Below are 52,006 nucleotides of genomic sequence, written 5' to 3'. Positions count from 1 at the left end.
CGGAGAGCCCATTCAATGACGAGCCAAAATCGGGTGTTCCTTCCGACTCCGGCTCAGGTTCGATGAAAAAGCCTGGCACGGTCAGCCCGGCCAATCCTGCCCCCATGCCAGACCGTAAAACGGGCGATGCGGGCCCCGCTACCAGCAGCAACGATGGAGGTCTGCGCTACGGTCGCCCGGTTCCCGGCAAGCAGGGCTTCGTGTATCCTCCTGGCGTGAAGGAAGAGACCAAGAACATGATTGATGTTCGCGACTTTCGTCCTGGCCAGAAGGTCAAGGACCCTCGCACGGGTGAGATCTTCTTGGTGCCGTAGCCCGCTGCGCGGGAGACAGAAGACCTGAGTCGATCGGACGTCGAGATTTGGAAGACGCAGGCTGGAGTGTTGCTCCGCTTGCGTCTTCTCATTTTGAGTTGGTATGTCCGTCTTGGTCAAAGCGTGGAACTGCTTTGCGCGATCGCCGCACCTGAGCCGATTACCAATCGGCGGCACAGCAGATTGCCAATCTGCGCTACGCTGTCGCCTCTCCAGAGCTCAGGTCTTTCGTCTTCTGTCTTCTAGTCTTTGGTCTTCCTAGAACCCGATTGTGTAAAACGAGTTCTGAGAGACCTTGTTGGCTTCGTCCACAGTGATCCAGCGTTCCATGTAGCGCTCACCCCAGCTGTCGCTGAAGGCGATCTCGTTCGTGTCCTTGTTGTAGCCGATGATTAGCACCACGTGACCGGTCTTTTCATTTTTGCTGAGCGCATTGGCTGCGGCCTCCGTGGTGACTTTCTGCTTCCATGCGGCCCAGTCGGTAATGTCTTTGCGGGCGGCGGTGCGTTCGTTTGCGGTCTTGTTGAAGCCATCCGTGCTGTAGAGCGCCCAGATCACGGGCACCCCTTTGTCGATATGTCGGGCCAGATCCTTGATTTTCATGTCGCCTTGGAAGGAGTCGAAGGATCGACCTTTGGCTTTGATGTGGCGGCCCACGCCTTGCAGAAGGGCGTTCACGCTGGTGCCACCGCCGAAGCCGGTCTCACCCGCATTCGCCAGGATGTACATGTCTGCAGGCACACCCAGATAGCGCATGGCACGTTCCGCGGTGGCGGGCACGCAGTAGCCCTTGGGCCCCTGGTCCACCATGGGGATATCTTTGATGACCACATCGCCATTCGGTCGGTTTTCGAGGTGCTTCTTCGCCTGCTCACGAATCACCGCATCAGACGTTCTCGCCACCTTGCCGCCGCTGTCCGCGAACTGCGCCGTCACCACCTGCAGGCCCACATACTCGCCCTCGGCTTCAGCCAGCAGCACGGCCTGCCCGCGCCAGTCCCAGCGTTGCATGTTCATCCGGCCCACCTTGCCCTCGCCAAAGCGCTCTTTCTTCGGAGCCCCCAGTTTGCCAGACATGGTCTCCGTGATGGCGGTCAGATCCTTGTCCATGGCCGTCTTCACAATCTTCGCTGCTTCTTCCGGCGGCGTGTCCTTGTCGAAGTGCATCTCCGCGCTGCCCTTGGAGCCGAAGAGGTCTCCCTTGTTGGCGTATACGATCGACAATGCGGTTACCCTGTCCCCGGCGGCGTACAGCGCGACAGAGTAGGGGCGGGCTCCGAAGAGGCGGTAGTCGTCCTTTGGGTACGAGCGATAGCTGCTCTGAGTGGGAGTTTTGGATTCCTGGCGCAGTCCCAAGGCCGCCGCTACTTCCGCCGCAGGGCGTTCCCAGAGCGGTTTGTCAGAGAACAAGGGCTGTCCCGCCACACTGTTCACCTCTTCCACAGCGAGCTTGTCGTTGGGATTGGGTGCGGGCTTGAATCCTGAGGGGCTTGCTTCGACCGGTCCCGCCGCCGTTCCTGCAGGTGCTGGAGCCCCTGATTGCTGGCGCACATACTCCTGGTCCGCCGCGCTCAGCGCGCTGAGGGGCAGGGTCATGGTGCGGCCGTCTTCCCGCACTATCGTCACTTGATCTCCCACCGCTGCCGAAAACCGCGCCTTGAGCGTGCTGCCCTGCTGGCTGGTGAAGACTCTCAACTCAGGGGAGGGGGCTGCGCCCGTCCCACTGGATGAGGCCATCAGAAGTGCAAGAGCCAGGGCACCAGAAGCGGTTTTTTTCATGGGACCACTTGATACTAGAAATCGGCCAAATGCGCAAGACCACTGCCGGGCAGTGGCCCGGTACAGTCTTCTCATTCTACGCATCCAGATTCGCAAAAAGCGTCTGTTTCACCCGTCGCGTCCGAAGCAAAAGCCGGGGGACTACTTGAAGTTAGGTCCCGTGATTCTCCCGTTCGAATCCCGGTAAGTCACATTGCCCGCGGGGCTCACATATTTGGTTCCCAGGATCCGGCCGTTGCCATCACGATAGGTCGTCGTTTCTGAGTCGCCCGCCTTGGTGGAGCTGGAAGTCACCGCAATGCGACCTTTGGAATCCCGAGTCACTTCCGTGCCGGAGGCCATCTTCTGCGTGTTGCCGGTGATTCGCCCTTTGCTGTCACGATGAGTCACGGTGCCGGTGTAGGGATCCTCGCTGGAGGTTGAGACAATTCTCCCTGATCCGTCCCGAGTGGTGACCGTGCCGGTCGGGGACACGTCCGACGTCCGTGCGATGCGCCCGGACCCATCGCGAATCGTTTCCCTGATCCGCGAGAGCGTGGCCGTGCTGATCTGGATATCCAGATTGCCTTCTTCAAGAGAGGGCTTGGAGGGTGCCTTGGTCGTCTCCGAGCTGGCCTTCGGTTTGGGTGGCGCGGCGCTGACTGGGGGAGTGGGCACCAGGGTGACGGCACTGGCGAGAGCCACAACGAAGGGGGCAAATGAGGTTTTCATACCACAAATGGATCTGGCGAAATTGTCGCTCGCATGGGATGTAAACTCCAGCCAATTTATTCATTTCCCCGTGCCTGTTTCATCATCGATCCCCGTCCTTGCGCAAACTTCCGAGACGCCATCCCCTGCGCCGTCCTTTCGCGAAGCGCTTCGGTTCTGGGTCAAGCTGGGTTTCGTCAGCTTTGGCGGTCCGGCCGGGCAGATCGCCATCATGCACACCGAGCTGGTGGATCGCAAAAAGTGGATCAGCGAGCCGCTCTTTCTGCATGCGTTGAATTTCTGCATGTTACTGCCGGGCCCCGAGGCGCAGCAGCTGGCCACCTACCTCGGCTGGCGTCTCCATGGAGTGAGGGGTGGCATCGCGGCGGGTGCTTTGTTCGTTCTGCCTGCGGTCGTCATCCTCTGGGCTCTGAGCTGGCTGTACATGAGCCTGGGCCATGTGGAGTGGGTGGCGGCCATCTTCTATGGCCTGCAGCCTGCCGTCATGGCCATCGTCGCAGCAGCCGTGCTGCGGGTGGGGAGGAAGGCCCTCCGCAACAGCGTCATGTGGGCGCTTGCCGCAATGGCATTCGTTGCCCTGTTTGTGTTCAAGGCTCCTTTCGCGGCGGTCATGTTGGGAGCCGGTCTGCTGGGGTGGTTTGGCAGTCAGTTCGCCCCGCGTTACTTCGGCGTGGGACAGGATCAGGCAAAGGGGCGCAGAGAATCGTCCCCAGTGGGTGGTAGCTCCTCGAGCCCTGCGGCAACCGGGGTGGAGCTGGGGGAGGGGGCTGCCGGATCGCGTTCCGGCTGGGCGCATGCGCTTCGCGTGGTGGGTGGCGGCACCCTGCTCTGGTGGGTCCCCATTCTCCTCGCCGGGTGGTTGGCGGGGTGGCAGAGCGTCTGGTTCAAGCTGGGCTTCTTCTTCAGCAAGGCGGCCCTGATCACCTTCGGCGGAGCCTATGCGGTGCTGCCTTATGTCGCCCAGCAGGCGGTGGACCAGTACCACTGGCTCACGACGCCTCAGATGATGAGTGGTCTGGCCCTGGCCGAGACCACCCCGGGGCCGCTCATCATGGTGCTGCAATTTGTCGGTTTCGCCGGGGCCTGGCAGAATCCCGGTCCACTCCCGCCCCTGCTCGCTGCCACCCTGGGGGCGGCCATCACCACGTGGGCCACCTTTCTACCTTCCTTTATCTTTGTGCTTACGGGCGCTCCATACATCGAGCGACTCCGCCGTGTGCGCGGCCTCACGGCGATGCTCTCAGCCATCACGGCGGCGGTGGTGGGTGTCATCCTCAATCTCGCCGTCTGGTTTGGCATTCACACCCTCTGGCCGGGAGGTGGCGCCATCGATCTCTTCGCCCTTGTGCTCGCGGCAGTCCTCTTTGCTGGCATGCATTGGCGAAAGTGGGAGGTCATTCCCGTGGTTGTTGTGGGAGGAGTGCTCGGGTTGGTATGGCGTCTGCTGCTGGTCGGGGCTGCGTAGTCACAGAGTTTCGCTCGCCCCCGTGGAGAAAAGGGTGTAGCTACCGGGCGTCTTTTTCCATGTCGGCCCCCTCTTCTCAAATCCCTGCCGGCGACCAAAGCCGACGCCCCCCGGTCCGGATCATCAAGGCTCGGGAGCGGGTGCTTTCGGACGCGAGCTGGCCGTCTCGATCGTCATCGCCTTTGAGGACGTCCGGGCACAGCCGGACCATGTGCTGAGCTGGACGCGTGGCCAGACCCTGCCGGAGCAGCATTATGAGGTGATCGTGGTTTCCGATGGGCGGCATCTGGAGACTGAGAAGGAGATCGCCCGGCATCTGAGACCGCAGGACGTGCTTGTTCGCTCGCAGGGGACGGAGCGGTTTCAGCTCTGCAACGTAGGCGCGGACGTGGCACGTGGGGAGATTTTGCTCTTCACTGAGGACCACTGCGTGGCGGAGCCTGGTGGAGTCGAGCTAGCCGCCAAGGTGATTCACCAGTTGGACAAGGAGTGTGTGACGCTCGGATGGGGGCACATCAATGCCAACTACGTCGGCATGCTGGAAGAGCGGGTGACGGACGGGAACCGGGACCTTTGGCATGCTCCTGGACACTGGAACAAGCTGCGAGCCCGGGGCTTTGTCATTACCCGGCGTGCTTTTAAGGCGGTGGGCGGATTCCCTCCCGGCCGTGGTATGTTCGCGGAGGCCCTCTTTGCCGCCCGGTTGCATCAGCAGGGCGTGGAGGCCGCCGTTGTGCCGGAGGTCGGGCTGCGTCACGTCAACAGTCATTCCCTGGCGGAGCTTGGAGGGCATGCGCGGGACTACTCCTACCATGAGTGCCAGGCATCGGGCGAGCTGGAGCCGGAGTTTTTTCACCGCTACTTCAGCATTCCGGAAGTTACTTCCAGTGCGTTGATTCCACCACGGGAGGCGCGTCGCATCGTGCCGTTGGTTGGCCGGGAACTGATGCGGGAGGCGCATCCGCACGGCCGCACCCGTCGCTGGCACCGTATTGCAGCCTGGTTGGGGCTTCTTCTTCGCATCCTCACAGCGGGCTATGGCAGCGTTGGCACCTGCTGGCGGGCGCGTATGGCCTTGTGGAGGAGCTGGTGGGGCTGCCAGATCTGGAGGTTCGATGAGAAACGCCGCTACGCCGCCTTTGCCAGCTTCTGGCTGCGGGTGGTGGATCATACGCGGGTGTCGTGGTTGTTGAACCGCCGCCGTCCAGCCATTCTCTCCCGAGGCAATCCGCCGGGAGACTACCGGGGCGAAGGCCTGGCCGGCCTGCGTGCCTGGGGTATGCACGCTCTCGAGCGACAGGGGGACACGCCCCTCCGCTGGACGGGAGGGGTGGGGGTGATTCCTCTAGAACTGCCTCCAGGAGACTATGAAGTGACATTCGAATCCGCAGGCCTGCGCGGGGGCGACTGCCGTTTCCCCTTCGTCGTATACTGGGGACGGCATCGAATCGGACGGCAGAGCCTCCGACATCATCGAACGAGGGTGTCTTTCGACATTACCTCCAAAACTCCCGAGGGAAGAACCTGTCTACTCTGTATCCTGGTGCCAGTGTCGCTTCGGAGTGAGGCGGATCTCCGGGCCTTGGGCTTCCCTTTTGCCGGGCTGGAAGTGCGCCCGGTGAAGGAGCGGTGGAGCACCGCGCAGATGAAAAAGGGTGAAGGGTCGGTGACCGCCAGATCATGAAGCCGGCTCGTCCTGTAGATCCTGGGGCGGGCGCATTTCGCAAGATTCTTACGGTCAATACCGCCGACCAGGGGGGCGGCGCTGAGCGTCTCGCCTGGCAGATTTTTGAGGCCTGTGCCGCACGGGGGCTCGACTCCTGGTTTCTCGTGGGGGACAAGAAATCCTCCCACGATCGGGTTATGCCGTTCTATCTCAGTCCCTTCTTTGACTACCGCCTCTTTGCCGGTGCCTGGACGCAGCGGCGGCAGCGGACCTTGAAGTGGCTTTGCCGGCGCACTGGGCTGGACGACTTTGAGTTTCCCTATTCCCGCCCCCTGTTGGAACTCACCGGTTCCGTGCCAGATGTGGTTCATTGTCATAACCTCCACGGCGGCTACTTCGACCTCAGGGCGCTGCCCTGGCTGTCCCGCCGGGTGCCTGTGTTCCTCACCCTGCAGGACGCGTGGACAGCCACCGGACATTGCGCCTTTCCCATTGAGTGCGAACGCTGGCAGCGGCACGTGGGCTGTGGTCGATGCCCAGACCTCAGCCTGCCCCCGGCAGTCGAGCGGGACGCCACCGCGCTGAACTGGTGGCGCAAGGCCCGCATCTTCGAGAAGAGCCGCCTCTACATCATTGGGGCCAGCCGTTGGAGCCTGGATCTCGCTCAACGCTCCATCCTGGCTCCGGCAATGGCGGACTCCCGTTTGATTCCCAACGGTGTGGACCTTTCTGTCTTCCATCCTGGGGATAGGGCGGCGGCCCGTGCTGACTTGCCCCTGGCGCAGTCCGGAGCTCTGCCCCTCCACGCTCTGCTGATGGTTTCTGTCGCGCATGCCGGGGCAGGGAATCCATTCAAAGACTGGCCCACCTTGAGGGCAGCCTTGGAGCGACTGACACAACCGCCAGCAGAAGCTGGGAGCCGCCCGCTGCATCTGGCGGTCATCGGTGGGGCTGTCAGCACGGAGAGGATCGGCCCCGTCACCGTGCATCATGTCGGCTACCATCCGCATGCGGAACTGGCCGGGTACTACCGGGCGGCCGATCTCTTTGTTCACGCCACCCGGGCAGAGACCTTTGGACTGGTCATTGCGGAGGCCATGGCGTCCGGTCTGCCTGCGGTGGTCAGCAATGTGGGGCCCACACCCGAGGTGGCCGTCCCGGGGCAGGGGGGCATTCTGGTCCCGCCCCGGGATCCAGACGCTCTGGCCCAGCAGCTTCAGGCACTGATCGCCACACCTGAGGCTCTTCCCGCCTTGGGGGAGTTGGCGGCTCAGTACGCCCGAAGTCATTTCGACGCTCGCCAGATGGTGGATGCCACGATAGACTATTATTCAGAGGTCGTCGCTCAGTGGTGGGAGCAGCGGGGTGACTATGTCTCCCGCGCGCTGCATATTTGAGGTGGGCAGGACGCTGGAAGTGGAGCCCGACAAGGTGAGGCGAGCCCCTCGCCCCGGAAATCCCTTGCGTCCCGGAATCCCCCTGCTAAAGCAAATTGCTCCTTTATCTAGCGAGCATGTCCACTACTACTGACCTTCCGGTGGTTCGTCCGTCTGATCTCGGCCAACCCATTTACGTGGGTTCCGTGCAGCGGCTTTACGCGGTTCCGGGCCGCGAAGACCTCATGGTGTGCGAGACCACCAATGCGGGCTCTGTATTCGATGTCGGCAGCATCTTCGACATCCCTGGCAGTGATGTGGCTCGCGCTACATTCCGCCACGCCCTTTACACCCGCATGGCCAAGCCCGAGACCTGGGTGAAAGTCAAGGAAGCCATCCAGAAGGAGATCGCCAAGCCGGAGGCCTCTGCCGAGGCCAAGGCTTTTCTTGAGGATCTCCTCGTGGGACCCCTGGAAAAGATGGTGGTGAGTGGAGCCAATACCCACCACACCGGCATGCTCGACTCCCAGACCGGCGAGATTGCCGCAGGCATGCCGGAGAATCCGAGCACCTTCAACGTGGTGCGTCGTTTCCCGGTCATGAAGCCGGTGCAGAAGCCCATCTTGGGTTCCTTCGTTTACGACTACTCCATGTTCTACCAGGCGGCCACATATGTGATCCCGTTGGAGTACATCGTCCGTTTCGGCATCACGGGTGGATCCTCCGTGCTGCGCAAGTACGCCAGCCTGAGCGACGCCGACAAGAAGACGTATGAAAACGAACTGGGTCTTTCCCAGGCCATGCAGGCCTGGCAGTTCCTGCCCCGCCCGATTTTTGACCTCACCAGCAAGCACGAGCCGGAAGACCGGAACGTGACCAAGCAGGAAGCCGCCCTGATGAGCGGGATGGAGGCAGACGCCTTCGTCAGCACGATCAAGCTCAGCCTCCTGGGTGCCTGGGCCGTGCGTCAGCTTCTCGATGAGATCGGCCTCCTCCTCTGGGACATCAAGTGGGAGTTCGCTGTGGACGAGGGTGAGTTCTTCTTCGTCGATACCATCGACACCGACAGCTTCCGCGCCACCGCCTTCCTTGAGACTGAAGGCAAGAAGATCGTGCTGCACTACAACAAGCAGTCCATGCGCGACTACTACAAGATCGCTGAGGCGACCTGGTTCGCTGGCGTGAATGATGCCAAGAAGCTCGCCAACAAGACCGGTACCCCCTTCACGAAGGTCCTCAAAGAAGGTCAGGCTGAGGGCAAGTGGCCGCACACCCCGGTGGTGCACCCTGACTTCCTCGCCCTGCAGGCGAAGAAGATGGACATCATCCGCCAGCACGTGCTGGGCAACACGGAACCTGAAGTCTCCAAGGCTGCCCTTCGCGAAGTCGGCGAGGCCGAAGTGGACTTCTACCGCCAGCGCGGCCTCTTCGAAGAGTACTGCAAGGCCAACGCCATCTAATTCCAAGGCGAAGCACTTCTGAAAAATCAGACAGAATTAACGGAAATAACAGAATTGAACTCAGCCCCCAGGACCTCGCGAATGTCTCTCGTGGCTCGCTGTACTGGTAGTCAAACCTCAATTCCATAAATGCTGTTAATTCTGTCTAAAAGAACTCTGTCATTCGCTCCCTTTCCTTCATGACCAAGACCTACGAAATCACCGGCAAGTTTGAGAGCGAGGGCAATGCCCAGTCGCTGCTCTACGCTCCGCCAGCCCATCCGCTCACCTTCCGCCGCACCACGCGGTACCTGTTTGAGTATGATGGCAGTGAGGCGGCGCTGGACGCCTTTGTGCAGAAGGTGCTGGTGGACCCCATCAGCCAGGAGTACCACAACGACGGCCTGCCGCTCTGGGACAACACCACCTTCATTCTCGACTACGGGATGAAGGGCGGCGCTCTGGACCTGGAGAAGGAGACGATCCTCAACTACTACCGTAAGCTCGCGGAACCCGGGTTCGAGCTCAAGAAACTCACGCTCAAGACCCGCATCTACGTGTTCGGTGAAGGCGCGGACTCCTCCGTGTTTGTTCGCGACATCGTGAACCCGGCCATCCACACCTGGGAAGTCGTCCTGAAGACGGCGGCTTGATTTTTATTTCCTCCTCCCTTTCACATGCCCGACCCCACTCCCAAAGCTGTTTACCGACACGTTCCCATCTCCGGGTTGTCGGGTGATGAATTGCTCGCTCTCAGCCAGCGCTCCAAGCTCTCGCTCTCCCGCGAGGACATGCTGGCCGTGCAGGCGATCTTCAAAGCGGAAAACCGCGAGCCCACCGATGTCGAGCTGGAAGTCATCGCCCAGACCTGGAGCGAGCACTGCAAACACCGCATCTTCGGCTCCCGCATTGAGCACACCGTTGACGGCCAGTCAGAGGTGGTGGACGGCCTCTTCAAGACCTACATCAAGCAGGTCACAGAGCGCATCATCGCCAAGAAGCCAGACTTCGTGCTCAGCGCCTTCACGGACAACGCGGGCTTTGTGAAGCTGGATGATGAGCTGGCAGTCTGCCTGAAGGTGGAGACCCACAATCACCCCAGTGCCATCGAACCGTACGCTGGTGCCAACACAGGCCTCGGTGGCGTGATCCGTGACATCTTGGGAGCCGGGAAGGGAGCCAAGCCTATCGCCTCACTCGACGTGTTCTGCTTTGGACCCCCTGACACCCAGCAGGAGGACATCCTAGCCAAGGACGTGATCCACCCCCTCGGCGTCATGCGTGGGGTGGTGCGCGGTGTGCGCGACTACGGCAACAGGATGGGCATCCCCACCACGAGCGGGGCCATCCAGTTCGACGATACCTATATTTACAATCCCCTGGTGTTCTGCGGCACCATGGGCGTGATCCCGATCAAGGACATCCAGAAGGAAGTGAAGCCCGGCCATGTGCTCATCGCCGCGGGCGGTCGCACCGGCCGCGACGGCCTGAAGGGCGCCACCTTCTCCAGCGTGTCCCTCACCACCGCCAGCCATGAGGAAGACCAGACGGCGGTGCAGATTGGCAACCCTATTGAAGAGAAGAAAGTCGCCGACTTCATTCTCGCTGCTCGTGCCAAGGGGCTGATCCAGTTCGTCACCGACTGCGGTGCGGGCGGCTTCAGCAGCGCGGCAGGTGAGATGCTCAGCGAGACCGGCGGTGAAGTGTGGCTGGAAAACGCCCCGCTCAAAGCTCCCGATCTCGAGAGCTGGCAGGTGTTCATCAGTGAGTCCCAGGAGCGCATGGTCATCGCCATCGAGGAGAAAGATCTCCCGGAGATGCAAAAGCTCGCTGACATCTACGAAACAGAACTCTGTGTGCTGGCCAAGGCCGATGGCACCGGAATTCTTAAGGTGAAGCACCATGGTGAAATGGTGTGCGAGCTCGACTGCCGCAAGCTGCACGAAGCTCCCCGCCGCCACTTCAAGACTGAGTGGCAGAACGTGGATGCCGATGAAGAAGGCTGCTACATCTCCTTTGAAGAGCCCGAGGCGGGCAATGAGATGCTCAAGGCCGTGCTTTCGGACTTCGCCATTGTCTCCCGTGAACCCATCATCCGTGAGTACGACCACGAGGTGCAGGGGAATACTTTCCTGAAACCTCTGGCCGGTGCCACGGGGGATGCTCCGCAGGATGGCTCTGTGATCCGCGTGGATGGCAGCAACCAGCTCGTGGCTTTGGGGCTCTCGCTCCTGCCGGAACTGGGCAAGACCCACCCGCACCTCATGGGCCGCGCCTGTGTGGACGAGTGCATCCGCCAGCTCGTGGCCATGGGAGCCAATCCGGACCGCATCGCGATCTTGGACAACTTCTGCCTGGGCAACCCGGACGACGCCTATGAACTGGGCGCGCTCGTGGAGACCACCAAGGGCATGGCCCAGTCCGCCGAGATCTACGGTGCGCCGTTTGTCTCCGGGAAGGACTCCTTCTACAACTACTTCAAGACCGACGAAGGTCCGATCTCCATCCCGTGCACCCTGCTTGTCAGTGGCTTCGGCGTGGTGGAGGAGGCCTCGCACGTCGTGGGCTCCAGCCTGCGCAAGGTGGGCAGCAAGCTTTTCCTGCTCGGCCAGTTGGCCAGCGGCCTCGCCGGCAGTGTCTTCGCCCGCATGGTCATGCAGGGCTCCGAGGATCCTGAGGAAGACGGCCTTGTTTTCCCGAATGCGCCGGAGTTCGATGAACAAACGGCGTTCGAGACTTACAAGAATTACTTCCAGCTCGTCCAGAAGGGGGCAGTGCTCTCTGCCCATGACATCAGCGAAGGCGGCCTGGCTGTCACGCTGGCAGAAATGGCCTTCTCCGGCAAAGCCGGCATCAAGGTCAATCTGGGCGATATTCCCACCACCGTGGAACTTCAGCCTGCTGAGTACCTCTTTGGCGAAACGCCGGCCTGCGTCGTCTTCGAGGTGGCCCCCGAGCATGCCGCTCTCGCCGAGTCCCTCGGTTTCACCGCCATCGGTGAAACCACTGCTGACGGCCAGCTCGTCATCATCGACGACGAAAACACCTTCATCAACGCCTCCATTTCCGAACTCAAACCGCTATGGCAAAACGGCCTCACGCCCTACTACTGAAATACCCCGGCACGAACTGTGACGCCGAGACCTCCCGCGCCCTTGAGGCGGTGGGTTTTGAGACCCAGGTGCTGCCCATCGCCCTCCTCGAACCCCATGCTCTGGACAATACCCAGCTCGTGGTCTTCTCCGGTGGCTTCAGCTACGGGGACTACGTGATGTCCGGCCGCTTTGCCAAGCTCAACACGCTGGCCAAAGTGGGTGACGGACTGCAGCAGTTCGTGTCCCGTGGCGGTCACGTGCTGGGCATCTGCAACGGCTTTCAGATCCTCACGCAGCTTCACCTCCTTCCGGAAGGCAGCCTTATTCACAACACCAGCGGCCGTTTCATCTGCCGCTGGGCGGGTCTGAAGAAGAATGCCTCCAGCCCCTACCTTCAAGGCCTGCCGGATGAGTTCGAGCTACCCGTGGCACATGCAGAAGGTCGCTTCGTCGGCATCGATGACGCCGCCGGCGAGTACGTGCAGAACGGCCGCGCCGCGCTGCTCTACACCAGCGATGTGAACGGCAGCAGCCAGCAGATTGCTGGTCTTCAGGATGAAACCGGCCGCGTCTTCGGCCTCATGCCTCACCCTGAGCGCTTCCTGTTCAAGAAGCACCACTACGACCCAGACTGGAACGGCGATGCCGACCACGGCTGGGGGTACTACATGTTCAAGAGCGTGCGCGAGGCGGTGTAGAAGCGGCGATTTTTGATTTTGGATTGGGATGACTGATCCGGGGCGCGGGCTGCAGAGATGCGGTCCGCGTTTTTTTTAGGCACGGTCCCAGTCGGGGAATGTGCATTGGAGCGGGAAGCGCTGCCTCGTTGTGAGGTTGTGACACCTGGGACGTTGACTTGAAGATGCTTCGGCATTGGTGCATGCGAGCAACGCGGTTTCTTTCCGGTTGTAAGAATGGGGGTGTGAAGCTTTGGTGGGCGAACGGTGCTGACCTGAAGGGGGCGCTGCAACCTTGTGCAGACTGCGACGGATACACCACACTGAATCACGCCATGAAAATCACGTACCCCGCCGACAGGACGGTATCCGTTTGGATAGGCACCTTCTCGACGGAAGACGATTTTGAAGAGTCTGTGGCCGATAGTGTCGAATCCGAGCTTCCTGAGGACACGGACATCGTTGACATTTGCGAGGCGGCATATGAGGAGGAGGAAGTGCCAATGATTGAGTTGCTGACCGGCTTTTCCGGGTGGGAGACCTTCATTGCTGCCGCGGTGGCAGCGGCAGCCGTGCGTGGGCTGACGAAAGCCAATGGTGCTCTGGTCTGCTATGATCTGGAGTGCAGCGGGGCTCCGGATCAATGGGGCGGGCTGGCCTTTCTGGGAAGCTTCCCAGGGTGGGGTGAAGAGTGATGTGCCGACGAGTCCGTGCCTTTCAAATGCCATGAAGCATGAGGCTCTGCCGGTGCGGTGGAAGGCGAAGGCTGCCAGTGGTCGCATCACCCTTGCGCATGGAGAAACGTGCATCATATTCTGGCATGCTTGAATGGTTCACCGACACTCTGGGTCGCCAACGACTGGTGTACGGACTCATCGGCCTTGGCATCAATGTGGTCCTCCTGTACTTTGTCGGGATCATCTGGTTCTGGCTTTGGGCTGTAGCTATTGTGCTTCTGCTGTCGTCGATGTTCGGGGAGTGGTAGTCAGCAGGGGATCGAAACCCTCATTGAGGCAACATCATGTCTGAAACACCGACTCAATGCCCCGTCTGTGGTGATCTCCTTGTTGAGGTGGAGGCTGCGCTCAACCGCACCTGGGGAAACGTTCTGGCGACTTCCTTCGGGAGTTCGCAACTGCAGATCCGGTTGGAGGGTAAAAATTGGATGCCCTTCATGGAGCCAGACCGGAGCGCCAAAGGTCTCTATTGCACCAAGTGCGGTAGCCTGACGATTGCGCCATCCATTGAAGAACATCGGGCGGCTTTGGGATTGGAACGGTGAGGTGTATGCTCTGACAGTCCGATTGGATCGACATGGCAAACGTGACGAGTCATCCACTTTGAGGTGCGAACTGGGCAACTCACGATGAAGTGTATCAGTGTTGGTGAAATTTCCGGTTGGTTGCTCAAACAGGAGTTGCCTGAAGATCCGTATCGTGGGGAAGTTGTGCCGGACCACTATCTCCAGTTTTCCGTGCCAAAGAGCTTCCTCGCGTTGGAGAACTTTGTTCGTCAGTTTTACAATCGGATTATCCCGGAGGCGGAGACCTTGATCCATTTCACCGATTGGGGGCTCTATCAGGAGAGCCAGATGGTGGCCATTGCCGGCATTCGGGCCGGAGCTGGGGAATATCGGGCGCTGCGCGAAGCTCCCGGACATGTGCTGCCAGCCAGCAGTGGGGAGGCTGGTGTGGCGCTTTTCAGCCTCGCAACCTCATTCGCCTGGTCGTGCTATCTGTATTGTCCGTTGGAACGGACCATTCTCTGCAACTGGGAGGGGGAGTTGTTTGACTTCTGGACTGATAGTCTCCTCAAGAAGGAGGAGATGAGGACGCTTCTGAAAGAGCTTAAGATAGAGGAAACAACTGACGTGTGAGGTGTTGAGCTGGATGCGGCGACTCCGGTGAAGAGCAGGGGAAAGTTTTGGGAGTGGAGCGACGAGCCCATGACCCAAGCTATTTGTCTTGCCTACAGGCGATTGATTGGGGCATTTGCTTGCCATTTATCCTGCCGACAAAGCCATCTCTATCTTCAGCGCCTTCACCGGTCGAATCAATCCCCCGGGAACCACGCATGCGCCAGCCCAAGCCAACACAGTCCCGCATGCGGGACTGTTCAGTCAAGCCCACGCAAGGCCATCGCTGACAAGCCAAAGTATGGCACGACAAGCTGTATATGCCACCGTCTCACGGGTCCACCTGCAGCGGCACCATCACGGTCCCTTTGCTGACCAGCGGCATCGCTATCGCCAGCAGCACCAGCACCAGATACATCAGCGACAACGCGGGACCGATGAAACAAAGGAAGGCGTGCACGAGGCGATCCGACCCATGTCCAGATTCCGGATCTCGCAGAGACTGGATGCCCACCACGGCCATGGCCAGGGCAAAGGCTGTCGCACAGATCGCTGGCGTATTCGAGCCAGACTGATTGGTCACCAGGATCTGGGTGAGCGCGGGCATGGGGCGACCACCGTGATAGGCAACGAACCCTTGCGATGCGACACGGGCAATACCGCCCGCCAATAGGGCGGTTAACGGCAGGCTCACAGCACTCAGCAAGATCATGGCGCTGAAGATCCAATGGCGGACGCGAGCGTTTTTCATGTCGGCGACATCCTCTCCAATGTGCTCCAGTCGGGCAAGTCCTATCGAGCGGCGTACAGCAGGCGGAGCAGGGGCCTGGAGGCGGCATCCGCCACGGTTTCTCTGAAGAAGGGATTCTCACCCAGACGGCAGTGGGTCGCGAGAGGCACAGCCGTTCCATGGTCTTGACAATGAAAAATGCAACGGTTATAATTTCTAACGAGACTGACTCCACGTCCTCCGGGCGTTCTCCATCAAAGAATTGCTGAACGACAGGCGACATCCAACGCCACCTGAGAACCACCCGTTTTTTCATCACACTGGTCGCCGCGTAGGATCTCACCACGGTAGCTGGGCGCGGTCGAGATGGGAGTCTGCATGCGCCTGGATTCTTTCCCACGGTGGTGCGGGAGCTCCCTTTCGCCGTTCTTCCGGCCGTGGTTACCTGCTACGGGGTGGCTCTGCACCAGCCTGGACGTCCTCGTTCCGGCTCCTCCCGCCTGAGTCATGCCTCAAGAATCCAACCGCCTCTGGCTGCTCGGTACCCAGATTTTTGCCATCATTGCCGTACTTCTGGGCGTAGTGGGCCAGGAGACCCGGCTCCGCAGTTCCCGCCCGCCTTCCTCCAATGTTGTAGCAGAGTCGGCGGGCAAGGCAGGGGACGGATCGATTTCCAAACGGCTTTGGGAGGATCCTTTGGAAGGGCTGTCCGAAGAAAAACCTGGGCAATCGGATTCCACCAAAGCCGATGAGCCCGCTGCTCCTGCCAAGACCAATGCGCCGAATGCGCCGAATGCGCCGAATGCGCCGAATGCGCCTGGCATCTCCGCCACAGAAGCGCCCGCTCTCTTGCACGAGCCCTCACAAGCCGAGACTATTTCCCGCGACGAGGCCGGGCAGCGGATCAGCACGCTCATCCTCACGGTGGCGATCGACGGCGAACCCACTCCGGAAGCCAAGGAAGTGCGCCTGCGCAGCCGCTACGCCATCTCCTCCGCACTCTCGGCTGCCGGTTATTGGTCCAAAACCCAAAGAATGCAGAATTTCAGGCTGTTGTCGGCGGAGCATGGAAAAGAAACGGATGACGCCCAGAGTCCCGCTCCCGGAGAAGTGATCGGCCGGTCGGAACGCTTTGAGTTTCTCGGCACGGGGAGTCCGCGTGGAGACGTGGTCACCCGTCGCGGAGACCAGACCATCAAGTCCGCCTGTGTTGTCTGGCTCGACAAATCTAGGATCGCCGCCGATAAGGTGCCGCCCTCCCGCATCAAGGATTCCTTGGAAGCCGCCTTCTGCAGCAAAGGGCATATTCACTCCGATCAGCCTGGAGCCCTGAGGCGCGTCTTTTTCCATTTGGGGGACAGCGATGACTACGTCGACTTTGCTTACAGCCCTACTTCGGAGTGGCGGTCAAGACCCGCCGAGGCAGCCGCGTTCGAGACTCACTTTCTGCGAGCCACCATTCCCGATGAGGCCGCCCGGCAGTTTGCCCGTCGGCTCTACGGCAGTACTGAAGATCCAGGCTACTGGCTGCGGCTATGGCGGCCCACCCTGAGCGATGCGGATACCGCCAAGGCCACCGTGAATGAGCTCTGCCTGCGGGTGCCGCGACTCAAAGCAGAGCGTCGGGAGGGCGAGCCTCGCCCGCGTGTGGTGATACTCATTGAGTCCGACACGCTCTACAGCCGTGCGATCACTGAGGAATTGCAGAAGCTCTTTGCCCTCAAGAAAGTGGATCTGGAGTGTCGCACCTACCTCCGCGGGCTGGATGGCAGCCAGGCGGACCAGAGGCGCAATGCGGATCAAGGAGGGACGTCCCGTGGCGGGGAACACCGGTATGAGACCCCCACTTTTGCCATCAGTGAACCTGCCCAAGGCACCTCCCAATTGGATTACCTGCGGCTCATGGCCCAGCATCTGGCCCGGGAAGAATCGGAGCCCGGCAAGCCCAAGATCGCTGCGGTGGGTGTGCTGGGAAGTGATCGCTGGGACAAGATGCTCGTTCTTCAGGCGGTGCGGCCAGAGCTGCCCTCGGCCGTATTCTTTACCACCGATCTGGACAGCCTCTACTTCCAGAGAGACTTCCAGAACTTCACCCGAAATCTCGTCGTGGCCAGTGCCGCCGGACTTGTGCCCAGGGTGCCGACGGGGATGCCGGACATTACGTGGCGACTCCCGCCCTTGCGAGACTGCTACCAGACGATCCTGGTGGAGCAGACCTGGCATGCTCTGCGCGGGCCTCGCACGGAGCACCCGCTGGACACAGGTGATCGATCTGCCAGGGTTTATGAAATCGCCGCAGGGCAGGAGGTGGAGCAGCAGCCCTCACCTGGAGATCTGCCGTTCCTGCACTGGCTCAACGACACCATGGCGGCATGGTCTCGAGAACTCTATTTCCTCGCTACCTTTGTCGGGCTCGGCCTGCTGGGTTGCATCATGGTCGTGGAGCGGCAGCGACGGCGGCTGTTGGAGAAAGAGGAAGGAGAAGTCGGGTCAGATCTCCCGAGCTCCAACGACACGGCATCCGCGCCGGCTCCGCGAAGGAAGAGAAGCGAGCGTCTTCCTTCCACGTCGGCGAGCCGGAAAGAATGGTGCCTGAAGCTGGTGGACGAATTGCTCAACAACACCCGTCTGCCCTCCCTGGCGAACGCCGTGCTGATCACTGTCAAGGTATTGGGAACTACGAGCCTGGTGCTGCTCCTCGCTGCGTTCCTTTTTGACTGGAACCTCGGCCTGGAAGATGTCGCCTGGGCTTCGGGTACCAGCATCTGGCCCAGCATCCTCATTCGATTGGTGGCTTTCATGTTGGCCATCAGTTTGCTTAAGACGGCCCTGAGAGACCAGGAGACTCGCCGACGGGAGCTCGATGTTGCTCTGGAGAGACATTTGGAAAAGGCCTACGACAAGGTGGACGTGCCCATCGCCATCAGTTGCTGGGAGTTGCTCCGCCAGTCCGTGGGGCTGTCTCCCTATCGGGTGCCCTCCAATTTGCCTGAAGGGGAACCTCCACGGTCCATGAAGAAGATCTTCCTGCTTGTGCGGTCCCAGCGCACCCGGCTCTGCCGCGTGGCAGTCTTCGCAGTGGTGTATCTGCTTCTCTGTGGCTGGCTCTTTGTGCGTTGGCCCACGTTTGTTCCGGCACGCGGAGACTTTGCCTTCGTGGTGGAGCGATTCATCCTTCTGCTCGGAGTGGCCATGTACATCGTGCATTTGGTGTTTTGCATCGATCTCCATCTTTCCGCGCTGCACTTGATCCGGGCGCTCAAAAAACTCGCACGCCTTGATCGCAGTCCGGAATTTCCTCCCACCCTGAACTGGGCTTGCATTCTCGCCATCGTGGCAGATTTCACGTCCTCCGTGGGCCGCACGCTCCTCTATCCCCTGATGGTGCTGCTGCTCATGATTGTCTCCCGCTTCCGAATCTTCGACAACTGGTCCATGCACCCCAGTCTTATGATCACCTTTGGACTGGGCGCGGTGTCCCTGCTCGGCATCTCACTGGTACTTGTCTTTGCCGCCCGCGAACTGCGGCAGCTCTGTCTTTCTGTGGTGAAGGAGAAACGCCAGCATTTCGCCCCACGCGATGCAGCCGCGGCCAAGGCGCACGAAGATGAATTGGTGGAGATTGAAAAGCTCAGTGCCGGTGCCTTTGCCCGTTGGTATGAGCAGCCCGTCGTCGTCGCCCTTGTTTCCTTCATCGGGGTCTTCGGCAGCACCGCTGTCGCCGAGCCTCTGGTTCGGTTGCTTGTGGGAGGTTGAGCCGGTGCGTCAGTGCGTCAGTGCGTCAGTGCGTCAGTGCGTCAGTGCGTCAGTGCGTCAGTGCGTCAGTGCGTCAGTTTGGGTTCGAGGTAATGGGCGTGCTGGTGAGGTTTCTTGCTTGCGCTGGAATGGGGGGCTCAAGAACCAAGAACCCATTTTCCCCATTGCGTTGTCAGAACGCGCTTCTAAGATCGCCCGCAACAACCTCCATTGCTCTTCATGCTCGCGGAAATTCTTGGCAACGCCTGGCATCTTTATCGCAAACACTTCGTTCTTATCACCGCGATCACCCTCATTGTTTGGGGACCGCTGGAGTTCTTGAGCGGCTACATGGACACGTATGTCTTTGATCCCGAAGACATGCACCGGTCGTTCAAGTTTTACCAGTTTCTGGACAATTTCTTCGGTATCATTGCCATCGGAGCTACTGTGGCTCTGGTTGAGGCTTCCACGCTCGGGCAGCAGGTGACTCTGGGGGGCTCGTTCTCTGCGGGACTTCAGGCATGGGGGAGGTTGTGGTGGTCGCGGTTCCTTTCCATGCTCTTGATTGTGCTCGGGTTGGTCGCCCTGATCCTCCCGGGTATTTATCTGTTGGTCCGGCTGTCCCAAGTGGAGACCCTGGCGGTGTGTGAGAGCATCTCAGGTCCTACAGCCATGCGTCGAAGCTTTGAGCTGACCAAAGGGCAATTCTGGCCGCTATTTGGGTTGGGGATGCTTTTCCTGCTGATGGTGGTCCTCTACTTCGGAGTCCTGCTGGTGCCGGCGTTGCTTTTCCCCGAGTACGAGAATTGGCTGTTGGATGCCGGCATCGCGCTCGTCTCGGATGTGGTATTCGCCTACGCCACCGTGGCAGGCTACACGACGTACAACTGGCTGGTTGGCAAGCAAAGTTCTCAGTTGAATCAGACGTCGCCACCCCAGTGGCCAGCGACGGGGGTTCAGTAGCTCACAGCGGTGGATGTTTGACCTCCTTGGTCGCCGCAGGCCGATGCTCTTGGCAAGCCGCTCCAAGCATCCAACACCTGGATGCGGAGCATCTTTAGGACTGCGGTGAGAATCACCGCTTTGGGGAGCCCTGTGTGAAACAATTTACCCAGCGCGCCCGCCGAAGCCTCCGATCGCGCGGTAAAGGACATCCAAAGGTTCAAGCCTGTCGCAAGGCCCTGCCAAAGCGGCGATGCTCTCACCCAAAATCCCGCAAGCGGGATCAGGTGGAGGTGGTGCTGGGTAGGGAAGGCATTTCCTGCCTCCGGCGTCGCAAGCCAATGACATCCCCAGCTTGCGCGAATACGCCCACTGAAACCCCAGCCTTCAAGTCTGAGGTCTTCTGTCTTCCAGTCTTTTGTCTCCCGCGCAGCGGGCTGCTACTTCTTCGCCGCGGTCGGAGCAGGCCCACCTGAGGTGGAATTGTACTGGTCCCACCAGGCTTTCACGGAGGCGGGTTCAAACAGACGGGCACGGAAGCCGGTCATTTGTTCGAAGCTGAAGGAAGCCTCCTTCACAACATCCAGATTCTGATCTTCCAGAATCGCTTTCACCAGAGCGTCGCCGGCGTTCTTGGAGCGGCGAAGGCCGATGAGGTTGGCGGCCTTCATGCGGACCTGCCACGGATGCTTGGGGTTGGCCAACAGGGTGACCAGTTCGTCCTCCTTGAGCTGGCTGTCCTTGAGTGCGGCGGAATCCGGGAAATAACTGGCGACCGGGATGTCATACGCATCCAGGCGGGAGCCACTGAGGTAGTAGTTTTGCACGCGCAGAATTTCGGCACGGGCGGCATGGACGAGGCTGGCCAGACGGGGATCGTCCAGGGCCTCCCAGAGGCGGTCATAGGGAGCACGCGCGCCCGTGGCAATCGCCTCATCTGCGTAACCTGCCAGACGGTTGCGCTCCTTCAGCAGCACCAGTTCACCCTGGGTGCTGGGGCTCAGCGCTGGTGCGGTGCCTGCGTTGGAGCCTGCTCCTTGGGCTCCGGATGCGTTGGGGGCTGTCGCGATCGCGCCACGGTTCGCCGTGTTCTCCATCAGATCCTTCAGAGTCTGTGTCTGCTGTTTGTTGAGCTGCTCCGCTTCTGACAGGCGCTTCTGCGTGGCCAGGAGCTGCGCTTGCACATCCGCCAGCCTGTTCTCCAGCCGGCTTTCGACGACGCTCAGGTCATCCGATGTTGGAGGCGGGGTGCTCGGTGCAGCCGTGCCGGAGTTTCCACCGCTGTGGGACTGCCCCGCGTTCACAGAAACGAGGTCCGCCAGCCGGGTCTCGATGTCCGTGACCAGCCGGTTGTAGATCCAGGCACCCGCTGCCGCAGTGATGAGCGTGTTCATCACCAGCAGGAGGAAAATGAAGCGCCCAATTCGCGGATTGCGTTTGGTGTTCGCCGGCCGCGTGGGATTCATGGAAATATAGGTGGTGGGCTGCGGAGGGGCAGCCCGGTCGGGCAGGCCGAGTTGGGAGGCCTTGTCCATGCTCTCGTTGAGGATGGCCTTGCGCTTGGGGGAGATGTACACTTTGGGGCTGTTGGGCTGGTCCGGGTTGACCTGATCGTGCACTGCCTGGGCAAAATGATCGTGTGCACCGTACTGAGCAGGGTCGGCGTGCTCACCATGATCTTCCGGCCACCCTCCGGGCGGGACCTCTGGCCACGCTGCATCCAATCCTTGCGGTTCGGGAGCCGGGGTCGAAGCAAAGGTCCCGAAGTCCGGGACCGGCACCTGCTGAGCGTCATAGGACGGCGTCGGGGCGGAGGGAGGGCGGTTCTCCATGCGTGGGGAAGGGGGGATAACGGGACGAAAAGGGAAATCAGACAGGCAACGCCGTAAGGGCGGGTTCCTGAGAGACCGGACCGGACGTAACCGGGAGGAAAGATAGGGAGTTCCCGCATTTTGGCGAGTTGAAAGTTGCCAATGTACCCCGGGTACCCGCATGTTATGCTTCCGCCATGAACCCCGCCTCCACTGCCCTTGACACCAAGCTATCGCCTGCTGTGCAGCAGGGCCGTCGTGTGCCGTGGCTGGCGTTGGGCACTGGGCTGGGGGTCATGATTGTGCTCTTTGCCATCTGGCCGTACCAGCATTGGCAGTTCGCCCGGCGCGGCAGCGTGCTGGAAGGCTGGTACAAGGTGCTCAATCTGGCGGACAATGCCGAGTGGCAGTTCTGCCTGTTCGTCCCCTTTATCGTCGGGTTCCTCGTGTACCGGGTGCGGGATACGCTGGCCCGCCTGCCCGTCGCCGGCTCTTGGTCCGGAGCGGTCGTGCTCGGGCTGGCGGTGATCTGCTACTGGCTCGGCTACAAGGTGGACACCGGGTACCTCGGGTTTGCCGCTCTCCAGCTTGCCGTGGCAGGCTTGGTGTTGCTCCTGGCGGGCACCGCGTGGATGCGGGCGCTGTTCTTCCCCTGGTTGTTTCTCGCCTTTGCCTGGCCATTTTTCCCTCTGGACAGCCTGCTGGCTGCCAAGTTGAAGATCCCCACCGCCCAGATCGCCTGCCAGATCCTCTCGTGGACTGGTGTGGAAGTGGTGCGGGAGGGGTCCACGGTCCAGTCGGCGGCGAACTTTGCCACCGGGCTCAAGCAGGGCGCTTCCTTCACCTTTGACGTGTCCGACTCTTGCAGCGGCATGCGCTCCCTGTACGCATTGATGATGGTAGGGGTGCTCTATGGGTATCTCAGCCTGCGTCGCACCGGCCCCCGGCTTCTGCTGGCGGCCAGTACGATCCCGCTGGCCGTGGCGGGAAATGTGTTCCGCCTGCTCATGCTCGCTGTGGGCTCCCTGTGGTTTGGCCAGGAGTTCGCCGTGGGGCGTCAGGTGGACGGCAAGCAGGTGGACTCCGCCTTTCACCTTTTGGCCGGGTTCATGGTCTTCGGCGTCGCTTTGGCAGGCATGTTCGGACTCGCGACGCTGCTGGAGGGGCGCCACTGGAACCGCTTGCGGCTCTGGGCGGGTGCGGAAGGGGATGCTGTTACCAGCGGTCGCACGGAGGAGCGCTTCAACGCCGCGCTCGTGAAGTCTGGTGCTGCGGTCGCGTTGGCGCTGGTGGGGATCGTCCTATGCTGGACCACTCCCACTGCTCCCACCCTCGCGGAGCCCGGCCTGAAAATGGAGCTGCCTGCCATGGTGGACAGCTACCAGAGCATGCAGCTCACCATGACGGCCAAGGAGGCCTCCATTTTCGAGCCTGGGGTCAAGTTGGACCGTCGCGTCTATGGCAATGGCCAGCGACAGATCCTCGGCACGTTGGTCATGAGCGGCCCGGCCAAAAAGAGCCTGCACCAGCCCGATATCTGCCTTCCCAACCAGGGCTGGATCATCGCCAGCACCCAGGAGGTGCCCATCGCCATGAAGGACGGCCGATTCAAGAAAGTCACGCTCATGCGCGTTTTCCGTGATCAGGAGACCGCTCCCGGTGTCCGCGTCCGGTCCTGGGGGCTCAACATCTTCTGGTATGAGGGCTCCAGTGGCGTCAGCACGCCCAGTTATCTGATGAGCAACTTCATCAGTTACCGGGACGCTATCCTCTTCAACCTCAACCACCGTTGGGGCATGGCCTCCTACTTCATGCGCCTGCCAGACAAGGAACTGGGTGTGGTGGACACAGATCCCTTGGGCGAGCTTCAGTCCATGGATGCCCTCATGCAATTCGTCTCCGCCTCCCTGCCCGCCATCGTGGTGGACTAGGAGCGGGAACTGTCTTCTGTCTTGGGTCTTCGCTGCCGGCAGCTACAGTGCTGTCAGCCAATAGGCCAGGACCATCAGTAGGAGAACCGCTAGCACCAGCCAGATAAACACCTTAGAGCGAGGCGGTTGCTCCAGCGCGGTCGGGTGGGGCACTGGGCCTGCGGCTCGTGGTTTTGCCGAGGGAATCCAGTGTTCCAGCGTGCTCCATTCCTCAGATCCTTCATCCTTCATGGGCGTTTCGGCGGGAAACGGATCCACCTGATGCATCTTCAGGATCTGCTGGAGCGAATACGGTCCCTGCACTTCCGCCCCGTCGCGGCTCAGCCAGTACGAATTGGTCATCGGTGGCTTTTTCATGGGAATAGTGCCCGTTTGATAACGAAAGGCGCTCTCTCCATTATTACGGCCCGGATCCCGCGCTGGATCGAGCTGCCGCATCGAACGGGGCACAGAGGGCACCCTTGGCTTCGCATCGGCAGGCTTCCTTTCATCCCGGCGGGTTCAGCTTGCAACCGCCCCACAGTGATATTATGCCTAGGTGACCATGTCCGACGCCGCCTCGTTCTACACCTCTTCCTCCACCCACCAGTCCTCCGAGCCCCCGAAAGGGCATACGTACAAGCAGGCCGGGGTGGACATTCGTGAAGCGGCAGCCCTTGTGGGCGACATTGGCCAGCTTGTAAAGCGTACCCAGAAGCGCAGGCAGCTGGCAGGGGCCTTCGGCCTTTTCGCCGCGGCGTATGATCTGAGCGCGTACAAGCACCCGGTAATCGTCACGGGTTGCGACGGCGTCGGCACCAAGCTGGAACTGCTCCTCAAGCACGACCTGCTGGAGAACGCTGGCAAGGATCTCGTGGCCATGAACGTCAACGATGTGCTCACCACCGGGGCAGATCCGATCCTTTTCCTGGACTATGTGGGCATCGGTCGGCTTGAAAAAGACAAGATCACCCGCTGCATCGCTGGTATGGTGGAGTACCTGGAAGCCTGCGGATGCATCCTCGCTGGCGGCGAGACGGCCGAGATGCCTGGCATGGTGGCAGATGGTGTGGTGGAACTCAGCGGCTTTGCCATAGGCGCTGCCGAAAAAGACAGTCTCATCGACCCGACCACTATCCAGCGTGGGGATGTGCTCATCGGTTTCCCCAGTGCAGGCTTCCATGCCAACGGGTTCAGCTTGGTGCGTCGCGTGCTTGAAGCCGAGAAACTTGAGCTCACCGATGAGGAGTATCAGACCCTGCTGCTTCCCACGAAGCTGTACCATGTTGAAGCTGAGGCCCTTCGTAAGAACGTCCCGTCCCTTCGTGCCATGTCCCACGTCACGGGTGGCGGTCTCCCCGAGAACCTTGGCCGTCTTCTTGTCTTTGGTGGTCACGGTACCCATTTGAAAGTTCCCACCTGGAACAATCCCGTCGTGCAGAAGATCTTGGCCCACGTGGATCCCAAGGACGCCTTCGACACCTACAATATGGGCTTCGGCTGGGTGGCTATCGTCGCCAAGGAAGACGTCGACAAGGCGCTGGCCTGTGGCGAAGGCGCGGTGGTGCTCGGTGAAATCGACGGCAGTGGCGAAGTCACGGTCGAGCTGGTTTGAAATGCTGAGCCGCAACAGATTCTGGACGGCTCGCTCAAATATTTCGTGACAAGAAAACGTCTTTCTGATCGTTATTAAACCGATGGTCCTCCGCCCATACCGGGGGGGAGGTCCGGCAGTTTCATTCTACGACCAACCGTCATATTCATAAAACACATGAAAACTCTGCTCTCCGTTTTCGCCCTCTCCTTGGCCATGGCCGGTCTTTCCACCGCTTCGGCAGCTGACACTTGCCCTGTGAGCGGCAAGCCTGCTAAAGACGGCATCACCGCCAAGCATGAAGGCAAAGAGTACGGCTTCTGCTGCAACAACTGCAAAGGCAAGTTCGAGAAAGAACCCGCCAAGTACCTCGGCAAGGCCAAGTAATCTCCCGGTCCCGTGAGGGACGCGAGATCGACCTCTCTTTCGAAGCGGAGCTGGGAAACCGGCTCCGCTTCTTCATTTTTTGGTGAATAGCCGGAGGGCTCTATCAGTCAGAAAGAGGGCCCCTCCAATGCGCAAATTTCTCCGCGATTTCTGATCTTGATCACCAATTTCTTGCGATCTGGTGCGTTGTATCATTAATTAATTCCCGTTCATAACCCTTTGGTCCTAGGCCACACACCGGGACCCCCACCTGCAAAACTGACCTTGATGAAAACTCTGCTTACCCTCGCCTTCGTTGCCGTCGCTGGCTTCGCCTCCGCAGCCCCTGTCAACAAGACCTGCCCTGTCGGTGCCCGTCCGGCGCGTACAGACGTGACCTCCACCTACAACGGCAAGGAAATCGCCTTCTGCTGCAACAACTGCAAAAAGAAGTTCGATGCGGATCCTGCCAAGTACGCTGACAAGGTGAAGTAAGGTCAGCGGGGCATCGCCACGCGGTCCCAGCAATCCAATTTCAGACCACAAAAAAGACCGGGGTATTCCCCGGTCTTTTTTTGATCGCTGCATGCCAGGGATCGTAGTCCGGCTGTCCCCAGCCGGGGGGTGAGCGTAGCGCGTAGCGAACTCTTGCCTGACTGCTCCTTTGCCGTTCCTGAGCCCGCCGCTTTTCAGTGGATGTGGCACCCTCTCCATTTGCTCGTTGCGATTTGCTCTATCGCATTGCATCGAGTGTTCCATGTCGCGGTTTCGCTTTTACAACTTCGACCTAAATCCGATGGTGACGCGTCGCAGGCTCCCGCATTGGGAGCAGTCTGAGGTCTGCTATTTCCTCACGTTCCGTACTGCAGACTCGCTTCCTGCAGAGGTGGCAGCCTTGTTCCGATGGAAGCGTGAGCATTGGCTGGAATGCAAGGGGGTGAAGTTTTCGGACGGCCGTCCATGGGGAGAGGCGATACAGTCTCTCTCCGCAGAGGATCGCAAAGCCTTCAACAGGGAGTTCTCAACAGAGTTCCATGGCCTGCTGGATGCGGGTCACGGCAGATGCTGGTTAAAGGAGTCATCTACGCGCAAAATCGTGGAGGAGGCGTTGCAGCACGGTGACGGAAGCCGGTGTCTTCTGGGAGACTACGTCATCATGCCCAATCACGTGCATGTGTTGATGCAGCCCTGTAGCGGAAACGTCCTCAAAGAAATCCTCACTTCATTGAAAAAGTACTCTGCCAGAAGGATAAACCATCATCGTCAAGCACCTGGATCCTTCTGGCAGGCAGAAAGCTATGATCGCATCGTCAGGGATCAGCGAGAGTATGCGCACTATCGGAGCTACATTGCAGAGAATCCTGCAAAGGCCGGACTCGATGACGGATCCTATACTTGCTACAGATCTGCACGGGGTGCGGAAGGAGAGTAGTCCGGCTGTCCTCAGCCGGTGCGTGAACGGAGTGGCTCCGCGATCTTTTCACATTGTAGTTTTCTTGACGTCACCGATGTGATGTTTATGTGCCACTCCGGCGTACTGAACGGCTGGGACAGCCGAACTACTTTCTGAGGCGGCAGACATCGCGATCACTTCATCTCAAGCAATCGGCTGTCATTCCAGCGCAGTTTCCTTGAGGCTTGATCATCCCCAACGACCTCGACATACGAAGGGCCCCGCCCAAACTTCACTGCGTTGGGGCTTCTTGCCCATTTCGGCACGGTGGCAGTCGTCACATCGGTCCACCCTGCGTCGCTGGTGCGCTCAAGTATTTCTAGAGAGGGAGGATAGCCTCCATCCAGTGATTTGGCCTCGCTGTACACGAGCAGGTGGCGTTGATCCAGCAGCAGGAAATGCCGAGCAGGAGCCAGCGCATCCGAGGGGAGGGCGAGATATCGCTCCTGGTCCGTCACAGGTTTCGGTGTGCCTTCTGCCAGGATGTGCTCAGCGAATTTCAATCTCGTTATGGTATACTCGTAGTAGCCAATCGGAAGGGAAAGAACGAAGTCCCCGACGGTGTGCTCATAGCGTTCAGGGAAGAATGCGTGTTGGGCACCTTCCAGCGAGGCAGTGTCTTTGATCTGTGGAGGAGTAGCGCAACCTCCTGAAATGAGTGCGGAGGTGATTGAGGTGATGGTGAAAATTTGCCGCACCAGGAATTTTAGGTCTCGTGAGCAAGAGTGGGGTAGGAGACGCTGCATATGGCACGAAGGCAAGGGTTGGCCCGTTGGTGGTAACTTTTGAGGTGGATTTCCCATGTCAGGTGCGTGGAACTCAAGGTCTAACACCGCCTTTGGACCCGTTGCTACCACCCTGCGAGCAGGTTGCGGAGTAACCACAGCAGTCGGTCCCATTTCCCGACCGGGTAACGCTTCGATGCCGCCGCCATCGCGAGCAGGCTCAAGAAAAACAGACCAGCTGCTAGCGGAGCAAAATAAGCCAGGGCGGCAATGACTGCCGCCACCAGCAGAGTGAGGACCAGGGTCATCCATTCCAGACGATTGGGCCAATTCATGATCGATATGAGTCGGGGCGAGTTTAGAGCGGTGACTGGGCCGATTACCAATCTGCGCTACAGTAGCTGGTCGTCCGGGGACATGTGGGCAAAGGCAAACCGGCGGGACGCCGGTGGAACGCACAGGCAGGATGCCTGTGTCACTTGCTACACGAGTTCGCTCATGATGCCGGTGCTGCTGCCGAACTTGTCGGTCTCCACGCCCATTTGTTGGAGCAGGGTGACGAAGAGATTGCAGAGGGGGGTGTTGTTGTCGTGTTTGAAGGCGTGGTGCTGGCCGTGTTTCAAACCGCCGCCACTCAGGAGGATGGGGAGGTTGGTGTTGTCGTGCTTGTTGGCGTCGCCCATGTTGCTGCCAAAGAGGACCATGGTGCGGTCGAGCAAGCGGTCCGCGTCTTCCCGCTTGGAGGCGAGGTTTTGGATGAGCTTGTTGAGGATCACCATCTGCTGGCGGTCGGCATCGGCGAGCTGGCGGACCTTGTCAGGGGCCTGACCGTGGTGACTCAGGCCGTGATAGCCCTCGGTGGTGTCGGCGTCTTCGTGGATCTTGAAGGCCGGCGTGGCGAAGGCGTCCACCATGAGCGTGACAATGCGGGTGGAGTCCGACTCAAAGGCGAGCTGGGCCATGCTGAGCATGAGTTCCAGTTTGTCGAAGATGAGCTTCTTGTCCTGAATGTCCGTGGGCTCGGGTAGGGCGGTGAGGGGCTTGGGCTTCAGTTCCCACTCGCGGGCGGTGACGAGGCGTTCCTCCACTTCCCGCACGGAGGTCAGGTATTGATCCAGACGGGCACGGTCTTCACTGCCGAGAGTGCGGTTGAGACTGCCCATGTGGTCCCGGAGGGTGTCCAGGATGCTGCCGCGTTCATCAAGGCGGTTAAGCTGCTTTTTGACAGCCTCCGGATCGCCCTGGACGAACATGCGACGGAAGAGGGCGGTGGCGCTGTCTTCTGCAGGGAGCAACACCCCGTCGCGCGTCCAGGAGAGGCTGCGGTTGGCCTTGTCGATGTTGACCCCGAGATTCAGAGTGGGAAAGCGGGTGAGCTGACCGAGCTTTTCCACCGCGAACTGGTCAAGCGAGATCTGGTTGCGGAAGCCGCTCTTCGTGGGTCCACGGGCGGCAGTGAGGAAACAATTCTCCGCGCTATGGCCGCCATTCACGTCAGGGTGGGAGATGCCGCTGAAGATGCTGAACTCACCACGGACATCGGCAAGCGGGGAAAGGGTGGGCGTCAGTTCGTAGTCCCGACCTGTGGTGGTGGGGAAAAAGGGCTTCGGCAGGAAGCCGAGGTTGTTCGATATGAGGAGCAGGCGGCGGGGCGCCTTCGCTTCTGCAGCCCGACCGAAGACGGGCGTCATGCACTCGAGCAGTGGCAGAGCCAGGGTGACCCCGGCGCTGCGAAGAAATCGGCGTCGGGAAAAGGGCTTCGCGATGTAGGGGGAGTTCATGAAATAGATCGGCGAGATGGGGATGAGGAAATCAAAGGTTGCCGCGGAAGATGCGGCTCTGCACCAGGGCGAGCATGAGGTCCTGTACGCGGTAGCCATCGGCGGCGCAGGCATCGAGCAGGGACTCGATCTCGGGGCGGTCGGAGTAGCGGACGGGCGTGCCGGTGGCGTAGAGGGTGAACTGATGGAGCATGTTCCGACCCAGTTGGCGGGGATCAGAGGCAAGGATCGCCTTCAGTTCGTTCACGTCCTTGAAGGAAGGGCCGTTCAGGAGTTTGGCGCTGGCATCGACAGGGCCTGCCAGGGTGTAGCTGAAGTCATGACCAGCGCGATCAATGCCGCTGATGCGCTCGCCCTCTTCCAGGCCGCGATAACGGGCGCGCCAGCCGCCCAGGATGTCAAAATTCTCCAGGGCGAAACCCACCGGATCAAACCGGGCGTGGCAGGCGGCGCAGGACTTGGATTTCGTATGAAGAGCGAGGAGATCGCGGATGGTCTTGGCCCCGCGGATGTCCGGTTCGACCGCTGCGACGCTCGGCGGTGGCGGTGGGATGGGTTTGCCGATGAGACGCTCTGTGACCCACGCGCCGCGAACGACGGGGGAGGTGGTGGTGCCATTGGAGCTGACTTTCAGCACTGCAGCCTGGGTCAGCAGGCCGCCAAAGGGGCTGCCGGCGGGCACGGCCACCTTCCGCATGGCGGAACCGGTCAATGGAGGGAGTTGGTAGTGGCGGGCAAGGCGATCATTGGCGAAGATGAAGTCAGACTTCACCAGTGCGCTGGCAGGAAGGTTCTCTCGCACCATGGCGGTGAAGAAGGTACGGGTCTCCCGCTCCATGCTCTCCACGAGGTATTCGTCAAAGCGATACTCAGGAAACAACCGAATGTCGGGGTCATCACGGCGGATGTGCCGGAGGCTGAGCCAGTAGTCGGTGAAGCTCTTCACGAAGCGGTCAAAGCCGGGTTCGTTGATGAGGCGTTGGGATTCTTCACGAAGCACTTTCGAATCTTGCAGCTGGCCTTTCGCAGCGAGTTCAAGCAGGCGGGCGTCAGGCCGCGAGTTCGTGAAAAAATGAGACAGGCGCGAGGCGATCGCGAAAGTATCGGCTGTCGACTTCGGCTCGCGCAGGAAGATGAAATCGCCGGAGGCGAGGAAAGCCTTGTAGCCTGCGAGCACGGCCTCGACAAAGGGGGCACCTTTGTCCAGACGCTGCTGGATGAGGGCATCAAACCGGGCGAGATCCTCCTCCGACACGGGTTCCCGTGCGGCAAGGGAGGCAAAGCGGCGCAGCAGTCGCTTTGCCTCCTCGGGAGCGTTGGCAGGCTTCACCTCAATGCCGTAGTCATCAAACAGGACGTGGTGCGAGGCGGGAGGCCAGGTGGGCGGGGCGAGGGGGCCTTCAACCTCAAGCCACTGCACGGCGATGCCGGGTTGTCCTCCCTCTGGGAACGGGGGATATCGATAGGAGGGGGCCGATCCATTGGGATTCCTCGCCAGAGGCATGGGCAGTCCCAGCAGGCTGTACTCAAAGGACTCCCCCTCCCGCAAGCGGACAGTGGTTTCATAGACCTGTTGTTCGGGTTGGACGTCGATGATGCCACCCTCCGCGCGCACTTCATTGATGATATCGGCACCTGCAGGCTTACGGGTGCGGAAGGTCAGCGGGACGGAGGCCTTGGCAGGGATGATCACGTAGCCGGGCTGCTGGAGCACAGCTCGCGCAGAGATTCGCACCCGGTAGTGGCCGGAGTGTTTGGCAAGAATGCCTTTGGGATAGCCGATGTAGGGCCAGCTTGCGGAGCGAAAGAGCGCCATCTCGATGCTCTCATCCGTGGCACCTTTCTTGATGGCGTCCCTTTCTTTGTCTTTGCCCTTGATCGCGCCCCAGTCGATGAACTTGCCATCGCGGGCGAAGAACATGGACTCGCGATTGCCAAAGGTGCTGGTTTCCGGAAATAAACCTGTGCCCATCACCCTCCATTTGGCCACGGGAGGTGGTGCCGGTTCCGTCGTCAAGGCGGAACGCAAGGCGACCTCGGCAGCATCCAGATAAGCGGCGAGCTGCACCCGCGACATGTCGAGCATGGCGGTGGTCTTGTTGAAGTGATGGCCTTCGCGGTCCTCAGGCAGGATGTCGCGAACATCCAGGTCTGGCAGATGCAGGACATCGCGCAGGTTCTGCTCGTACTCGTCCCGGTTTAACCGTCGCACGGGCCCCCGGCCGTGAGACTTTACATCGGCGAGGTCAACCTTGTTGAGTTCGTCACCCAGTGTGCCCACGAGGGCCGCGCGATCCGCCGCCGGGAGATCTTCTGCATCGGGAGGCATCTCTCCCTTTTCCACGCGGTCATGAATGCGCACCCAGCGGTCGCGCAGGGAACGGTCGCCGAGATCAAACGGCAGGCCGGTCAGGTCAAGCCCGCCTTTTTGCACGTCCTTATCATGGCATTCGAGACAGGACTGGTTGATCCGGGATGTGACTTGGTCAGCCGCCGAGGCGTGGCAGGGCAGGGCGGGCAGCAAGGCAACGAAGGCAATCAGGCTGCCAGGGAGCGGATTCTGAAAAGGGACTTTGCTGGCGGGTGGGAAAAGCATGAGCAGACGAGTGGCGGCTCACAGGAATACGGGGGGTGGTGCTCGTTTTTGTCTTACGGAGGCAGCAGATAACACACAATGACCTACCTGAAATCCACATGGAGGCTAGTAGGCAGTGGCTGGGCGCAGGGCGGGTTGGCGCTGAAATTGTACGGAGTACAGGCTTCAGCCTGCGGGAGTTAGGTGATGGAGTGATGGAGTGATGGAGTGATGGAGGGCGGGATCGGAGAGGGTTGGAGTACCGTCCCGCATGCGGGACGGCTCAGGGATGCTGAAGGCGCAGCGCAGGCAAGAAAGCTTCGGGCGGCCGCGGTTATTTCATCGAGTCAACTCAGGTGAAGATCACCTAGGTAAACCGCCTCGCTAGATGCAAGTGGCGGGTCCGTCGACGTTACTTCGACCGTTTGGATACCGTGGCTGGCGTGAAACGGATGAATTTGCCATCCTGAAAGCGGAGGTGGGTCTCATTCCGGAACCCGCCGGTGCCGGAGATGTAGCCTGTAATCTTGATGGCGCCGCGGTCCCCTTCGCCTTCACGTGGCGATGCCTGGGCAGTCAGATTGTAAACGTCCGGTCCTCCACTGGAGAGGAAGATGGGTACACAGGAAACTGGTGAAGAGTCCGATTGCTCCCCGCGAGCGAGGATCAGGATGGTTTCTGCATGGTCGAGCCCTTGATCAAGGCGCAGATCGGAAATGTACCGGATGCAGAGGATTTCGTGACCGCCAACTTGGCCAAGCGAATTCACCGAGGCATGACATCCGGAGATGAGAACCCAGGTGAAGGTGTCTGGCTCATTGAGGCGCGGGTTCCACTCCAGTTTCGGCATGTGGGTGAGGTAGTGGCGAAGCGGTCTTTCAGAGTGGGGGATCTGGAAAACCGGGCCCCGCTCGGTCGCAGTGGCATCCGGGACAGCTACGTAGGGACCGCCGGAATCTGCGTTCAAAGGCAGGGAGAGAATGCCAACGAGGGCGGTGGTGAGGATGAGTCGATGGAGCATCGCCGGGAAGGGGAAACAGGAGGAATGAGCCATCTTCTGAGTTTGGTGAAGAAAGGCGTTGAGTTGCTAGTTCAGGGAATGGGCGCCACTTTGAAAACGAAGTTCGCGTTGGGAAGCAGCGTTCGATCAATAGGTGGGTTCTTGTTGAGTTCTGCTTCCACACGAGCCGCGTCGGCGCTCGAAAGGGCGGTGCGATGATTGAGCAGCATCAACTCGAAAAGGGGGCGCGCGCACTCTGGAGCGAGGTAGATGCCACGTGATGGGTGATCTTCCTCCACAATCTTGAAAGGTGATTTCTGGTTCTTGGTGGTGCGGGGCAGTCTCTCTGCCACCAGGAGGTAATCCGCGAATTGGCGAAACGCGATGCGGGCGATTAGCTCCTTGTCGCCCTCTGGTTTTGAGATGTAAGCACTGGATCCATCGCTGCCATTGAGGGTGAGGGTCCAGCCGTTCAGCTCTGCAACGATGCTTGCACCGCCACCGCCTGCAAAGGAGGGGAGCGTTCCGGCGAGAAGGGTGAGGGAAAGCAGGATCAACCGGAACATGGTCTGTTGGGAGGTGAAGGTTACAGAGGAAGACGAAGCTGAAGCGATCCTCCTTGGGCGTTTTTTCTTCTACCTTGCCCACAATCAGGGGGGCGATTCGGCTTTCAGGATGGAGAGGACAGCCGAACTACCGGGGAAGACTCCTTCTCTGGCCTCCGTTCCTGTTATTCTCATGCGCTTCAGTTTTCTCTTTATCGCCCTGCTCCTCACGGGGCTCAACTCATGCAGCACCCCTGACCTCGTCTGGAATCCTGACGCCAAGTCCATGACTAACCTCCAGTCCCTGCGACTGAAGGGCAATCGCCCCAGTGTCATGCTGGACACGGACGTCACGCTCCATGCCGACCGTATCGACTACCACGACAAACGTCGCCGGGCGGGGGAGGCGGTCGGTCGGGTCTATCTGGAAGTGGGACCGGCGGGGCGCTACGGCTGGCTGGTGGAGCACGGCTATGCCGAGCGGGCAGCCTTTGACCGGCGCGACCAGTGGGTGATGCTCCACGGCCATGCCATGCTGGAGCGGGAAAAGATGACCCAGATCGCGACCGCCCCCTACACGGAGCTGGAGATCCGCTGGGGCCACCTGACCAGCGACATCATCGTGCGTGGCCCGACCCGCACCGATTTCGCAAAGTCCAATCCCGTCCCTCCAGGCGTTACTGTTCACGACGCCGCCGTGGGATCCAGCGCCACGGTGGTCGCAGCACCGGGGCGGCAGTCGGAGCCCTCCCGGCGTGTCCCACGTTTCACCGCCAAAAACTGAAGAAAATGTTTCCCGCCTTGCCAACTGCTGGAATGCAGGCATAGGTTCTTTCCCCGAAATTCCAGGCATGAGCGACCCCATTAGGCATGAGTGCGGCATCGCCGCGGTAAGGCTGCTGAAGCCTCTGGGCTACTACGAACATAAATATGGCAACGCGCTCTGGGGGCTGGACCGCCTCCACGCGTTGATGATCAAGCAGCGCAACCGCGGCCAGGACGGCATGGGCGTGGGTTGTTGCAAGCTGAACATGCCTCCCGGGCTCCCATACATGTTCCGCGTACGCTCCAGCAAGAATGACTCGCTCGAGGAGGTTTTTGGGGAGGTCATGGATGACTTCAAAGACGTCGCCCGCAAGGCCAACAAGGATCGCAAGCAGATCGCTCTGGAGCGGAACAAGGAGTACGTGAAGTTCGAGCACGACCCTGACGCGATCAAAGAGCAGTTCGAGTTCGGCGGGGAGGTCCTCATGGGCCACCTGCGTTACGGCACCAGCGGCGGCTTCGGCAAGGCCTCGTGCCACCCCTACCTGCGCCGGAGCAACTGGCCCACGCGCAGCCTCATGGTCATGGGGAACTTCAACATGACCAACACCCGCGAGCTGAACGACGTGATGCGTCGCCGTGGGCAGCACCCGGTGGTGGACACTGATACCCAGACCGTGCTGGAGGAGATTGGCTTCCATCTGGATGAGGCCCACAACCGCCTCTACCATGAGCTGCGCGACGACGGCATGGATGGCCTGGCCATTCCATCCGAGATCAGCAAGCGCATGGATGTCACCCAGATTATCCGCGATTCCGCCGCCATCTGGGACGGTGGCTACGCCATCGCCGGGGTCATCGGCAACGGCGACATGTTCGTGATGCGTGATCCGAATGCCATCCGCCCTTGCTTCTACCTGCAGACGGATGAGTTCATCGCCTTCGCCAGTGAGCGCGCCGCGCTGCGCACTGTGTTTGAGGTGCGGGAAGAGGACACCCAGATCATGCCAGCGGCTCACGTGGCCGTGGTAAAGAGCGACGGTCGATTCAGCGTGGAACCTTTCACCCAGGTCCGCCCGCCGACGCCATGTGCCTTTGAGCGCATCTATTTCTCCCGTGGCAACGGTGCCACCATCTACACCCAGCGGAAGGCGCTGGGGGAAGCCCTCGTCCCGCAGTTGCTGGACGCAGTCGGCAATGACCTGGAAAACACCGTGGTCAGCTTTGTGCCGAACACGGCTGAGACCGCTTTTTACGGCTTCATGGACGGTCTGCGCAAGTCCCGCCGGTTCGAGGTGAAGAAGGCCCTGATGGACATGCTCGCCTCCGGGAAACTGGACGAGTCCAAGGTGGACGACCTCATCCTGCGCAACTGGCCGCGGAGTGAGAAGATCGCGCACAAGGACATCAAGAGCCGCACCTTCATCTCCCAGGAAGAGGGGCGTGATGCACTCGTCTCCAGCGTGTACGACATCACTTACGAGGTTGTAAAGCCCACGGACAACCTTGTCGTGTTGGATGATTCCATCGTGCGCGGAACCACGCTCAAGCAGAGCATCCTGCGTATCCTGGCCCGGACAAATCCCAAACGCATCATCGTCGTTTCCACTGCTCCGCAGATCCGCTACCCGGACTGCTACGGCATTGACATGAGCGAACTGGGCAAGTTCATCGCGTTCCAGGCCGCTATTGCCCTGCTCAAGGATCGCAACCGCCGGGACCTCATCGACCAGACCTACGAGAACTGCCTGGCCGAACTCAAGAAACCCGCTGTGCAGCAGCGCAACGTGGTGCAAGACATTTACGCGCCCTTCGCGGCGGAGGAAATCTCCGCCAAGGTCGCCGAGTTGGTGCGTCCCCAGACCACCACTTGGAAGGGCGAGGTGGACGTGATCTACCAGACCATCCCTGACATGCGTCGCGCCCTGGAGCCGCATTGCGGCGACTGGTACTTCAGCGGCGACTATCCCACCCCTGGCGGTCATGTGGTCGCCAATGAGGCCTTCATCCGCTACTACCGCGGGAAGACGGGCCGTGCCTACGACATGTTGTTTGAGCCATGAAGATACTCGTCACTGGAAAAGGAGGACGCGAGCACGCCATCATCACCGCGCTCCGCGAAAGCGCCCCGGACGCAACCCTGTACGCCTACCCAGGCAGTGACGCCATTGCGGACCTCGCCACTCGTGTGGATGCCAAAGATCTGCTGGATCTCATCGCCTTCATGCAGCGGGAGCAGGTGGATCTCTGCGTCGCCGGTGAGGAAGCCTACCTGGTAAAAGACCGCGGTTTGGCCAATCTTTGCGCAGAAGTCGGCATTCCCTGCTGGGGGCCCATCAAGGAGGCCGCCCAGCTGGAGGCCAGCAAGGCTTTCGCAAAGAACTTTCTTCAGCGCCACAACATCCCCACCGCCGCCTTCAGCGTGGTGCACACCAAGCACGAGGCCCAGCGCGCCATCACGAAGTACCCTGTGGTGCTTAAGTTCGACGGTCTTGCTGCGGGCAAAGGCGTCGCCGTGTGCCCTGATGAAGCCGCCGCCACGGAGTTCCTCGACGAGGTTTTCACGAAGCGTTCCTTCGGCGAGGGTGACCTCATTGTGGAGGAGTGCCTGACCGGTCCGGAGATCTCCATCTTCGTCTCCGTTTGCGGCGATCAATACCACATCCTCATGCCGGCGCGCGACTACAAGCGCATCGGCGATGGCGATGCCGGTCCCAATACCGGAGGCATGGGGGCCGTGGCCTCCCGCCAGATTATTTCCGCAGAACTCCTCGCCGAGATCGAGGAAAAGATGGTGAAGCCCACCGTGGCCGGCCTGCTGAAGGACGGTCTGAACTACCGTGGTTTCCTCTACTTTGGCATCATGCTCACCCCCAACGGGCCGCAGATGCTGGAGTACAACTGCCGCTTCGGCGATCCCGAGGCTGAGGCCGTGCTGCCCATGGTGCGGGGCGACTTTGCCGGATACCTCTTCAGCGCCGCGAAAGGCGAACTCAAGCCGGAACTGGTGAGCTTCAATGAAGGCTGGAGCATCTGCGTCATCCTGGCCAGCGCCGGGTACCCTGCCTCCTCCCGCAACGGTGATGTCATCAGCGGCCTGGAGAGCGTCAATGGTTCCCGGGTATTTCATTGCGGCACCCGCCGCGGCGATGCTGGCTTCGAGACCCATGGTGGTCGCGTGCTGGCCGTGGTAGCCCAAGGCGACACCCGTCAGGAGGCCCGGGAGAGGGCCTACCAGAGTGCCAGCGGCATCACCTTTGACGGCCAGCAGCGCCGATCCGACATCGGCCAGATGCACTTTGAGTAAAACCAACCGACCGCTCCTGCGCGAATCTTTTCGTTTTCCCCTCAGCCACAACCCAAGACACCACCACCTACTCCCCACCCATGAAAGCCATCATCATCTACGGAAGCGCCAACGACATGGCGTTCATGCAGCCCGGCCGCGACTACCTCGACAAGGAGGCCGTTGCCTATGAGGAAAAAGTCCTCTCCGCCCACCGCAATCTTCCTGAGTTGCTGGCCTACCTTGAGGAGCTGAACAAGAGCGGCGAGAAGATCGTCATCCTCGCTGTGGCTGGCCTTTCCGCCGCCCTTCCTGGCGTGGTGGCTGTGGCCACGGAGTATCCGGTGATCGGCGTGCCGGTTCCTGGCGGCCCGCTCAATGGCATCGACGCTCTTCTGGCCATCTGCCAGGTGCCAGGACAGGTGCCGCTCGGCACCGTGGGCCTGCACAGCAAGGCCGGTCTGAACGCCTGCATGTTCGCCCACCGCATTCTCAAGCTGGGCGCCTAAGCCCCAGGTTGGAGCCTGTATTTTTGACCCCACTTTCGCCTCCGGGCGGGAGCGGGGTCTTTTTTGCCCCGGTGTCTGCACGAGCCCCCGATTCCATCCGCGGATTGGGGGAGGGATCGCTTGCCTGCGGGTGAATTCTTTGCCACACTGCGGCACCACCTCACCCATGCCGGACCTCGCGCCGATCCTCTCCAAACAAGACGTCACGCAGCGCATTGAGCGCATTGCCCAGGCCATTCAAGAGCGTTCCCCGGGCAAGGACCTCGCCCTCGTGGGCATTTACCGCCGTGGAGTGCCCCTGGCTGAGCGGCTCTACACGCTGCTGAAGCCCCATTTCCCCGACCTGAACATCGGCCGGGTGGATATTTCCTTATACCGGGATGACCTGAAAGCCCTGGAGCTCATCCCGAAGCTCATTGGCTCGGAGCTCGCCTTCGATCTCGACGGGCGCCACGTCATCCTCTGCGATGAGGTGCTGCACACCGGGCGCACGGCCCGTGCCGCGCTGGATGAGCTGCTCGAGTACGGCCGCCCCCGCAAGGTGGAGCTGGCCGTGCTGGTGGACCGCGAGGGCAGGGAGCTGCCCATCGCTGCCGACTACGTAGGAGAACGTGTGACCATCAAACCTGAAGAACGCATTGCCGTGAGATTTGTGGAAGTGGACGGCGAGGACGCCGTGTATGTGCAACAAGGAGGAGCCCGCCGATGACCCCCCGTAAAGACCTGCTGGACATCCAGAGCCTGACGGATGAGGAGCTCGAGTTCATCCTCTCCAACGCGGTCCCTTTCAAGAACCTCTTCAAGAGGTCGGTGAAGAAAGTGCCCACCCTGAAGGGGCGCACCGTGCTCACGCTCTTTTACGAGCCCTCCACCCGCACGCGTTCCTCGTTTGAGATCGCCGCCAGCCGCCTCTCGGCCGACGTCACGAACTTCTCCGTGAGCACTTCCTCTGTGGTGAAGGGGGAGAGCGTGCTGGACACCGTGGCCACCCTGGAGGCCATGCGCACGGACTATGTGGTGGTGCGTCATAGCATGTCGGGTATTCCGAATCTGATCGCGAAGCACACGAATGCGTCCGTCATCAACGCGGGCGATGGTTTCCATGCGCACCCTACCCAAGGCCTGCTAGATGTGTTCACCCTGCGTGAGGTCTTTGGCGGCGATGTCCGGGGCGCTCGTGTCGCCTTCATCGGCGACATCCAGCACTCCCGTGTGGCCCGCTCCACGAACCTGCTCTGTCGCCGCATGGGCATGCAGACCGCCATGCTCGCCCCTGGCTCCCTGATCCCGCGGGAACTGCCGCAGGAGATCGCCGTCTTCCAGGATTGGAAAGAACTCTACGCCTGGAAGCCCGATGTCATTTACCTCCTGCGCGTGCAGACGGAGCGGCAGAATGTGCCTTTCTTCCCCAGCATCGGGGAGTACCACCGTCTCTTCGGTCTCACCGATGAGCGCCTCAAGTGGGCCCGTGACAACGGCATCTGGGTCATGCACCCCGGTCCCGTGAATCGTGGTGTGGAGCTCACTGACTCCGTCATGGAGTACGAGCGCAGCCTCATCGACCAGCAGGTTGAGAACGGCATCGCCGTGCGCATGAGCGTGCTGTACTGGCTGAAGCCCGGCAGCACGGTCGAAGACAAGCCCTGATCCATCCTGTTCCTGTTTCCTCTATCCGTTCCTCCCACATGAAGCGTCTGTTTAAAGGCGGCGAGATCGCCACCGAAGATTCCCCCAAGCTCACCCGTGCCGATGTCCTCGTGGAGGACGGCAAGATCGTGCAAGTTGCCCCTGGCATCACTGCCGGGGAGGGGACCGAGGTGGTGGACTGCACTGGCAAGGTCATCCTGCCCGCCCTCTTTGACGTGCATGTGCATGCCCGCGAGCCCGGGCAGGAGCAGAAGGAGAACATCTTCACCTGCAGTGAGGCCGCCATCAACGGCGGTGTGGTGGGCTTTGTCATGATGCCCAACACGGCACCGGCCATTGATACGGCTGGCGTGGTGAAGACCGTGCTGGAGTCGGCGCGCAAGTGTCGCATTCCCCTCTACACCACTGGGGCCATCACCAAGGGACGTGAGGGCAAGGAGCTCGCCGCCATCGGGGCCATGAAGGCCGCCGGGGTCGTGATGATTACCGACGATGGCTACCCGGTCAGTAATCCCGTGGTGCTGCGCCGCGCCATGGAGTACGCAAAGAATTTTGACCTCATCCTGGCCAGCCACTGCGAGACCATGGAGCTCAGCGGCAAGGGTTCCATGCACGAGGGCAAAGTCTCCTACAGCCTCGGTCTGGAAGGCATTCCCGCCATCAGTGAGGAGATCTGCCTGGACCGCGACATCCGCATCGCCCAGTACACCGGGGCGCACGTGCACATTCAGCACGTCACCACCGCGCGTGGCATGAACACCATCCGCCGGTTCAAGGAAGAAGGCGTGAAGGTCACCTGCGAAATCGCCCCGCACCACCTCATCTTCAACCACGAGGACATCCGGGACTATGACACCTCGTACAAGATGAACCCGCCCCTCCGCACGCCGGAGGACAATGCGCTTCTTCTGCAGGGACTCATTGACGGTGTCTTCGACGTCATCGCCACGGACCACGCTCCGCACACGGAGTTCGAGAAGAAGAACGACTTCCAGAGCGCGCCCTTCGGCATCACCGGGCTGGAAACCGCGCTGCCCTGTCTTTATGACCGCTTCATGAGCAAGGGCGTCTTTGGCTGGGATGTGATCGTGAAACGTTATTCCGCCGAACCCCGCCGCATCATCAAGCTTCCTCCCGTCCCCGTCGTGGAAGGCGGCGTTGCAGAGTTCATCGTGTTCGACCCCAACGGCAGCACCACCTTCACCAAGGAGTTCATGAAGTCCAAGAGCAGCAACACGCCGTTCTTGAACCAGACCCTGAAGGGCAGTGTGGATGTGGTGGTGTTGAAGGACGAGGTTCTGCTGAATCGGTAGGACCGGCTTCGCCGGAGACACCAGACTGGAAGACACAAGACATCAGACTTGAGGCATCCGTGCTTCGATCTGGCGTAGTCCGGCTGTCCCAGCCGGTGGACCTGTAGGGCGGGCGCTTCGCCTGCCATGAGCGTTCCTTGATGTCGCTGCGGGAGCAGTCCGGTTGTCCCCAACCGACGGCGGGAGCGAAGGATATTGCGCGACCCTCCTCCCTCTGGCGTCTGACTGCCCAAGTCTCCCATAGGAAAGGCAGCCCGCCTGCCACGCACGTTCGCTGACGCCACTCAACAAGACTGAGGAAATTTTCACCGGCTGGCGAAAGCGGCGCCAAGCCGCCAGCACTCCAAGACACTGGCGTGCCTGAGGACGGGCCATCTGTCCAAGTATATGGATCCCCGATGGGCAGCCCTCTGGGAATGAGCCGCAACGTCGCTTGCCCTTTGCTGTGAGGACAGCCTCCAGTTCCTTGGAGATTCAGCAACTCCCTGGCTGAAATGTTGACCTTCCATGGAAAAATACCGATGATTGGTCACCGTGTCCCGCCACCAAGCCGTGCCTTCATGAAGTTCATCTATCTCCTCATCCCCATCGTGCTGATCTCTGCTGGCTACGCGGCGTGGCAGTGGCTTCCCATCGGGACCCTTCACGGGAGAACGGTGAGATTGCGAGAGTGGTTTAGTTCCAATACCAGGCTGCAACTCCGCGTAGCGAAGGCGGATCAAAGCCTGAAGACCTGCCTGGCCCTTCCTCCGGAACAGCAGTTGTCTGCGTTGCTAACCCTGGAGCGAAAATACGGAGACGTCTTTCTTTCTGGGGACAAGATCAGGAAAGCAATCGTCGCCACTGGCCAGGATGATGCACTGCCTGCTATTCGCAGGTGGCTGCAGGCTGTGCCTCACCTCGGGCAACGGGCTCTGATACCCGGTACTCTAGAAGCCGTTCGATCCGGGCGCGCGACCGATCACTTCAAGGTGCAGGTGTTCCAGATTCTGCTCCCAGCTTTGGATGGCCACGACGACTGGTCCTCCGTCTATGCGGACGACGTTCCCGCTCTTCTGCTCAAACTCGATCCGGCCTGGGGTGAGCGCGTCCTGAAGGCACCCGAGTACTTGAATCCGGACTACGACTATTTTGACGATATCCTCAATGCGTTCAGTGCCACCGGAGTGATCATCCCTCGGAGTATGATTGATTCATGGCTGCCTCGCTGGGACAAGGCTGACCTGTCCTATAGTGAGGGACGGGTGGCGATTGAAGTTCTCAAGGCCCTTTCTTTCCATGATGAGGCGGCGGCAGACGCTGGCTTGTACAAGATTGTTCTCTCCCCGGGGGAGGTAAGTGCCAATGCCTCAGAAGTTCTATTGCAGATGCGGGAACTGCCGCATCCCAGATTTCAGCTCTCAGACAAGGCTGCCAAAGATGAAGGGGCTTCGCTCAACAAATACGAACGCGCTGCCTGGCTCGTGGATCGCTACAACTACGCCATCTACTGCGGAGGTCTCGGCACCTTTGAGGATGAAGAAGTGGGCAATCATCTTCCCGAGATTGTCAGTGCGCTGCGAGAGGTCGGTTCCACCTACAATGCCCGTCGTTTGGAGGCTTTTTGTGAGCTCTTTGGCCCAGATGGGCCGCCAAGAGATCATCTCGCCCGCAGCCAGTATGTCGAAAATCGTGGCGAGGCATGGATCCAGGCCCGTGAGGAGATGGAAAGCAAGTTTGAGGAGTTCGAGGACACGAACCGGCTTTTGCTCAAGTTCGTTCTCGATCATCCTGACCACTTCGACAAAGTTCCCCGCCGGGAAATTGAAATCGATGGGGATGCGGATTCGTAAAGAGGTCCGGTGATGTCGCCTAAACACAAACGTCAAGACGACCTCACCCCTGGGCACGCGGTTGCATTCTACAGGCGAGACGTCGTCTATGGGACATCAAGTGCCTGCCAAGGAACCTTGGATATGAAAGGCTGTCAGACCGCCACAACTCCTTCGGAGTAGACTTTGAATGCTGTATACCCAACGTAGGTTCGCTGGAAGCTCTCCAACGTTGGGCTTGTCGCCCATCCTCTTCGAGGAAGTGCTTCAACTGAGCATTCCGCACTGCGCTGGTTCCTTGGTGCCCCCCAACCGCGCACGTTTTGGGGTGGCCGCCTAGGCTCCGGCTCAGTCCGCAGTCAATCCCTTAAAAGGGATTTGTAGCACAGCCCAGTGGTTGGACGAGTCAACCCTGGGTACCTCCGCGGAGCATGATCAGGTGGGAAAGCCGACCGCATCCGCCTTCTCCCCAACGTCTTCAACGCCTCCAGGTCGCACGAATGTTTGGTTGCACCTCCCCTCGCGAGGCCACCCGCTGACTGACGTTCCCGGCAAGCTGCCGGAAACAGCACGCAGATGCGTGCGCTCCCCTGGCTTCTCCTGCATAGGCCATTTTGAGAGAGCGCCAGACCGCGTTTCGCCACCCTCGGCGCTCCTTACACCTGCTGGCCCCCAAACAATGTCGGGGAACCTATCACCGGCAGGCGAAAGCGACCATAGCCACGAAGCCAGCATCATGGACGTTGCTGCCCGGCTGCCTTTCTCGTCAAATCAATACGGAGTCTTCACACTCCCCACACCTTCCCACTTCGCGGCGTGTCCAGCCGGTAGTCCGTGTATTTCCTACCGAAGAATTCCCGACCCAGCCGTTCCGCCTGTTCCAACGGCCCGCCAGGATCTGCCGCCACTTCTCCACGACGGTTGCCGGCTCCTCGAACCACTCCGACGAACTCTGAGTGAGTGTATCTCGAATATTCCTGAATCTGGTGCACAATTCCGAGCGAGGCACCGGGGTACGTTTCCTCAGACGCCAGCACAAGGCCGATCCGTTTACCGGACATCCCCCTGAGGGCCTTCTCCGAATCTGGATGAGAAGCTGCGTAGTAGCAGAAGGTGCGGTCAAAGAACGCCTTCATCTGTGCAGAGAGCCCGTACCAGTATACAGGAGAGCAGAAGACCACGCCATCCGCCGGTAAAAACGCCTCATAAAACAGTTCACGGAAACGATCCTGAATGTCGCACTCTCCATCAGCGCGCCGACACGTGCGACAGTCCCGCAAAAAGCTGGAGATGTGATCGTCTACAAACCGAAGCTCAACCTCTGCGCCAGCCTCCTCGGCTCCAAGTTTCACAGCAGAGGCCAGGGTGGCGGAGTTGCCCTCACGACGTGGACTGCCCACGAGGATGAGGAGTTTCTTGGTCTCGTTCGTGTGAGAACTGGCAGAGATGCCAGCAGGGGAAGACGAAGGGGCGCGCAGGTTCATGGGAGCAGACACAGGCTTGGTGGTTGGTTTCCTTCTTGCGGAGGGCGCTCATGGCAGACAGCCGCTTCATCGCGATCCAGGAGGGCGATGCGACGTCGCCCCACCTGATTTCGTCATGAATCCCCATGCAGGGGGCTGTCAGACTGGCTCGCCGCTCGCTCCCCATAGGTGCTGCATGGCAATCTCAGTCATGCCCGATAACGACCGTGCGCCGCGACCGGTTGCGCGGAAGCTGGAATTTTTGTGGTCTTTCCCGACGCCCGGTTCTCCGCTGGTCCGCAGAAGGGAAAATCCATCCTCAAGTTGCCGGTAGAGTCCGAAGAGGAATTCCAGTGCCCTTGGCAGCTCAGTGTGCAATCGACTTCGAAAAGCCATTCACAATCACCACGCCGATAATGATGAAGGCGAGGCCGATGATGGCGGGCGCATCCAGTTTCTGTTTGAAGAAGATCCATCCCACCGCTGCGATCAGCACGATGCCCAATCCGCTCCAGATAGCATAGGCAATGCTGACCGGCAGGGTCTTGAGGGAGATGGAGAGAAAGTAAAACGCCCCCGCATAGCAAAGTGCCGTGACGACAGTCGGCAGAGGTTTGGTAAATTGTTCTGTCTTTTGCAAATAGGACGTCGCAATCACCTCAAGGACGATGGCTGCCATGAGGGTGCCGTAGGTAATGAAAGGGGACATGATGAAAGTGAAGGGTACGATCCCCAGTCAGGGCAAGCCTTCGGCAAATGTCTGCGCGCTGTGTTGCGGGCGTGAAAGGATGGTCGCCCGACCCCACTCCAGGAGCGCTGAAGCTACCATGCTGGCGGGCTGTCTCGATTTTGACTGACCCTTGGGAGGTACCCCTTTTGGCGTAAGGCCTTTCCGATTTTGCCGCTGGACAATCGCGAGGTAAAGTGTATAAAAACCATATTAACCATGCTGACTACCATTGAATCTCCTGCCCATCAGTCCGAAGTTCTCGTCGTCGATGACGACCAGAGCATTCGGTCCATTATGACCGCCTTGCTGAGGCGGGTGGGGCTGAAGGTGAATCTGGCCATCGACGGTCTCGATGCCGTGGAGTGGCTCATGCGTCCTGAAAACCACGCAGACTTGGTGATCCTAGACCTGGCCATGCCTCGCATGTCTGGTGCCGAGGCCCTGGAGCACATCCGGAGCATGCGGCCTGAGCTTGGCATCGTTCTCTGTAGCGGCTCCAAGACGGATCTTGCCACGACTCAGGAGCAAGGGGGTGACGCCGTGCTCTCTGCTTTCTCCAAACCTTTCGACATTGACGAGTTCTGCCGCGGCATCCTCGTCGCCCTTGGGCGTATGCGCGGCCGGCCGTTTCCGTGAGGTCTTGGAAATACGGTGGGGCACCCCCAGCACGACAAGTCTTCGTGTTGTCGCAGTCTGCAGAACATTGCCAACATCTGGCATTCGTCTCCCTGAGAACCTGTTTGGATAAAAACATCCGGGTGTGGCAGGTTCAATTAAGGGAATGAGATAAGAGCGGCTTCGCCGAGCCTGAGAACTGCCCCTCCGGGTTGCGGTCATTTTGAGCATGGACTGCGTTGCTCATCGGTAGTGAATCTCGATTCACGCCCTCTTCGCGCCTTGTCCAGACTCAAAATGACTCGCAACACCCCCGGCGTTTTTATTCAAACAGGTTCTCAGTGGGTCATATTGGCGGGCAAGGTCTCACTCACCCGCCATCTGAGGGAGAGATTGTTCGGAGCCACTCAATAGTCGTAGTCGTAGGGATTCGGGTCTTCCCAATTCAGCAGACTGTCGAGGTCGGCATTCCCAAGCACGTCAGAGTACCAGCCTGTGTTGTTGATGCTGCTGTAGTTGGTGTAGTCGTTTGGGAAGGGGTCACTGCTATCGTCGAAGCCGTCGTTGTCGGCATCATAGGGAAGGGCATCGTAGAAGTTTAGAGAAAGGTCACCGTCTGCATCTCCAAACAAGTCGCCATACCAAGCTATGCCGTTAGTACTGCTGTAGTTGGTGCTGTCATTGGGAGCTGGATCTGTGATGAACAGGATGCCATCAGAGTAATCGTAGAGACCATCTCCGTCGGAGTCAGGGTAGGGGGTGCTATCATAGTAGTTGAGGATGGAGTCATTGTCATTGTCCCCGATGGCTCCGTCTCCTGGCCCCCAAAGTATCCCGTTGTACGTGCTAAAGTTATCGTGTGAATAGGGATCGGGATCCACAGTGTCGTCCATCCCATCCCCGTCGGAATCGGCCGCCATGGCAGCCGTTGAGCAGAGTACAAGGAGGCCGAAGCTGAAAACGCTCTTCGCCCACCGAGTCGTACTGAGGGAGATTGTGAATTTCATGAGGGTTGGTTCAAGTGGTTAATTTTAGTGGTTTTGCGATACAAATGTAAATGTATGGTGGATGAATGTATGTGATGTCAAGATTTTTTCGATTGTCGGTGGTCAGTCTCTGACGAGTCGAATCAAGGTGTCACCATCAAGTGTTACTCTCGTTCTTGAGTCGAACGGAAAACGCCCTCCGTCTCTTGCCGAAACGGAGGGCGCCTTGGGGCTCAGCAAACAGGCTGAGAGTTAACTACAATACAATACCGTTCACATACTGACGACTGATCGACTCAGTTGATTCACTGAATCAACGTTTTACTGAATTACTGACTTACCGAACCAGCGGTTTCGTTCACGGTCACGAATCGGCTGCCGCCGCGGCTCCACACCTTCACCAGCGTGTCCCCGTTGGGGGCATCTTCGGTGAGTTTCACCGCTTCTTCCGCATTGCTCACGCTCTTGCGGTTGATCTGTTGGATGACATCCCCGGGGCGCAGTCCAGCCTCCCAGGCGGGGCTGTCCTGTTCCACATTGGTGATGACGGCTCCCTGCACATCAGAGGGGATGTTATTCTCCTGGCGCAGCGCCCGGTTCAGGTCAGCCACACCCACGCCGTTCAGCGTGCCTTCGTTGTCGCGGTTGCCGTTGTGTTTGGCAGGGATGGCCTTGTCACTGCCGGGTTGGGGAGCCAGCGTGGCAGTGAGGGTCTTTTCCGTGCCCTCGCGCAGGACCTTCAGTTCTGCCTTCTCGCCTGGCTTCTCGCTGGCTACGGCCAGTTTCAAGCTGCGGGCATCTTTGACTGGCTTGCCGTCGAAGTGGGTGATCACGTCGCCACTTTCCAGGCCGGCTTTGGCAGCAGGGGACTTGGCGGGCACATCACCCACCAGCGCACCTTTGGTTTCAGCGGGCACCTTGAACTGGCTGGCCAGAGAAGGCGTCAGATCCTGGATCATCACCCCCAGATAGGCGCGGGTCACCTTGCCGTCGGTGATGAGATCATTCATCACACTGCGAACCATGTTGGCGGGAATGGCGAAGCCCACTCCGTCATTGCCACCGCCACGGCTCACGATGGCCGTGTTGATGCCAATGAGGCGGCCTTGAGCGTCCACCAGGGCGCCACCGGAGTTGCCGGGGTTGATGGCCGCATCCGTCTGGATGAAGTCCTCATAGTCTAGGCCCATGGTCGCACGACCCGTGGCGCTGATCATGCCGAGTGTGACGGATTCTCCCAGGCCAAACGGATTCCCGGCGGCGAGCACCACATCGCCCACTTCTGCCGCGCTGCTGTCAGCGAAGGGAATGGCGGGAAGGTTCGAGGCATCAATCTTGACGACGGCGAGGTCCGACTTCGGATCGGTGCCCACCACCTTGGCGGTGAAGGTGCGACCGTCATGGAGGGTCACCTCCACTTTGTCTGCGCGATCCACCACGTGGTTGTTGGTGAGCACGTAACCGTCAGCAGTGGCGATCACGCCGCTGGCGGCACCGTGTTCACGCGGCATCCGCATTTGTCCGCCGCGATTGCCGCCGTTGCCACGCCGCTCAAAGAACTGTCGAAGGTCGGGGCTGCCGAGGTCTCCGAAGGGAAGCTGCATGCCGGAGCCGCCGAGGTCTACCGCAGGCTGGGCCTTGCCGACCACTTCGATCTTCACCACGGAGGGGGTGACGCGCTTGATCACGCTGGAGAAGCTCATGGGCAGGCCCGCGGCGCGGTCGATGGGCTTTTCATCGAGGGTGATGGCTGGCGGGGTGCCGCTGTCTTTGTTGGGGAGGATCTTGGTCTCCAAGGCGAGGGCCGTGGCCACGATGGCGCCACCGCCGACAACGATGGCCGCGGTGCGGCCGAGGATGGTTTTGGGTGTTTTCATAGATTTGGCAGGGGATGTTGGCTCCTTGATGGGAGCGGGTGTTACGAATGGGGAAGGCTGGGGTGTATTTGGGTCAGGTTGCATGGGTTGTTTGGGAAAATGGGTCAAGGCTTCTGGGAGGGGACAGGAGAGAGCGGCGCATAGGCGGCTTCGTGCAGCGCGTCACCTGGCAGAATCTGCGTGGCACCAGCAGTGACCGGTGCGGAGGTGGGGGCTTCCACTGACGGCTGCAACCGGCTCCGGTGCGCGGTGAACCAGGTCACGGCAAGCAAACAGAGGCCGCACGCGATCACCACTGCGGTCAGCAATGCCCCACGCCCCAACCGGTCATCAACACGGCAGTGCGGCGCGGGGGAAGCGCTGCATTTGTCAGGCTGGGTATCGGGGCGAGGGGCGTGGATCACGACGCCATGTTCCCATATCCTGTAGATCCCAAAATCGGCCCAGGGACCGTCCTTCGCTAGGCAGAATGCCTATCGGCAGCCATCATAGGCTTCTCTCGCCTTCCGAGTTATTCAAGGACCGGCTGCTACCCTTGGCTCTCCACGTGCCGCACTGCCTGACGGATCATCTCCGCACTGGTTGTGAAGCCGAGCTTTTCTTTGATGTGATCCCTGTGCACCGAGACAGTCTTGGGGCTGAGATTGAGTTGGGCAGCGATCTCCTTTGCCGTCTTGCCCTCGCCAAAGAGGCGAAATACCTCGAACTCCCGGTCGCTGAGCTTCTCGATGGGGGAGTTGCTGCCACGGGGCTTAGTCTGACCAAAAGACTCCAGTACGCTCGCAGCCAGCCGGGCGCTCATGTAGCGCTGGCCCACCAGCACGGCACGCACCGCTGTCAGGAAGGTGGGGCCGTCGGCGTCCTTCATCACGTAGCCGCGTGCCCCGGCCTGGAGAGCGCGGTTGGCCCACAGCATTTCATCGTGCATGGAGCAGACCAGGATCTTCGTCTCCGGCTTCAGAGCCATGATGTCCTTGATCAGATCCAGACCACCTCTGCCACCCAGAGTGAGATCCGTCACCACCAGGTCGGGCTGTGCCTTATCCAGCAGCCCCAGTGCTTCCGCCGCACTCACCGCCGTGGCGCACACCTCCAGATCTGGCTGGGCGTTGAGTATGAATCGGTAGCCTTCCAGCACCATGCGGTGGTCATCCACCAGCAGGACCCGGGATTTGGTGATGGCGGCAGGCTCGGCAGGCATGGTGGAGAGGATCGGAATTTTCGAAGAGTGGGTTCTAGGAAAGTATTACTAATTGAGCGGGCGACGGCTTTATTTCACCGGGGCCACGCACCGCACGCGTGTGCCGCCAGCCGGGGCAGGGCCGAACTCCACTTGTCCCTCAATGAGCTGGGCCCGGTATCGCATGACTCGCATGCCCAGACCATTTGCCTTGGATCCGCCTTCGGCTGGCAACGATTCGTCCTCGAATCCCACGCCATCATCATCGACTTCCAGCACCACGTTGTCACCCTGCACCTCCAATCCGATGCGAATTTCCGAGGCGGAGGCATGTTTGAGTGCATTGTTCACCGCTTCTTGAGCCATACGGAAGAGATGCGTCGCTGTCTCTACATTGGGCAGCAATACCGGCTGAGGGCAATCCAGCACGCAGCGCACCTTTCCACTGCGGGACACGCTGGTGGCCAACTCTTGTAAAGCAGCCATAAGGCCGTCCGCCTCCAGTGACACCGGTGCCAGACCATGGGAGAGGGAGCGGGCCTCCGCGATCGCCTCGCGCAACTGCTGCGCCACCAGCTCCCCATGCGCCGCCAGAGCCGGAGCTGTGCCCTTCAGTTGCTCCAGCATCCCATTGGCCGTCATGGAAGCCGCCGTGAGACGCTGGCCCAGGCTGTCATGCAGGTCATGGCCGATTCGGCGTCGCTCCCGCTCAGAGATGTTCAGCACCTCCCGTTCGAGCCGCAGCTTGTCCACTTCCTGGGACTGAAGGCGGTCGGCCATGGTGTTGAAGACTTCCGCCAGACGGCCTACCTCATCACCGCCCCCGGGCATGTGATGGAGGTCCCGGCGTCCTGCTCCCCACTCCTGAATGCCGCCCGCCAGCCGGGCGATGCGGCTGGCGTATCCGTAGTGCAGCACCGCCCACAGCATGAAGCTCAGCAGTGCCATGGCCCCGGAGATCCAGTAGAACTGCGTCCGGGCATCCTCGCGTGCGCCATTGATGGCCTGCTGCCGGTTCAGCTCTGCCAGCGCCCAGCCCACCCCGCCACGCGGCAGGGCGAAGGGGCTGGCGGCATACACGCGTTCCGCATTTTCACCGATCTCGATCACCACTTTGTTCACCGGCCGGATCAGGGTGGCCGCCGGGGCCAGTGTCGTCCCTTGCACGGGAAACCCTGCCCATCGCCCAGAAGAGTCTGCCAGAATGATCCCCCGGCTGTCCACAATCCCCGCCGAGACCAGTTCCGGCACATCGAACATGCTGGTCAGCTCCAGCTGCACCACCCGCTGCAGATTGCCCGCCAGCAGGTGCTCGCTCATCGCCGCCAACCGGGCTGCCACGCCTCCGGCGCGTTGCCGTACGGACGAAAGATCCCTCGCCAGATTGGCATCCAGCGTCAGTGTGTAGTTCAGCCAGGTGGCCATCACCCCAAAGACCAACACCAGCAGCGGAGCAGTCAGCCGCATGGGCAGGGAGATGTTCAGCGAACCTCCTTTGCCCGGTGTCTTGGAAGACGGCAAGCTCATCCTGAATCAACCGTTGTCCCTGCTGAATCGAAAGCAAATGGAAGGTGGGGGAAAGTTCAAACTTCAAACTTCAAACTTCAAACTTCAAACTTCAAACTTCAAACTTCAAATGCCAAGTGCCAAATGCCAAATGCCAAATGCCAAATGCCAAAGGGCTGCTTGGCTCATCATGAACCAGTCTTGAAGTACGGAGGCGACTGCCTTGAATATTGAATTTTGAGGTTTGGATTTTGAAGTTTATTGTTCTACCCGCCCATCTTTCCCCTCCTAAGCTTGTAAAGCCCATACCCCAATCCCACCGTTCCGGTGACGGTTGCGGGAAAGTACAGGGCCGAGTACGACCACCGGTGGAACGCCAGTGCTCCGGCCAGGCCACCGCAGAAGAATCCCGTTATGATCAGCAGCGCGATGCGCAACCGCCTGCCATCCACCGGCAGCCCTCGCACGGCGTGCCCCAGAAAGATGCCCAGGTCCGTGAACATGCCGGAGAGGTGGGTGGTGCGGATCACGGACCCGCTGTAGGTGGTGGCCATGGCATTCTGCAGTCCACAGGCGCAGGATGCAAGATACGCCCCTGCATCATGATGTGCCTGGAGCAGCGGCACGGCCGCCGCCAGCATCAGGGCCTCCAGCACCAGTACCACCCCGTAACGCCGACCGAGCTTTAGCGTGCTGTCCTGTATGATCATGCCGCTCAGCACGGCACCCAGAAGAAATGAACCCGCCACCGCAGCCAGATGCAATGACCCA

44 protein-coding genes and 1 pseudogene are annotated in these 52,006 nt (G+C 60.2%); 26 read left to right on the top strand and 19 right to left on the bottom strand.

The window, feature by feature from the left end; translation table 11 throughout:
* Window positions 1-314: pseudogene (locus tag BV034_RS23815) on the top strand (hypothetical protein); the annotation flags it as partial.
* 258 nt (window positions 315-572) lie between these two features.
* Here BV034_RS23815 and BV034_RS23810 read toward each other — a convergent pair.
* Together BV034_RS23810 and BV034_RS23805 are read right to left on the bottom strand one after the other, a co-directional pair.
* Window positions 573-2,093 carry a C39 family peptidase gene (locus tag BV034_RS23810; RefSeq protein ID WP_050029469.1) on the bottom strand — a complete coding sequence of 507 codons (1,521 nt, stop codon included), beginning with the start codon at window positions 2,091-2,093 and terminating at the stop codon, window positions 573-575.
* Window positions 2,094-2,234: 141 nt separating this feature from the next.
* Window positions 2,235-2,804, bottom strand: coding sequence for a hypothetical protein (locus BV034_RS23805; RefSeq protein WP_050029468.1), 570 nt, complete (start codon window positions 2,802-2,804; stop codon window positions 2,235-2,237).
* A 70-nt stretch (window positions 2,805-2,874) separates the two neighbouring features.
* On the opposite strand from BV034_RS23805, the gene chrA reads away from it, so the two are divergent.
* The 9 genes from chrA (at window position 2,875) to BV034_RS23760 (ending at window position 14,398) form a co-directional block, all read left to right on the top strand.
* Window positions 2,875-4,269, top strand: coding sequence for a chromate efflux transporter (gene chrA, locus BV034_RS23800; RefSeq protein WP_265593389.1), 1,395 nt, complete (start codon window positions 2,875-2,877; stop codon window positions 4,267-4,269).
* A gap of 211 nt (window positions 4,270-4,480) precedes the next feature.
* On the top strand, window positions 4,481-5,953 hold the full coding sequence (locus BV034_RS23795; protein WP_050029467.1) for a glycosyltransferase family A protein: 1,473 nt from the start codon (window positions 4,481-4,483) through the stop codon (window positions 5,951-5,953).
* Complete coding sequence (locus tag BV034_RS23790; protein ID WP_050029466.1) at window positions 5,950-7,332, top strand: glycosyltransferase; 1,383 nt, start codon at window positions 5,950-5,952, stop codon at window positions 7,330-7,332. Before BV034_RS23795 ends, BV034_RS23790 begins: the two co-directional genes overlap by 4 nt.
* A 116-nt stretch (window positions 7,333-7,448) precedes the next feature.
* Window positions 7,449-8,771 carry a phosphoribosylaminoimidazolesuccinocarboxamide synthase gene (locus tag BV034_RS23785; protein ID WP_050029465.1) on the top strand — a complete coding sequence of 441 codons (1,323 nt, stop codon included), beginning with the start codon at window positions 7,449-7,451 and terminating at the stop codon, window positions 8,769-8,771.
* A 179-nt stretch (window positions 8,772-8,950) separates the two neighbouring features.
* Complete coding sequence (locus BV034_RS23780) at window positions 8,951-9,403, top strand: hypothetical protein (protein WP_050029464.1); 453 nt, start codon at window positions 8,951-8,953, stop codon at window positions 9,401-9,403.
* Window positions 9,404-9,427: 24 nt separating this feature from the next.
* A complete protein-coding gene (gene purL / locus BV034_RS23775; RefSeq protein ID WP_050029463.1) occupies window positions 9,428-11,863 on the top strand; it encodes a phosphoribosylformylglycinamidine synthase subunit PurL in 2,436 nt (811 codons plus the stop codon).
* Window positions 11,833-12,543: a phosphoribosylformylglycinamidine synthase subunit PurQ gene (locus BV034_RS23770; RefSeq protein WP_050029462.1), complete on the top strand. Its 711-nt coding sequence runs from the start codon at window positions 11,833-11,835 to the stop codon at window positions 12,541-12,543. Before purL ends, BV034_RS23770 begins: the two co-directional genes overlap by 31 nt.
* A 314-nt stretch (window positions 12,544-12,857) precedes the next feature.
* Entirely contained in the window at window positions 12,858-13,217 is a 360-nt protein-coding gene (locus tag BV034_RS23765; protein WP_265593388.1) for a hypothetical protein, read from the top strand.
* Between the two features lie 671 nt (window positions 13,218-13,888).
* A complete protein-coding gene (locus BV034_RS23760; protein ID WP_050029460.1) occupies window positions 13,889-14,398 on the top strand; it encodes a hypothetical protein in 510 nt (169 codons plus the stop codon).
* Between the two features lie 310 nt (window positions 14,399-14,708).
* Here the strand turns inward: BV034_RS23760 and BV034_RS23755 are convergent, their stop codons facing one another.
* Window positions 14,709-15,128: a hypothetical protein gene (locus tag BV034_RS23755; RefSeq protein WP_050029459.1), complete on the bottom strand. Its 420-nt coding sequence runs from the start codon at window positions 15,126-15,128 to the stop codon at window positions 14,709-14,711.
* A gap of 486 nt (window positions 15,129-15,614) precedes the next feature.
* Between BV034_RS23755 and BV034_RS23750 the strand changes: the two genes are divergently transcribed.
* Together BV034_RS23750 and BV034_RS23745 are read left to right on the top strand one after the other, a co-directional pair.
* Window positions 15,615-18,863: a hypothetical protein gene (locus tag BV034_RS23750; RefSeq protein ID WP_050029458.1), complete on the top strand. Its 3,249-nt coding sequence runs from the start codon at window positions 15,615-15,617 to the stop codon at window positions 18,861-18,863.
* A 219-nt stretch (window positions 18,864-19,082) separates the two neighbouring features.
* Window positions 19,083-19,808 (top strand): hypothetical protein, encoded by a 726-nt coding sequence (locus tag BV034_RS23745; RefSeq protein WP_050029457.1) that lies wholly within the window; start codon window positions 19,083-19,085, stop codon window positions 19,806-19,808.
* Window positions 19,809-20,227: 419 nt separating this feature from the next.
* Here BV034_RS23745 and BV034_RS23740 read toward each other — a convergent pair whose 3' ends face one another.
* Window positions 20,228-21,619, bottom strand: a complete 1,392-nt coding sequence (locus tag BV034_RS23740; RefSeq protein WP_050029456.1) for a hypothetical protein — start codon at window positions 21,617-21,619, stop codon at window positions 20,228-20,230.
* Window positions 21,620-21,795: 176 nt separating this feature from the next.
* On the opposite strand from BV034_RS23740, the gene BV034_RS23735 reads away from it, so the two are divergent.
* Window positions 21,796-23,529, top strand: a complete 1,734-nt coding sequence (locus BV034_RS23735) for an exosortase/archaeosortase family protein (protein WP_050029455.1) — start codon at window positions 21,796-21,798, stop codon at window positions 23,527-23,529.
* 42 nt (window positions 23,530-23,571) lie between these two features.
* Here BV034_RS23735 and BV034_RS23730 read toward each other — a convergent pair whose 3' ends face one another.
* The gene (locus BV034_RS23730; protein WP_050029454.1) at window positions 23,572-23,886 is read right to left on the bottom strand and encodes a hypothetical protein; all 315 of its coding nucleotides are present in this window, start codon (window positions 23,884-23,886) and stop codon (window positions 23,572-23,574) included.
* Window positions 23,887-24,073: 187 nt separating this feature from the next.
* On the opposite strand from BV034_RS23730, the gene purM reads away from it, so the two are divergent.
* The 4 genes from purM to BV034_RS23710 all read left to right on the top strand — a co-directional run bounded on the left by purM (window position 24,074) and on the right by BV034_RS23710 (window position 26,900).
* The gene (gene purM, locus BV034_RS23725) at window positions 24,074-25,123 is read left to right on the top strand and encodes a phosphoribosylformylglycinamidine cyclo-ligase (RefSeq protein ID WP_050029453.1); all 1,050 of its coding nucleotides are present in this window, start codon (window positions 24,074-24,076) and stop codon (window positions 25,121-25,123) included.
* 156 nt (window positions 25,124-25,279) lie between these two features.
* Window positions 25,280-25,489, top strand: a complete 210-nt coding sequence (locus BV034_RS23720) for a YHS domain-containing protein (RefSeq protein WP_050029452.1) — start codon at window positions 25,280-25,282, stop codon at window positions 25,487-25,489.
* Window positions 25,490-25,756: 267 nt separating this feature from the next.
* Window positions 25,757-25,963 (top strand): YHS domain-containing protein, encoded by a 207-nt coding sequence (locus BV034_RS23715; protein WP_050029451.1) that lies wholly within the window; start codon window positions 25,757-25,759, stop codon window positions 25,961-25,963.
* A gap of 262 nt (window positions 25,964-26,225) precedes the next feature.
* A complete protein-coding gene (locus BV034_RS23710) occupies window positions 26,226-26,900 on the top strand; it encodes a transposase (RefSeq protein ID WP_050029450.1) in 675 nt (224 codons plus the stop codon).
* Window positions 26,901-27,055: 155 nt separating this feature from the next.
* On the opposite strand, the gene BV034_RS23705 is transcribed toward BV034_RS23710, so the two are convergent.
* The 6 genes from BV034_RS23705 to BV034_RS23680 all read right to left on the bottom strand — a co-directional run bounded on the left by BV034_RS23705 (window position 27,056) and on the right by BV034_RS23680 (window position 33,568).
* Complete coding sequence (locus tag BV034_RS23705) at window positions 27,056-27,424, bottom strand: hypothetical protein (RefSeq protein WP_265593387.1); 369 nt, start codon at window positions 27,422-27,424, stop codon at window positions 27,056-27,058.
* A gap of 347 nt (window positions 27,425-27,771) precedes the next feature.
* Entirely contained in the window at window positions 27,772-27,981 is a 210-nt protein-coding gene (locus BV034_RS23700; protein WP_050029448.1) for a hypothetical protein, read from the bottom strand.
* A gap of 147 nt (window positions 27,982-28,128) precedes the next feature.
* On the bottom strand, window positions 28,129-29,427 hold the full coding sequence (locus BV034_RS23695; RefSeq protein ID WP_050029447.1) for a DUF1552 domain-containing protein: 1,299 nt from the start codon (window positions 29,425-29,427) through the stop codon (window positions 28,129-28,131).
* 31 nt (window positions 29,428-29,458) lie between these two features.
* Window positions 29,459-32,023 (bottom strand): DUF1592 domain-containing protein, encoded by a 2,565-nt coding sequence (locus BV034_RS23690; protein WP_050029446.1) that lies wholly within the window; start codon window positions 32,021-32,023, stop codon window positions 29,459-29,461.
* 391 nt (window positions 32,024-32,414) lie between these two features.
* On the bottom strand, window positions 32,415-33,056 hold the full coding sequence (locus tag BV034_RS23685; RefSeq protein WP_265593386.1) for a hypothetical protein: 642 nt from the start codon (window positions 33,054-33,056) through the stop codon (window positions 32,415-32,417).
* 38 nt (window positions 33,057-33,094) lie between these two features.
* On the bottom strand, window positions 33,095-33,568 hold the full coding sequence (locus BV034_RS23680; RefSeq protein ID WP_050029444.1) for a hypothetical protein: 474 nt from the start codon (window positions 33,566-33,568) through the stop codon (window positions 33,095-33,097).
* A 172-nt stretch (window positions 33,569-33,740) separates the two neighbouring features.
* On the opposite strand from BV034_RS23680, the gene BV034_RS23675 reads away from it, so the two are divergent.
* The 8 genes from BV034_RS23675 to BV034_RS23640 all read left to right on the top strand — a co-directional run bounded on the left by BV034_RS23675 (window position 33,741) and on the right by BV034_RS23640 (window position 42,899).
* Entirely contained in the window at window positions 33,741-34,331 is a 591-nt protein-coding gene (locus BV034_RS23675; RefSeq protein WP_265593385.1) for a hypothetical protein, read from the top strand.
* Between the two features lie 67 nt (window positions 34,332-34,398).
* On the top strand, window positions 34,399-36,375 hold the full coding sequence (locus BV034_RS23670) for an amidophosphoribosyltransferase (protein WP_050029442.1): 1,977 nt from the start codon (window positions 34,399-34,401) through the stop codon (window positions 36,373-36,375).
* On the top strand, window positions 36,372-37,619 hold the full coding sequence (gene purD, locus BV034_RS23665) for a phosphoribosylamine--glycine ligase (RefSeq protein WP_050029441.1): 1,248 nt from the start codon (window positions 36,372-36,374) through the stop codon (window positions 37,617-37,619). Before BV034_RS23670 ends, purD begins: the two co-directional genes overlap by 4 nt.
* Before the next feature lie 80 nt (window positions 37,620-37,699).
* The gene (locus tag BV034_RS23660) at window positions 37,700-38,107 is read left to right on the top strand and encodes an AIR carboxylase family protein (protein ID WP_009960576.1); all 408 of its coding nucleotides are present in this window, start codon (window positions 37,700-37,702) and stop codon (window positions 38,105-38,107) included.
* 166 nt (window positions 38,108-38,273) lie between these two features.
* A complete protein-coding gene (gene pyrR / locus BV034_RS23655) occupies window positions 38,274-38,816 on the top strand; it encodes a bifunctional pyr operon transcriptional regulator/uracil phosphoribosyltransferase PyrR (RefSeq protein ID WP_050029440.1) in 543 nt (180 codons plus the stop codon).
* Window positions 38,813-39,754 carry an aspartate carbamoyltransferase catalytic subunit gene (locus BV034_RS23650; RefSeq protein ID WP_050029439.1) on the top strand — a complete coding sequence of 314 codons (942 nt, stop codon included), beginning with the start codon at window positions 38,813-38,815 and terminating at the stop codon, window positions 39,752-39,754. Before pyrR ends, BV034_RS23650 begins: the two co-directional genes overlap by 4 nt.
* Before the next feature lie 38 nt (window positions 39,755-39,792).
* The gene (locus BV034_RS23645) at window positions 39,793-41,067 is read left to right on the top strand and encodes a dihydroorotase (protein ID WP_050029438.1); all 1,275 of its coding nucleotides are present in this window, start codon (window positions 39,793-39,795) and stop codon (window positions 41,065-41,067) included.
* A gap of 560 nt (window positions 41,068-41,627) precedes the next feature.
* Complete coding sequence (locus tag BV034_RS23640; RefSeq protein WP_265593384.1) at window positions 41,628-42,899, top strand: DUF4375 domain-containing protein; 1,272 nt, start codon at window positions 41,628-41,630, stop codon at window positions 42,897-42,899.
* A 764-nt stretch (window positions 42,900-43,663) separates the two neighbouring features.
* Here the strand turns inward: BV034_RS23640 and BV034_RS23635 are convergent.
* Both BV034_RS23635 and BV034_RS23630 read right to left on the bottom strand, forming a co-directional pair.
* Entirely contained in the window at window positions 43,664-44,362 is a 699-nt protein-coding gene (locus BV034_RS23635) for a flavodoxin family protein (RefSeq protein ID WP_050029436.1), read from the bottom strand.
* 346 nt (window positions 44,363-44,708) lie between these two features.
* On the bottom strand, window positions 44,709-45,053 hold the full coding sequence (locus BV034_RS23630; RefSeq protein WP_050029435.1) for a multidrug efflux SMR transporter: 345 nt from the start codon (window positions 45,051-45,053) through the stop codon (window positions 44,709-44,711).
* Between the two features lie 234 nt (window positions 45,054-45,287).
* On the opposite strand from BV034_RS23630, the gene BV034_RS23625 reads away from it, so the two are divergent.
* A complete protein-coding gene (locus tag BV034_RS23625) occupies window positions 45,288-45,707 on the top strand; it encodes a response regulator (RefSeq protein WP_050029434.1) in 420 nt (139 codons plus the stop codon).
* A gap of 386 nt (window positions 45,708-46,093) precedes the next feature.
* On the opposite strand, the gene BV034_RS23620 is transcribed toward BV034_RS23625, so the two are convergent.
* The 6 genes from BV034_RS23620 to BV034_RS23595 form a co-directional block, all read right to left on the bottom strand.
* On the bottom strand, window positions 46,094-46,693 hold the full coding sequence (locus BV034_RS23620) for a hypothetical protein (RefSeq protein ID WP_050029433.1): 600 nt from the start codon (window positions 46,691-46,693) through the stop codon (window positions 46,094-46,096).
* 308 nt (window positions 46,694-47,001) lie between these two features.
* Window positions 47,002-48,549 carry a Do family serine endopeptidase gene (locus BV034_RS23615; RefSeq protein ID WP_265593383.1) on the bottom strand — a complete coding sequence of 516 codons (1,548 nt, stop codon included), beginning with the start codon at window positions 48,547-48,549 and terminating at the stop codon, window positions 47,002-47,004.
* 104 nt (window positions 48,550-48,653) lie between these two features.
* Complete coding sequence (locus tag BV034_RS23610) at window positions 48,654-48,953, bottom strand: hypothetical protein (protein WP_265593382.1); 300 nt, start codon at window positions 48,951-48,953, stop codon at window positions 48,654-48,656.
* A 125-nt stretch (window positions 48,954-49,078) separates the two neighbouring features.
* On the bottom strand, window positions 49,079-49,750 hold the full coding sequence (locus BV034_RS23605) for a response regulator transcription factor (protein ID WP_050029430.1): 672 nt from the start codon (window positions 49,748-49,750) through the stop codon (window positions 49,079-49,081).
* A gap of 69 nt (window positions 49,751-49,819) precedes the next feature.
* Complete coding sequence (locus tag BV034_RS23600; RefSeq protein ID WP_050029429.1) at window positions 49,820-51,256, bottom strand: ATP-binding protein; 1,437 nt, start codon at window positions 51,254-51,256, stop codon at window positions 49,820-49,822.
* A 245-nt stretch (window positions 51,257-51,501) separates the two neighbouring features.
* On the bottom strand, window positions 51,502-52,006 hold a 505-nt coding region (locus BV034_RS23595), incomplete at its 5' end, for a YoaK family protein (RefSeq protein ID WP_265593381.1).

The organism is Verrucomicrobium sp. BvORR034 (genome assembly GCF_000739635.1).
GTDB lineage: Bacteria > Verrucomicrobiota > Verrucomicrobiia > Verrucomicrobiales > Verrucomicrobiaceae > Verrucomicrobium.
Note: the sequence above shows the minus strand (reverse complement) of the source record. Positions and strands in the feature narration are given on the sequence as shown.

Bases quoted from the DNA above. Each gene is read 5' to 3' on its own strand.
- BV034_RS23720 (WP_050029452.1), top strand. From the start codon at position 25,280: ATGAAAACTCTGCTCTCCGTTTTCGCCCTCTCCTTGGCCATGGCCGGT.
- BV034_RS23740 (WP_050029456.1), bottom strand. From the start codon at position 21,619: ATGGAGAACCGCCCTCCCTCCGCCCCGACGCCGTCCTATGACGCTCAG.
- purL (WP_050029463.1), top strand. From the start codon at position 9,428: ATGCCCGACCCCACTCCCAAAGCTGTTTACCGACACGTTCCCATCTCC.
- BV034_RS23765 (WP_265593388.1), top strand. From the start codon at position 12,858: ATGAAAATCACGTACCCCGCCGACAGGACGGTATCCGTTTGGATAGGC.
- BV034_RS23620 (WP_050029433.1), bottom strand. From the start codon at position 46,693: ATGAAATTCACAATCTCCCTCAGTACGACTCGGTGGGCGAAGAGCGTT.
- BV034_RS23645 (WP_050029438.1), top strand. From the start codon at position 39,793: ATGAAGCGTCTGTTTAAAGGCGGCGAGATCGCCACCGAAGATTCCCCC.
- BV034_RS23640 (WP_265593384.1), top strand. From the start codon at position 41,628: ATGAAGTTCATCTATCTCCTCATCCCCATCGTGCTGATCTCTGCTGGC.
- BV034_RS23785 (WP_050029465.1), top strand. From the start codon at position 7,449: ATGTCCACTACTACTGACCTTCCGGTGGTTCGTCCGTCTGATCTCGGC.
- BV034_RS23805 (WP_050029468.1), bottom strand. From the start codon at position 2,804: ATGAAAACCTCATTTGCCCCCTTCGTTGTGGCTCTCGCCAGTGCCGTC.
- BV034_RS23670 (WP_050029442.1), top strand. From the start codon at position 34,399: ATGAGCGACCCCATTAGGCATGAGTGCGGCATCGCCGCGGTAAGGCTG.
- BV034_RS23735 (WP_050029455.1), top strand. From the start codon at position 21,796: ATGAACCCCGCCTCCACTGCCCTTGACACCAAGCTATCGCCTGCTGTG.
- BV034_RS23760 (WP_050029460.1), top strand. From the start codon at position 13,889: ATGAAGTGTATCAGTGTTGGTGAAATTTCCGGTTGGTTGCTCAAACAG.
- BV034_RS23745 (WP_050029457.1), top strand. From the start codon at position 19,083: ATGCTCGCGGAAATTCTTGGCAACGCCTGGCATCTTTATCGCAAACAC.
- BV034_RS23600 (WP_050029429.1), bottom strand. From the start codon at position 51,256: ATGAGCTTGCCGTCTTCCAAGACACCGGGCAAAGGAGGTTCGCTGAAC.
- BV034_RS23810 (WP_050029469.1), bottom strand. From the start codon at position 2,093: ATGAAAAAAACCGCTTCTGGTGCCCTGGCTCTTGCACTTCTGATGGCC.
- BV034_RS23615 (WP_265593383.1), bottom strand. From the start codon at position 48,549: ATGAAAACACCCAAAACCATCCTCGGCCGCACCGCGGCCATCGTTGTC.
- BV034_RS23635 (WP_050029436.1), bottom strand. From the start codon at position 44,362: ATGAACCTGCGCGCCCCTTCGTCTTCCCCTGCTGGCATCTCTGCCAGT.
- BV034_RS23695 (WP_050029447.1), bottom strand. From the start codon at position 29,427: ATGAACTCCCCCTACATCGCGAAGCCCTTTTCCCGACGCCGATTTCTT.
- BV034_RS23770 (WP_050029462.1), top strand. From the start codon at position 11,833: ATGGCAAAACGGCCTCACGCCCTACTACTGAAATACCCCGGCACGAAC.
- BV034_RS23710 (WP_050029450.1), top strand. From the start codon at position 26,226: ATGTCGCGGTTTCGCTTTTACAACTTCGACCTAAATCCGATGGTGACG.
- BV034_RS23625 (WP_050029434.1), top strand. From the start codon at position 45,288: ATGCTGACTACCATTGAATCTCCTGCCCATCAGTCCGAAGTTCTCGTC.
- BV034_RS23650 (WP_050029439.1), top strand. From the start codon at position 38,813: ATGACCCCCCGTAAAGACCTGCTGGACATCCAGAGCCTGACGGATGAG.
- BV034_RS23680 (WP_050029444.1), bottom strand. From the start codon at position 33,568: ATGTTCCGGTTGATCCTGCTTTCCCTCACCCTTCTCGCCGGAACGCTC.
- purM (WP_050029453.1), top strand. From the start codon at position 24,074: ATGTCCGACGCCGCCTCGTTCTACACCTCTTCCTCCACCCACCAGTCC.
- BV034_RS23715 (WP_050029451.1), top strand. From the start codon at position 25,757: ATGAAAACTCTGCTTACCCTCGCCTTCGTTGCCGTCGCTGGCTTCGCC.
- BV034_RS23790 (WP_050029466.1), top strand. From the start codon at position 5,950: ATGAAGCCGGCTCGTCCTGTAGATCCTGGGGCGGGCGCATTTCGCAAG.
- BV034_RS23675 (WP_265593385.1), top strand. From the start codon at position 33,741: ATGCGCTTCAGTTTTCTCTTTATCGCCCTGCTCCTCACGGGGCTCAAC.
- BV034_RS23605 (WP_050029430.1), bottom strand. From the start codon at position 49,750: ATGCCTGCCGAGCCTGCCGCCATCACCAAATCCCGGGTCCTGCTGGTG.
- BV034_RS23690 (WP_050029446.1), bottom strand. From the start codon at position 32,023: ATGCTTTTCCCACCCGCCAGCAAAGTCCCTTTTCAGAATCCGCTCCCT.
- pyrR (WP_050029440.1), top strand. From the start codon at position 38,274: ATGCCGGACCTCGCGCCGATCCTCTCCAAACAAGACGTCACGCAGCGC.
- purD (WP_050029441.1), top strand. From the start codon at position 36,372: ATGAAGATACTCGTCACTGGAAAAGGAGGACGCGAGCACGCCATCATC.
- BV034_RS23780 (WP_050029464.1), top strand. From the start codon at position 8,951: ATGACCAAGACCTACGAAATCACCGGCAAGTTTGAGAGCGAGGGCAAT.
- BV034_RS23685 (WP_265593386.1), bottom strand. From the start codon at position 33,056: ATGGCTCATTCCTCCTGTTTCCCCTTCCCGGCGATGCTCCATCGACTC.
- BV034_RS23730 (WP_050029454.1), bottom strand. From the start codon at position 23,886: ATGAAAAAGCCACCGATGACCAATTCGTACTGGCTGAGCCGCGACGGG.
- BV034_RS23700 (WP_050029448.1), bottom strand. From the start codon at position 27,981: ATGAATTGGCCCAATCGTCTGGAATGGATGACCCTGGTCCTCACTCTG.
- BV034_RS23750 (WP_050029458.1), top strand. From the start codon at position 15,615: ATGCCTCAAGAATCCAACCGCCTCTGGCTGCTCGGTACCCAGATTTTT.
- BV034_RS23660 (WP_009960576.1), top strand. From the start codon at position 37,700: ATGAAAGCCATCATCATCTACGGAAGCGCCAACGACATGGCGTTCATG.
- BV034_RS23755 (WP_050029459.1), bottom strand. From the start codon at position 15,128: ATGAAAAACGCTCGCGTCCGCCATTGGATCTTCAGCGCCATGATCTTG.